Annotated in this window: 48 protein-coding genes, 1 tRNA gene and 1 rRNA gene; 15 read left to right on the plus strand and 35 right to left on the minus strand. The window is 70.7% G+C overall.

What is annotated here, in order from left to right:
* Positions 1-35: 35 nt before the first annotated feature.
* Together NE236_RS28640 and recQ are read left to right on the plus strand one after the other, a co-directional pair.
* Complete coding sequence (locus NE236_RS28640; RefSeq protein WP_252845288.1) at positions 36-1,091, plus strand: nitronate monooxygenase; 1,056 nt, start codon at positions 36-38, stop codon at positions 1,089-1,091.
* A 71-nt stretch (positions 1,092-1,162) separates the two neighbouring features.
* The gene (recQ, locus tag NE236_RS28645) at positions 1,163-3,013 is read left to right on the plus strand and encodes a DNA helicase RecQ (RefSeq protein WP_252845289.1); all 1,851 of its coding nucleotides are present in this window, start codon (positions 1,163-1,165) and stop codon (positions 3,011-3,013) included.
* Positions 3,014-3,202: 189 nt separating this feature from the next.
* On the opposite strand, the gene NE236_RS28650 is transcribed toward recQ, so the two are convergent.
* Complete coding sequence (locus NE236_RS28650) at positions 3,203-3,475, minus strand: GlsB/YeaQ/YmgE family stress response membrane protein (protein ID WP_252845290.1); 273 nt, start codon at positions 3,473-3,475, stop codon at positions 3,203-3,205.
* 242 nt (positions 3,476-3,717) lie between these two features.
* Between NE236_RS28650 and NE236_RS28655 the strand changes: the two genes are divergently transcribed.
* A complete protein-coding gene (locus NE236_RS28655) occupies positions 3,718-4,182 on the plus strand; it encodes a hypothetical protein (protein ID WP_252845291.1) in 465 nt (154 codons plus the stop codon).
* Between the two features lie 54 nt (positions 4,183-4,236).
* Here NE236_RS28655 and NE236_RS28660 read toward each other — a convergent pair whose 3' ends face one another.
* From NE236_RS28660 to NE236_RS28695, 8 genes are all read right to left on the minus strand, one after another.
* Positions 4,237-5,136: a proteasome assembly chaperone family protein gene (locus NE236_RS28660; protein ID WP_252845292.1), complete on the minus strand. Its 900-nt coding sequence runs from the start codon at positions 5,134-5,136 to the stop codon at positions 4,237-4,239.
* A gap of 114 nt (positions 5,137-5,250) precedes the next feature.
* On the minus strand, positions 5,251-5,445 hold the full coding sequence (locus NE236_RS28665) for a hypothetical protein (protein ID WP_252845293.1): 195 nt from the start codon (positions 5,443-5,445) through the stop codon (positions 5,251-5,253).
* Positions 5,446-5,820: 375 nt separating this feature from the next.
* Positions 5,821-5,893: transfer RNA gene (locus tag NE236_RS28670), tRNA-Ala, on the minus strand.
* Positions 5,894-5,988: 95 nt separating this feature from the next.
* Positions 5,989-6,624: a histidine phosphatase family protein gene (locus NE236_RS28675; protein WP_252845294.1), complete on the minus strand. Its 636-nt coding sequence runs from the start codon at positions 6,622-6,624 to the stop codon at positions 5,989-5,991.
* Entirely contained in the window at positions 6,621-7,028 is a 408-nt protein-coding gene (gene rsfS, locus NE236_RS28680) for a ribosome silencing factor (RefSeq protein ID WP_252845295.1), read from the minus strand. The genes NE236_RS28675 and rsfS overlap by 4 nt, the downstream gene beginning before the upstream one ends.
* A 36-nt stretch (positions 7,029-7,064) precedes the next feature.
* The gene (nadD, locus tag NE236_RS28685; protein ID WP_252845296.1) at positions 7,065-7,670 is read right to left on the minus strand and encodes a nicotinate-nucleotide adenylyltransferase; all 606 of its coding nucleotides are present in this window, start codon (positions 7,668-7,670) and stop codon (positions 7,065-7,067) included.
* Between the two features lie 63 nt (positions 7,671-7,733).
* Positions 7,734-8,537: a hypothetical protein gene (locus NE236_RS28690; protein ID WP_252845297.1), complete on the minus strand. Its 804-nt coding sequence runs from the start codon at positions 8,535-8,537 to the stop codon at positions 7,734-7,736.
* Between the two features lie 99 nt (positions 8,538-8,636).
* Positions 8,637-9,908 carry a phenylacetate--CoA ligase family protein gene (locus tag NE236_RS28695; RefSeq protein WP_252845298.1) on the minus strand — a complete coding sequence of 424 codons (1,272 nt, stop codon included), beginning with the start codon at positions 9,906-9,908 and terminating at the stop codon, positions 8,637-8,639.
* 199 nt (positions 9,909-10,107) lie between these two features.
* Between NE236_RS28695 and NE236_RS28700 the strand changes: the two genes are divergently transcribed.
* From NE236_RS28700 to NE236_RS28710, 3 genes are all read left to right on the plus strand, one after another.
* A complete protein-coding gene (locus tag NE236_RS28700) occupies positions 10,108-11,136 on the plus strand; it encodes a M48 family metallopeptidase (RefSeq protein WP_252845299.1) in 1,029 nt (342 codons plus the stop codon).
* A gap of 96 nt (positions 11,137-11,232) precedes the next feature.
* Positions 11,233-12,408 carry an ROK family transcriptional regulator gene (locus NE236_RS28705; RefSeq protein ID WP_252845300.1) on the plus strand — a complete coding sequence of 392 codons (1,176 nt, stop codon included), beginning with the start codon at positions 11,233-11,235 and terminating at the stop codon, positions 12,406-12,408.
* A 175-nt stretch (positions 12,409-12,583) separates the two neighbouring features.
* On the plus strand, positions 12,584-14,830 hold the full coding sequence (locus NE236_RS28710; RefSeq protein WP_252845301.1) for a glycoside hydrolase family 3 N-terminal domain-containing protein: 2,247 nt from the start codon (positions 12,584-12,586) through the stop codon (positions 14,828-14,830).
* 727 nt (positions 14,831-15,557) lie between these two features.
* Here NE236_RS28710 and NE236_RS28715 read toward each other — a convergent pair.
* Positions 15,558-16,013, minus strand: coding sequence for an ATP-binding protein (locus NE236_RS28715; RefSeq protein WP_252845302.1), 456 nt, complete (start codon positions 16,011-16,013; stop codon positions 15,558-15,560).
* Between the two features lie 93 nt (positions 16,014-16,106).
* Between NE236_RS28715 and NE236_RS28720 the strand changes: the two genes are divergently transcribed.
* Together NE236_RS28720 and NE236_RS45255 are read left to right on the plus strand one after the other, a co-directional pair.
* Positions 16,107-16,985 carry a helix-turn-helix domain-containing protein gene (locus NE236_RS28720; protein ID WP_252845303.1) on the plus strand — a complete coding sequence of 293 codons (879 nt, stop codon included), beginning with the start codon at positions 16,107-16,109 and terminating at the stop codon, positions 16,983-16,985.
* Positions 16,985-17,089 (plus strand): DUF397 domain-containing protein, encoded by a 105-nt coding sequence (locus NE236_RS45255; RefSeq protein WP_372494452.1) that lies wholly within the window; start codon positions 16,985-16,987, stop codon positions 17,087-17,089. The genes NE236_RS28720 and NE236_RS45255 overlap by 1 nt, the downstream gene beginning before the upstream one ends.
* Positions 17,090-17,139: 50 nt before the next feature.
* Here NE236_RS45255 and NE236_RS28725 read toward each other — a convergent pair whose 3' ends face one another.
* On the minus strand, positions 17,140-17,892 hold the full coding sequence (locus tag NE236_RS28725; RefSeq protein WP_252845304.1) for an MFS transporter: 753 nt from the start codon (positions 17,890-17,892) through the stop codon (positions 17,140-17,142).
* Positions 17,849-18,409 carry an MFS transporter gene (locus NE236_RS28730; RefSeq protein ID WP_252845305.1) on the minus strand — a complete coding sequence of 187 codons (561 nt, stop codon included), beginning with the start codon at positions 18,407-18,409 and terminating at the stop codon, positions 17,849-17,851. Before NE236_RS28730 ends, NE236_RS28725 begins: the two co-directional genes overlap by 44 nt.
* Positions 18,410-18,517: 108 nt before the next feature.
* On the opposite strand from NE236_RS28730, the gene NE236_RS28735 reads away from it, so the two are divergent.
* The 3 genes from NE236_RS28735 to NE236_RS28745 all read left to right on the plus strand — a co-directional run bounded on the left by NE236_RS28735 (position 18,518) and on the right by NE236_RS28745 (position 21,169).
* On the plus strand, positions 18,518-19,354 hold the full coding sequence (locus tag NE236_RS28735; RefSeq protein ID WP_252845306.1) for a LysR family transcriptional regulator: 837 nt from the start codon (positions 18,518-18,520) through the stop codon (positions 19,352-19,354).
* A gap of 218 nt (positions 19,355-19,572) precedes the next feature.
* Positions 19,573-20,232 carry a class I SAM-dependent methyltransferase gene (locus tag NE236_RS28740; RefSeq protein WP_252845307.1) on the plus strand — a complete coding sequence of 220 codons (660 nt, stop codon included), beginning with the start codon at positions 19,573-19,575 and terminating at the stop codon, positions 20,230-20,232.
* 160 nt (positions 20,233-20,392) lie between these two features.
* Positions 20,393-21,169 (plus strand): polysaccharide deacetylase family protein, encoded by a 777-nt coding sequence (locus NE236_RS28745; protein ID WP_252845308.1) that lies wholly within the window; start codon positions 20,393-20,395, stop codon positions 21,167-21,169.
* A 108-nt stretch (positions 21,170-21,277) separates the two neighbouring features.
* Here the strand turns inward: NE236_RS28745 and NE236_RS28750 are convergent, their stop codons facing one another.
* The 9 genes from NE236_RS28750 to NE236_RS28790 form a co-directional block, all read right to left on the minus strand.
* Positions 21,278-22,555, minus strand: coding sequence for a glutamate-5-semialdehyde dehydrogenase (locus tag NE236_RS28750; protein WP_252845309.1), 1,278 nt, complete (start codon positions 22,553-22,555; stop codon positions 21,278-21,280).
* A gap of 25 nt (positions 22,556-22,580) precedes the next feature.
* Positions 22,581-23,735 carry a glutamate 5-kinase gene (proB, locus tag NE236_RS28755; RefSeq protein WP_372494453.1) on the minus strand — a complete coding sequence of 385 codons (1,155 nt, stop codon included), beginning with the start codon at positions 23,733-23,735 and terminating at the stop codon, positions 22,581-22,583.
* Between the two features lie 9 nt (positions 23,736-23,744).
* Entirely contained in the window at positions 23,745-25,172 is a 1,428-nt protein-coding gene (obgE, locus tag NE236_RS28760) for a GTPase ObgE (protein WP_252845310.1), read from the minus strand.
* Positions 25,173-25,256: 84 nt separating this feature from the next.
* Positions 25,257-25,514, minus strand: coding sequence for a 50S ribosomal protein L27 (gene rpmA, locus NE236_RS28765; RefSeq protein WP_252845311.1), 258 nt, complete (start codon positions 25,512-25,514; stop codon positions 25,257-25,259).
* A gap of 9 nt (positions 25,515-25,523) precedes the next feature.
* A complete protein-coding gene (gene rplU, locus NE236_RS28770) occupies positions 25,524-25,838 on the minus strand; it encodes a 50S ribosomal protein L21 (RefSeq protein WP_252778779.1) in 315 nt (104 codons plus the stop codon).
* A gap of 217 nt (positions 25,839-26,055) precedes the next feature.
* Entirely contained in the window at positions 26,056-28,785 is a 2,730-nt protein-coding gene (locus NE236_RS28775; protein WP_252845312.1) for an Rne/Rng family ribonuclease, read from the minus strand.
* Positions 28,786-28,951: 166 nt separating this feature from the next.
* On the minus strand, positions 28,952-29,770 hold the full coding sequence (locus tag NE236_RS28780; protein ID WP_252845313.1) for a TIGR03936 family radical SAM-associated protein: 819 nt from the start codon (positions 29,768-29,770) through the stop codon (positions 28,952-28,954).
* Between the two features lie 67 nt (positions 29,771-29,837).
* On the minus strand, positions 29,838-30,461 hold the full coding sequence (locus NE236_RS28785) for a hypothetical protein (protein ID WP_252845314.1): 624 nt from the start codon (positions 30,459-30,461) through the stop codon (positions 29,838-29,840).
* Positions 30,462-30,615: 154 nt separating this feature from the next.
* Positions 30,616-31,677: a LacI family DNA-binding transcriptional regulator gene (locus NE236_RS28790; RefSeq protein ID WP_252845315.1), complete on the minus strand. Its 1,062-nt coding sequence runs from the start codon at positions 31,675-31,677 to the stop codon at positions 30,616-30,618.
* Positions 31,678-31,770: 93 nt separating this feature from the next.
* Here NE236_RS28790 and NE236_RS28795 point away from each other — a divergent pair, with 93 nt between their 5' ends.
* Positions 31,771-31,959: a hypothetical protein gene (locus NE236_RS28795; protein ID WP_252845316.1), complete on the plus strand. Its 189-nt coding sequence runs from the start codon at positions 31,771-31,773 to the stop codon at positions 31,957-31,959.
* 103 nt (positions 31,960-32,062) lie between these two features.
* On the opposite strand, the gene NE236_RS28800 is transcribed toward NE236_RS28795, so the two are convergent.
* From NE236_RS28800 to NE236_RS28855, 12 genes are all read right to left on the minus strand, one after another.
* A complete protein-coding gene (locus NE236_RS28800) occupies positions 32,063-33,985 on the minus strand; it encodes a TIGR03960 family B12-binding radical SAM protein (RefSeq protein WP_252845317.1) in 1,923 nt (640 codons plus the stop codon).
* A gap of 106 nt (positions 33,986-34,091) precedes the next feature.
* Positions 34,092-34,394, minus strand: a complete 303-nt coding sequence (locus tag NE236_RS28805) for a PIN domain-containing protein (RefSeq protein WP_252845318.1) — start codon at positions 34,392-34,394, stop codon at positions 34,092-34,094.
* A 101-nt stretch (positions 34,395-34,495) separates the two neighbouring features.
* The gene (locus NE236_RS28810) at positions 34,496-34,762 is read right to left on the minus strand and encodes a hypothetical protein (RefSeq protein WP_252845319.1); all 267 of its coding nucleotides are present in this window, start codon (positions 34,760-34,762) and stop codon (positions 34,496-34,498) included.
* 142 nt (positions 34,763-34,904) lie between these two features.
* Complete coding sequence (rodA, locus tag NE236_RS28815) at positions 34,905-36,071, minus strand: rod shape-determining protein RodA (protein WP_252845320.1); 1,167 nt, start codon at positions 36,069-36,071, stop codon at positions 34,905-34,907.
* A gap of 12 nt (positions 36,072-36,083) precedes the next feature.
* Positions 36,084-38,228 (minus strand): penicillin-binding protein 2, encoded by a 2,145-nt coding sequence (gene mrdA, locus NE236_RS28820; RefSeq protein WP_252845321.1) that lies wholly within the window; start codon positions 38,226-38,228, stop codon positions 36,084-36,086.
* A gap of 15 nt (positions 38,229-38,243) precedes the next feature.
* Complete coding sequence (gene mreD / locus NE236_RS28825) at positions 38,244-38,789, minus strand: rod shape-determining protein MreD (RefSeq protein ID WP_252845322.1); 546 nt, start codon at positions 38,787-38,789, stop codon at positions 38,244-38,246.
* 3 nt (positions 38,790-38,792) lie between these two features.
* The gene (gene mreC, locus NE236_RS28830) at positions 38,793-39,785 is read right to left on the minus strand and encodes a rod shape-determining protein MreC (protein WP_252845323.1); all 993 of its coding nucleotides are present in this window, start codon (positions 39,783-39,785) and stop codon (positions 38,793-38,795) included.
* Positions 39,786-39,796: 11 nt separating this feature from the next.
* Positions 39,797-40,828 carry a rod shape-determining protein gene (locus NE236_RS28835; protein WP_252845335.1) on the minus strand — a complete coding sequence of 344 codons (1,032 nt, stop codon included), beginning with the start codon at positions 40,826-40,828 and terminating at the stop codon, positions 39,797-39,799.
* Positions 40,829-41,017: 189 nt separating this feature from the next.
* Positions 41,018-41,428: a nucleoside-diphosphate kinase gene (ndk, locus tag NE236_RS28840; protein ID WP_252845324.1), complete on the minus strand. Its 411-nt coding sequence runs from the start codon at positions 41,426-41,428 to the stop codon at positions 41,018-41,020.
* Positions 41,429-41,559: 131 nt separating this feature from the next.
* A complete protein-coding gene (locus tag NE236_RS28845; RefSeq protein WP_252845325.1) occupies positions 41,560-42,984 on the minus strand; it encodes a hypothetical protein in 1,425 nt (474 codons plus the stop codon).
* Positions 42,985-43,106: 122 nt separating this feature from the next.
* Positions 43,107-43,451, minus strand: a complete 345-nt coding sequence (locus NE236_RS28850) for a DUF4233 domain-containing protein (RefSeq protein ID WP_289850984.1) — start codon at positions 43,449-43,451, stop codon at positions 43,107-43,109.
* 79 nt (positions 43,452-43,530) lie between these two features.
* Entirely contained in the window at positions 43,531-44,802 is a 1,272-nt protein-coding gene (locus tag NE236_RS28855) for a bifunctional folylpolyglutamate synthase/dihydrofolate synthase (protein WP_252845336.1), read from the minus strand.
* Between the two features lie 217 nt (positions 44,803-45,019).
* On the opposite strand from NE236_RS28855, the gene NE236_RS28860 reads away from it, so the two are divergent.
* Positions 45,020-46,255 (plus strand): folylpolyglutamate synthase family protein, encoded by a 1,236-nt coding sequence (locus tag NE236_RS28860; protein ID WP_252845327.1) that lies wholly within the window; start codon positions 45,020-45,022, stop codon positions 46,253-46,255.
* Between the two features lie 92 nt (positions 46,256-46,347).
* Here NE236_RS28860 and NE236_RS28865 read toward each other — a convergent pair whose 3' ends face one another.
* The gene (locus NE236_RS28865; protein WP_252845328.1) at positions 46,348-48,417 is read right to left on the minus strand and encodes a SpoIIE family protein phosphatase; all 2,070 of its coding nucleotides are present in this window, start codon (positions 48,415-48,417) and stop codon (positions 46,348-46,350) included.
* A gap of 97 nt (positions 48,418-48,514) precedes the next feature.
* On the opposite strand from NE236_RS28865, the gene NE236_RS28870 reads away from it, so the two are divergent.
* Positions 48,515-52,360 (plus strand): HAMP domain-containing protein, encoded by a 3,846-nt coding sequence (locus NE236_RS28870; RefSeq protein WP_252845329.1) that lies wholly within the window; start codon positions 48,515-48,517, stop codon positions 52,358-52,360.
* A 13-nt stretch (positions 52,361-52,373) separates the two neighbouring features.
* Complete coding sequence (locus NE236_RS28875) at positions 52,374-52,988, plus strand: response regulator (RefSeq protein ID WP_252845330.1); 615 nt, start codon at positions 52,374-52,376, stop codon at positions 52,986-52,988.
* A gap of 496 nt (positions 52,989-53,484) precedes the next feature.
* Here NE236_RS28875 and rrf read toward each other — a convergent pair.
* Positions 53,485-53,601: ribosomal RNA gene (rrf, locus tag NE236_RS28880) — 5S ribosomal RNA — on the minus strand.
* Positions 53,602-53,621: the final 20 nt, after the last annotated feature.

Raw genomic sequence — 53,621 nt, forward strand, 5'->3', positions numbered from 1 at the left:
CCGGCGCCCCCGGCCCGTGGTGAACGGAGGGCGAGATGATCTTCGACGAACTGCCCGTGCCGATCGTGCTCGCGCCGCTGGCCGGAGGCCCGTCCACCCCGCGCCTCACCGCCGCCGTCACCGACGCCGGCGGGCTCGGCTTCCTCGCCGCCGGTTACCTCACCACCGACGCGCTGCGCACCCGGCTCGACGAGACGCGTGCGCTCACCCGCCGGCCCATCGGCGTCAACCTCTTCGTCCCCGGCCGTCCGACGGCCCCCGAGACCGTCGCACGGTACGCCGCTGGGCTCGCCGACGAGGCGGCCCGCGCCGGCGCGCCGCTCGGTGACCCGCGCTTCGAGGACGACGAGTGGGGGCCGAAGCTGGACCTGCTGACGGCCGCGCCCGTCCCCGTCGTGTCGTTCACCTTCGGCTGTCCCTCCCTCGACGTGATCGAGCGGCTGCACCGCGTCGGCAGCGAGGTGTGGGTGACGGTCACCCGGGAGGACGAGGCCGTCCACGCGGTCGGCGCGGGCGCCGACGCCCTGGTCGTCCAGGGCGCCGAGGCCGGCGGGCACCGGGCCGCCTTCGTCGACGACGCCGCGGACCGCGCCGACGGGATTGGCCTGCTCTCCCTGCTGCAGCTCGTACGGCACGCCGTCGACGTGCCGCTGGTGGCCACCGGCGGCATCGCCACCGGTGCCGGCATCGCGGCGGCGCTGGCCGCCGGGGCCTCGGCCGCCCAGCTCGGCACCGCGTTCCTTCGCTGCCCCGAGGCCGGCACCTCTCCGGTGCACCGGCGGGCGCTGGTCTCCCCTGCCCCGACCGCGATGACGCGGGCGTTCACCGGGCGCCTCGCGCGCGGCGTCCTCAACCGTTTCCTCGACGAGCACAGCGACGACGCGCCCGTGGCCTACCCGGAGATCCACCACGTCACCGCGCCGCTACGGCAGGCCGCGCGCGCCGCCGGCGACCCCGACCTGGTGAACCTGTGGGCCGGCCAGGCCCACTCTCTCGCCCGGGAGATGCCCGCCGGTGAGCTCGTCGGCGCCCTCGTCGAAGAGACCGACGCGGCCCTGAAGGCCGCCACCGCCCGCCTGCGGCGGTCCTGACCCGTACTCGGCCGTCCACAGGCCCCGGGATTCGTGAGCCGGGAGGCGACGGTTGCTCATAGAGTGGCGGAATGGCTTCCCCCCGAACCGACTCCGAGGTGAGCGAGGCGTCCGAGGTCCTGCGGCGGGTCTTCGGCTACGAAGAGTTCCGGGAGGGCCAGCAGGAGATCATCGAGCATGTCATCGCGGGCGGTGACGCGCTGGTGCTCATGCCGACGGGCGGCGGCAAGTCGCTGTGCTACCAGATCCCGGCGCTGGTGCGAAAGGGCGTCGGCGTCGTCGTCTCACCGCTCATCGCGCTGATGCAGGACCAGGTCGACGCGCTGCGGGCGCTCGGCGTGCGCGCGTGGTTCCTCAACTCCACGCAGGACCCGGACGAGCAGCGCACGGTGGAGGCGGCGTTCGTGGCCGGCGAGCTGGACCTGCTCTACCTGGCTCCGGAGCGCCTGCGCCTGGAGTCGACGCTGCGGCTGCTCGACCGGGCCGACGTCTCGCTGTTCGCCATCGACGAGGCGCACTGCGTGGCGCAGTGGGGGCACGACTTCCGGCCGGACTACCTGGCGCTGTCGCTGCTGCACGAGCGCCGCCCCGACGTGCCCAGGATCGCGCTGACCGCCACCGCGACCCGGGCCACGCACCAGGAGATCGCGGCCCGGCTGACCCTGGAGGACGCCCGCCACTTCGTGGCGAGCTTCGACCGTCCGAACATCCAGTACCGCGTCGTGCCGAAGAAGGAGCCCAAACGGCAGCTGCTGGAACTGCTGCGCACCGAGCACCCGGGTGACGCCGGCATCGTCTACTGCCTGTCCCGGGCGTCGGTGGAGAAGATCGCCGCCTTCCTCGTGGAGAACGGCGTCCCGGCACTGCCGTACCACGCGGGGCTCGACCCGGTCACCCGCGCGGCGAACCAGGCGCGTTTCCTGCGGGAGGACGGCATCGTCATGGTCGCCACCATCGCGTTCGGCATGGGCATCGACAAACCCGACGTGCGCTTCGTCGCCCACTTCGACCTGCCCAAGTCCGTCGAGGGCTACTACCAGGAGACCGGGCGCGCCGGGCGTGACGGCCTGCCCTCCACGGCCTGGCTGGCGTACGGCCTGCAGGACGTCATCCAGCAGCGCAAACTGATCGACACCTCCAACGGCGACGCCGCGCACCGGCGACGGCTCGGCTCTCACCTCGACGCGATGCTGGCGCTGTGCGAGACGGTCGAGTGCCGCCGCGTCCAGCTCCTCGCCTACTTCGGGCAGGAGGGCACCCCGTGCGGCAACTGTGACACCTGCCTGTCGCCGGCGGAGTCGTGGGACGGCACGATCGCCGCGCAGAAGGTCCTGTCGACCGTGCTGCGGCTGCTGCGCGAGCGGCGCCAGAAGTTCGGCGCGGGCCACATCGTCGACATCCTGCTCGGCAAGAAGACACCGAAGATCATCCAGCACGACCACGACACCCTCACGGTGTTCGGCGTCGGCACGGAGCTGAGCGACGTCGAGTGGCGTGGTGTCGTCCGCCAGCTCCTGGCCCAGGCGCTGCTGGCCGTCGAGGGCGACTACGGCACGCTCGTGCTCACCGACGGCAGCGCGGCCGTACTGCGCGGGGACCGACAGGTCCCCCTGCGCCGCGAGCCGGCGCGCACGGCCCCCAAGGCGGCCAAGGCCGCCAAGGCCCGCGGCGCGGCGGCCGCCGACCTGCCGGAGGAGGCCGCCCCCGTCTTCGAGCGGCTGCGCGCCTGGCGCGCCGCCACCGCCAAGGAGCAGGGAGTGCCCGCGTACGTCATCTTCCACGACGCGACGCTGCGCGAGATCGCCGTGCGCTCTCCCGCCTCCCTCGCCGAGCTGTCCTCCGTGGGCGGCGTCGGCGAGAGCAAGCTGGCCAAGTACGGACAGCACATCCTCGACACCCTGGCCGAGTCTCCCCCCGCCTGAGCGGCTGCCGTACCCCCTCCACCCGCACGCGACAAGGCGCACACTGCAGCCCGCGCGTCCCCTCACCGACGTGCATGCGACCCCCCGTCGACCTGCTTCGCGGCCGCATCGCGGGGCCCGTGGCGTAAGACGGACGCGGGCCGGCCGACGGGACGTCGGCCGGCCCGCGTCCGGCAGGCGGATGTGGGATCAGCGGACCCCTCGGCGGCCGTACATGCCGGCGGCGAGCGCCACACCCACGGCGGCCAGGCCGATCTGGAGGATCAGCTCCACCCAGTCGACGCCCTTGGTGTCGGCGACGCCGAGGCCGCCGGCGATGGCGGTGCCGATCAGCGCCGCGACGACGCCGATGACGATGGTGAGCCACATCGGGATGTGCTGACGGCCTGGAACGACGAGGCGGCCGAGCGCGCCGATGACCAGACCGATGATGATGGCGGTGATGATCCCAGTGACGTGCATATCCAGGGCTTCCTTCTCACTCGGGGCTCCGGGCGGTCGGATGGTTCCCGGGATCGGACCGGGTATGCACATCCCCTCCGCGATTCGGCGTCGTCCGTGGTAAGAGCCCGATCAACTCCCGTGGGGCAGGCATGACCGTTGACAGGGGCGACCCGTCGGCTATTATCTCTCATATCGAGAAGCTCTCGATCAGAGAGCCAACTCGTGGTCGTTGCCCGATTTCCCTGGAGGGAAAAACCGCGATGAACGCCACCAGCACCGACACCGTCCGCGTCCAGGCCCACTACGAGACCGTCAAGCGGCTCGGCCACTGGACGACCGCCCGCGACTTCGAGCTCCGCGCCCGCCGCGGCAGCACTGTCCTGGACCTGCGCTCGCCCCGGATCCCGGACGGCGACATCGAGGTGCGCATCGACCTCGACCACGCGATGCTCAAGTTGCTCGTCCCCGATGACGCCGTCATCGACCACTGGGACCTGGAGTGGCTCGGCCGTGGCCGGGTCAAGGACGCCGCAGGCACCGCCGTCGAGACCCCGGGTCGCCGCATCCACCTGACCGGGCGGATCAGCCACGGAGAGGTCCGCGTCAACCGCGCCGGCGTGGCGGTCCTGTCCGCGATGTTCTCGCGGGAGTTCGTCGACGACGTGCGCCGTGCGCACAAGGAGGGCGGGACGCCGACCGTGGCCGACCCCGCCCACGAGGCCTGACGGGCGCGGCCGGCGCGGCGGCCCCCGGGGGGCGCCGCGTCGGCCGCGTCGGCTCTACTGGGCGTTCTGTTCGGCGAGGAAACGCTCGAACTCCGCGGCGATCTCCTCGCCGTCCGGCATCCGGGCCGGCGAGCCGGCCAGCGGCAGACTGTTCCTGCCCGCCTCCATCACCGCGTCGTACTGCACCTCGAGATTCCGGACCGCCTCCGTGACGTCCTCCGAGGCGGCGACCTCACCATCGATCTGCTCACGCGCCTCCACGGCGGCCTCATCGAGGTCCGTGGTCGGGAGCATCAGGCCGGTGGCGGACGAGATGCCGTGCAGCAGCGCGATCGCTGCCGTCGGGTACGCGGCCTGGGCGAGGTAGTGCGGCACGTGCGCCGCGAAACCGATGGCGTCGCGCCCGGCCTCCGCCATGCGGTACTCGATCAGCGCGGCAGCGCTCCCGGGCACCTCGGCCCGGTTGATCCACGCCGGGTGCTCCCCCAGCAGGTCGGCCCGGTTGCCGTGCGGTGTCAGGCCGGTCTCGCGCGTGTGGGGCACCGCCATCGGGATACCGTGCATGCCGATCGCCAACTGGACGTCGAGCCGCTCGCCGAGTGAGATCACCGCGTCGGCGAACCACTCCCACGCCCGGTCCGGCTCCGGCCCGCTCAGCACCAGGAACGACACCCCGACGGCGTCCTCACACGCGTACACGGCCAGCTCGGGCGCCTCATAGCCGACCCACCGATCAGTGTCGAAGATCATCGGAGGCCGACGGGACCGATAGTCGATCAGCGAGTCGACGTCGAACGTCGCGACGAGCCGCGCGTTCAGCGTCCGCAGGTGCCGCGCGGCCAACTGCCCGGCGCGACCGGCGTCCATGAAACCGTCAAGGTGGTACACCAGCACCGGCCGGTCCAGCTCCGGAATATCGTCGGCCAGCGTGTAAAGCGCGGTCGGATCCGCCACAGAGCCCTCCTCAACGAGTCAATGTCCGTACGAACGTGTGAGCCCCCAAGCGAAGTCCACGCTCGAACGAATCCGGACCCGGTGACCATGGTCAGAGGCGGCGGCCCCGGTCGATCACTCCACTCCGTACGAGGCGGCGGGCACCGACTGACCGATGCCGTGGAGATTGCCTTCACTGTCGCGGAACCACGCGGCCCGCTCACCGCCTCCGCCCTGAGACGGATAGTCGCCGGCCACGTCGGCGATTCCGCCGACGGTGCGCAGCCCTGGCAGGTCGTACTCCTCGAACACGACGCCCGCCGAAGCCATGTGCGTACGCAATGCTCGGCGATCGACCTCTCCAGGGAGAGGAACGAGGTGTTCCGCGCCATACGCCCCTCCGGTCGCCGAGCCTTGCGTACGCCGCCGCGTCCACAGCAATCCAGAACCACAGCGAGGAGCAGGGCCGTCGCCCCGCGAGGCATGAGAGTGCCGTACGTGTGACGGATCGGGGAGAGCGCCGCACGGACGGGCGGAACGGAAGCGGGGACCCCGGCCAGCGAAGAACCGACGTCCACCGGCAGGGGGGCGTGGGGGGCGGCCCCCCCACATCGGGGGGCTCCGGGGGGTCGCCCCCCGGACGAAATGGAGAAGGGCCAGTGGGGAAGCGGCTCCGCCGCGACCACACCGGCCCCAGGCCATTCGTGGAGCTATGGGGATTCGAACCCCAGACCTCCTCCATGCCATGGAGGCGCGCTACCAACTGCGCCATAGCCCCGCGCTTTCCGATCAGGGTTTCCCCTCTCGGTGCTGCGCCAGTCTATAGGACTTCGCGACCAGACCTGTAATCGAATGCCTGGGGCGCCTCCGACCTCAGCCGTCGCTCTCGGCGCGGTCGTCGCTGAGGACGGGTTCGGGGAGGGTGCCGGCGTTGTGCTCGACGAGGCGCCAGCCGCTGCGGCCCTCTTCGAGGACGGACCAGCAGCAGTTGGACAGGCCGCCGAACCGGCTCCAGAGCTCCTCGGGGAAGCCGAGCCAGCGGAGCATGCCGAGCCGGAGCGCGGCGCCGTGGGAGGCGACGACGAGCAGGCCGCCCGCGGGGATCCGGGCCAGGCCCCGCTCGATGGCGGCGGTGACCCGTTTGGACACCTGCTCGGTGGTCTCGCCTCCCGGCGGCTGCCAGAGGGCGTGCTCGGTGGGGTACTTCGCCCGGATCTCGGTGTTGGTCAGGCCTTCCCACTCCCCTCCACCGCGTTCGATCAGGTCACGGTCGGGGGTGACGGACAGGCCGCTGACCGCGCTGAGCGCCTGCGCCGTGTCGGCGGCGCGCTGCAACGGCGAGGCGATGATGGCGGTCGGGCTCAGCGCGGCGAGGAGCCGCGCCGCCCGGGCGGCCTGGTCGCGGCCCGTGTCGTCGAGCGGGATGTCGGTGGATCCCTGAAAGCGGCGTTCGACGTTCCAGGTGGTCTGACCGTGCCGCCACAGCACGATCTTGCGCACCTCGGTCACTGACCGTCACCGGCCCGTACGCGCTGCTCCGAGTGGGCGTTGATGTCGTCCGGCAGGGGAACCACGGGGCAGTCCTTCCACAGGCGCTCGAGCGCGTAGTAGACGCGGTCCTCCTCGTGCTGGACGTGCACGATGATGTCGGCGTAGTCGAGGAGAACCCAGCGCCCCTCGCGCTCCCCCTCCCGGCGGATGGGCTTGGCGCCGGCGTCCTCGCGCAGCCTCTTCTCGATCTCGTCGACGATGGAGCGCACCTGACGGTCGTTGGCGGCCGAACACAGGACGAAGGCGTCCGTGATGACGAGTTGGTCGCTCACGTCGTAGGCGATGATGTTGTCAGCCAGCTTCTCGGCCGCGGCCTCTGCGGCGATCTGGACCAGCTGGGTGGCCCTCTCGGATGCGGTCACGGTGTGGTCGTTATCCTCCTCGTGGGGGCATTACAGTCAACCGTCACGATAAAGCCCCCGTTTGTTTATGTACTGCACGATTCCGTCTGGAACGAGATACCAGACGGGTTCTCCGGCCCGTACACGCTCGCGGCACTCGGTCGAGGAGATCGCCAGCGCGGGCACTTCGACCAGGCTGACACCGCCCTCGGGAAGACCGGGGTCGGCGAGGTGGTGACCGGGACGGGTACAGCCTATGAAATGCGCCAGCCTGAAGAGCTCATCCGTGTCACGCCACGTCAACATCTGGGCCAGCGCGTCGGCACCCGTGATGAAGAACAACTCCACGTCGGGCCCGTGTATTTCGCGCATCTCCCGGAGGGTCTCGATCGTGTACGTGAGCCCGGGCCGCTCGATGTCGACCCTGCTCGTCGAGAAGCTCGGGTTCGAGGCGGTGGCGATGACCGTCATCAGGTAACGGTCCTCCGCGGGCGAGGTCTTGCGGCCCTCCTTCATCCACGGCTGGCCGGTCGGCACGAAGACGACCTCGTCCAGCCGGAACAGGTGCGCGACCTCGCTCGCGGCCACCAGGTGACCATGGTGGATGGGGTCGAAGGTGCCGCCCATGATTCCGAGACGGCGGCGCTCCGGGGCGGTGCTCATGCGCCGACCTTAGTGAGCGCGTGGATCGGTCGTTTCACCACGCCCCTCCTTGGCGGGCGGGGATCAGTGTTCGGCGGCGGTCCGCAGGGCGAGCGTGGTCGCCCCCAGCGAGACGATGTCCGGGCTCAGCGGAGTCACCACCATGCCGACAACCGAGCCGTCGGCCCAGGCGCAGGCGGCGGTGGTCCTCTTCCCACAGCGTAGGACGCCGCCGAGGGGTCCTGCCGCAAAGTCGCTCGTGTCCGTGACACCCATACCCAGGAACACGGAGTCGACCTCCTCCGAGGTCGACCGCGACCGCAGCTCCGCCGCGAGCTCGGGGATGTCGTTCGCGGACATGCCGACGAAGATGAGCGGCTGCTGGGAGCCGCCGTTCTTGTAATAGATGCCGATCTTGGCCTTGGCGTAGGTCTTCCCGCTTGAATCGAGGGAGTTTCGCATCTTCTGGGCGAGCCGGTCGGCGACGCTGCCCGTGACGCGCTTGTAGTCGCCGAACGAAGCGGGGATGTCGATGGAATGCGGCGTGTCCGTCGGAGCGGTCCCGGGTTCGCTCGTCGACGCGGACGGCTCCACCGGGATCGCGCCGGACTGATGCTTGCCGCCGGACGACACGCCGATGAGCACGGCCAGGCCCCCGAAGACGACGACCGCCGCCGCGGTGCACAGCGCGATGATCAGGCCCGCGCGGCTCTTCTTGGGCGGCATGGGGGCGTGACCGTACGGCTGCCAGGGCGGGGGACCACCACCGGGCGGCATGCCTCCTCCCGGCATCGGCCCGCCCTGGTGCGGCGCTCCCCCGTACGGATACGGCGGGGTGCCCCACCCCGAGCCCGGGAACTCCGGGCCGCCGCCCTGCCCACTGGTCATGGTCTCGCCTTCTGCTCATCCAATGCGAGGACCAGTATGAAGCAATTTGACATTGAATTTCCCCCGCCCTGACCCGAATATCGTTTCAGGGCGGACCAATTAGTCGAGGCCGGGAAGCGGCGCCTCTCCCGACTCCCAGGTCACCACCCGGACCGCCTTACCGGCCTCCACGCGCGGAATCGTTCCGGCCGGCAGAACCCGCACGTCACACGACAGGCCGAGCTCCGCCGAGAGCGCCGGGGCCAGTCCCGGTCCGGCCCCTTCACAGGCCACGACGATCCTGGTCATGGCGTTCCGCCGGTCGACGACGACCTGGTAGTGCGGGGAGGCGTGCCGGACGACGACGGCCTCGATCTCGCGGGGATAGACGTTCACACCCCGGATGACGAGCATGTCGTCGCGGCGGCCCAGCACCTTGCTCATCCGCACCAGCGTGCGGCCGCACGGGCAGGGGGCGTGGGACAGCGACGCGACGTCGCCCGTGCGGTACCTCAGCAGGGGCATGGCCTCCTTGGGCGTGCTGAACACCAGTTCCCCCGGCGTACCGTCCGGGACCGGCGCGCCCGAGGCGTCCACCGCCTCGACGAGGAAGTGATCCTCGTTCACGTGCAGTCCGGAGCGTTCGAGGCATTCGGTGGCCACGCCCGGCCCGATGATCTCCGACAGGCCGTAGATGTCCAGCGCCGCCAGGCCGAGCAGGTCCTCGATCGTCGAACGGAGGCCCTCCGACCACGGCTCGGCCCCGAACAGGCCCGCCTTCAGCCGCAGGTCGATCCCGGCCTCCCGTGCCGCCTCGCCCAGCCGTACGGCGTAGGACGGCGTGCAGGTCAGGATGTCGGGGCGCAGGTCGGCGAGCAGGCGGAGCTGGCGTTCGGTCATGCCGCCGGACATCGGCACCACGGTGACGCCGAGGGCGATCGCCCCCTGATGGATGCCGATGCCGCCGGTGAACAGCCCGTACCCGTACGCGTTGTGGACCACGCTGCCGGGCGCGGCGCCCGCGCAGGCCAGCGACCGCGCGCACATCTCCGCCCACAGGGCCAGGTCACGGCGCGTGTAGGCGACCAGGGTCGGCCGTCCCCCGGTGCCGCTGGAGCCGTGCACGGCGGCGACCTCCTCCCGGGGCACGGCGAGCATGCCGTACGGATAGGAGTCCCACAGGTCCTGCTTGGTGGTGAAGGGCAGCCGGTGCAGGTCGTCGAGCGTCACGTCGTGGCCGCCGGCGACCCCGGCCGCGCGCAGCCGCCCGCCCTGCAGGCCGTCCCCCGCGATCAGCCGGTCGATCAGGTCGCGCAGGCGGCGCTGCCGCACCACGGTGAGCTCGTCGCGCGACATCGTCTCCGCGGGCACCGGCCCGTACGCCTCCACCATGGTGGGAGTAGAACGCGCCACGGTCCGCCGCGCAAGGGCCGGAGACGGCAGGGGTGTTCCCGGCCGCGCTCGGAACCTGACCATCGGAAGGGACCATCCGATTACCTTCCGAGGCGTTCTCGGCCGCGCTCGGGACCTGGCCGGATCGCGCCGGGGGAACTCCGGACCACGGCGGCCCGTCAGACGTAGCATGCCGACTATGACGAGCAACACACCCGACCGTTCTCGCACACGCTTTCCCGGGATCAGTTCCCGCGCCTATGAGCATCCCGCGGACCGGTCGGCGCTCGTCGCCCTCCGGTCGCTCAGCGGCTTCGACACGGTGCTGCGGCGCCTCGCCGGACTGTTCAGCGAGCGCGCGATCCGCCTGATGTTCCTCGGCGGCACCGTGCGCGCCGGCGAGAGCCAGTACCGCCACATCCACGACATTGTCCGGGACAGCGCCTACATCCTGGACCTGCCCGAGATCCCGGAGCTGTACGTCACGCAGGACCCCGCGCCGAACGCCATGACGATCGGCGTCGACAACCCGTTCATCGTCCTCAACAGCGGCCTGATCGACCTCCTCGACGACGAGGAGCTACGGTTCGTGATCAGTCACGAGGTCGGGCACGTCCTGTCCGGGCACGCGGTGTACCGCACGATGGCGATGATCCTCACCAACCTCGGCGCGCGGCTGGCGTGGCTGCCGCTCGGCAACGTGGCGATCGCGGCGATCCTCATGGGCCTGAACGAATGGCAGCGCAAGTCGGAGCTGTCGGCCGACCGGGCGGGCCTGCTGGCCGGCCAGGACGTCGAGGCGGGCAAGCGGGCGCTGATGAAGCTGGCGGGCGGCGCACGGCTGTCGGAGATGAACGCCGAGTCCTTCCTCGAGCAGGCACGGGAGTACGACGCGGCCGGTGACGTGCGCGACGGTCTGCTGAAGTTCCTCAACCTGCTCAGCCGCTCGCACCCGTACGCGGTGATCCGGTTCGCCGAGCTGGACCGGTGGGCCCGCGACGGCGAGTACGCCCGCATCCTCGGCGGTGACTACGAGCGCCGCGCGGACGACTCGAGCGCTTCGATCTCCGAAGAGATCAAGAACGCGGCGAGCGCCTACCGGGAGTCGTGGAACCGGAGCGCGGACCCGTTCATCGGGGCGGTCAAGGGTGTCGCCGAGGGCGCCGTCAACGCCGGGGAGCGTCTGTTCGGCCGGTTCGGCCGGGGCGAAGACGAGCGGCAGAACTGAGGGAGATCCCGGCAGGCCGCACCCGGCCTCGGGCAGGAGCGTCACGGAGTTTCCGCGTAACCTTGAGTTCACTTCTTGAACATGCGAGGGGACTCCATGTCGACGCCAGGCTCATCCGCGACGCCGGGATCGCAGTCGTCGCTCCGTGAGGCGAACCAGCGGCGGGTGATCCAGGCCGTCCGCGACGCCGGAGCGCCGACCCAGGCCGACATCGCCCGGAGCACGGGGCTGTCCCGGGCGACCGTCTCCAACATCGTGCGGGAACTGTCGGCGGGAGGCGTGCTCGTCACGACGCCGACGTCGGCGGGTGGCCGCCGGGCCCGCGCGGTGTCCCTGGCGCCCGCCGCCGGGCTGGCCGTCGGCGTCGACTTCGGCCACTCGCACCTGCGCGTGGCGATCGGCAACCTCGCCCGCGAGGTCGTCGCCGAGCAGGCGATGCCCCTGGACGTGGGCGCGTCGGCCGCCGACGGGCTCGGGGCGGCCGAGCGCCTGATGGACGGGCTGCTGTCCACGGTCGGAGCGACGAGAACGGACGTGCTGGGGATCGGGCTCGGCGTGCCGGGGCCGATCGACGCGGCCAGCGGCACCCTCGGATCGAGCACGATACTGCCGGGCTGGGCCGGCATCGAGGCGGCCGGGGAGGCCCGGCGCCGTCTCGGCCGTCCCGTGCACGTGGACAACGACGCGAACCTGGGGGCGCTGGCCGAGGTCACCTGGGGGGCGGCGCGCGGCCACGCCGACGCCGCCTACATCAAGATCGGCTCCGGCGTGGGAGCGGGCATCGTCATCGGCGGCCGCGTCTACCACGGGCCGGGCGGTACGGCCGGCGAGATCGGGCACATCACGCTGAACGAGAACGGCCCCATGTGCCGGTGCGGCAACCGCGGCTGCCTCGAGACGTACGCCGGCGGCCGCTACCTCGCCGAACTGCTGCGGCCGACCCATGGCGACGGCCTGACGACGGCGCGGATCGTGAAGCTGGCGCTGTCGGGGGACGCCCCGTGCCGGCGGGCGGTCGGCGACGCCGGACGGTACGCCGGAACGGGCGTGGCCGGCCTGTGCAATCTCCTCAATCCCCGCCTCGTCGTGGTCGGCGGCGACCTGGCCCGTGCGGGGAACCTCCTGCTGGAGCCGATGGCGGAGGCCGTCCGGCGCTCGGCCATCTCCAGCGCCGCAGCGATCGTGTCGATCGTGCCCGGAGTGCTCGGCGACCGGGCGGAGGTCCTCGGGGCGTTGGCCCTGGTCTTGACGTCCTCCCCTTCCCCAGCCTGAAGTGAAGGCCGGGGCCTCCACGCCGCCAAGGAGATGAACGCCTGGAAGAGCATCTAAGTTGTGAACGCGCATGGCTATCTTCGGCCAGTTTCGCGTTCAGGTCTTGATTTGATCTTGCGGTTGGGTCTTTGATCACAGGGCTTCGTCCCTCCTGACCCCGCCTGGAGCACGCTTCATGAGACTCCGGATCAAGGCCGCCCGTATCGGGACGGCCATGGCGATCACCGTGTCAGGCCTGGCCCTGACCGCGACCGGCGCCAGCAGCGCCCAGTCGCCCTACCTCGACCCGCACGCCTCCGTCTCCACCCGCGTCGCCGACCTCCTCAAGCGCATGACGATCGAGGAGAAGGTCGGCCAGCTCGCCCAGCCCGCCGTCGTGAACATCCAGGGCGGATGCCAGTGGTCCGGCGGCCCCCTGAACGAGTCCTGCATGCAGCACGTCCTCGGCGACCTGAAGGTCGGCTCGGTGCTGTCCGGGGGCGGCGAGACCCCGGTGAACAACACGCCGAAGGACTGGGCCGAGATGGTGAACACGGTCCAGAAGTACGCCATCGACCACTCGCGGCTGCACATCCCGATCGTGTACGGCGTGGACGCGGTGCACGGGCACAACAACGTGCTCGGCGCGACCAAGTTCCCCCAGCAGATCGGCGTCGGCGCGACGTGGGACCCGCAGCTCTCCCAGGCGATGGGCGAGTCGACGGCCCGGGCGGTCAAGGCCACCGGACCGCAGTGGGACTTCGCGCCGGTCCAGGACATCTCGCGCGACACCCGATGGGGCCGCTACTACGAGACCTACTCTGAGGACCCCTACCTCGCCGGCACGCTCGGCGCCGCGAACATCCAGGGCCTGCAGAAGACCGGACAGGTCAGCGCGACGGTGAAGCACTTCGCCGGGTACTCCCAGCCGTTCGCCGGCCACGACCGCTCCGAGGCCCACCTGGACCCGCGCTACTTCCAGGACACGTTCCTGCCGTCGTACAAGGCGGCCGTGGATGCGGGCGCCGACACGGTGATGGTCAACTCCGGGTCGATCAACGGCATCCCGGCGCACGCCTCGCACTACCTGCTCACCGACCTGCTGCGCCGCCAGTGGGGCTTCAAGGGCCTCGTGGTCAGCGACTGGAACGACGTCGACGCGCTGCGGACGGCGTACCACCTGACCGACACCTACGCGGGCGCGGTCGCCATCGCGATCAACGCCGGCGTCGACATGGGCATGCTGCCGCCCGGTGAGGTCGACGGGTTCGTCCAGGGCCTGCTGGACGACGTCAAGACCGGCAAGGTCACCAAACGCCGCCTCGACGAGGCCGTGTCCCGGGTCCTCGCCCTGAAGTTCAAGCTTGGCCTGTTCGAGCACCCGTACGTCGACCCGTCCAAGGCCGACGCGGCCGTGCTGGGCACCGACAAGGACCTGGCCGTCCAGGCCGCGACCGAGTCGCAGACCCTGCTGAAGAACGACGGTAACGTCCTGCCCCTGTCGACCGGCACCGGCAAGGTCGTCGTGACCGGCCCGAGCGCCGACTCGATCCCGAACCAGGACGGCGGCTGGACCATCCAGTGGCAGGGCATCCCCAACGGCGTCAACGACCCCGGGGTGACCGTCTACCAGGGCATCAAGAACGTCATCGGTGACCACGCCAAGCTCGTCACGAAGGCCGACGACGCGGTCGACCAGACCAAGGACGCCGACGCGGCGATCGTGGTCGTGGGCGACAAGCCCGGCGCCGAGGGCGTCAACGACCAGGAGCAGCCCGAGCTCGCCGCCGACCAGCAGGACCTCGTCGACCGCCTGCAGGCCACCGGCAAGCCGGTGATCGTGGTGGTCGTCGCCGACCGGCCGCTGGTGCTCGGCAGTGCGGCCGACGCCAAGCAGCTGCTCATGTCCTGGCTGCCCGGCAGCGAGGGCGGTACGGCCGTGGCGAACGTCCTGTTCGGCAAGGCCAACCCGAGCGGGCGGCTCCCGGTCTCCTGGCCGAAGACCACCGGCGACGAGCCGATGTTCTACCAGCAGCTGCCGGGCACGAACGGCGGCACCAGCTCCGGCTACGACCCGCTGTTCGCCTTCGGCGCGGGCCTGTCCTACACCACGTACGCGGTGCAGGACGTGACGGTCTCCGGCGGAAACACGGTGAAGGTGTCGGTGAAGGTCGCCAACACCGGTTCCCGCGACGGTGACTTCGTGGTGCCGGTCTTCGCGCAGCAGCCGGTCAGCCGTATCGTCGCCCCGCCGAACCGCCTCGTCGCCTTCACCCGGGTGCCGCTCAAGGCGGGCGAGTCGACCACCGTGTCACTGTCCTTCCCCCGGTCCCGCCTCGCCGTGACCCAGGGCGACATCAACGGCTCGGGCACCCGCGCGGTGCTCCCGGGCCTCTACAAGATCGTCGCCGGCGCCAAGTCCGCCGACCTGACGATCGACTGACCGGACCACCGTAGGCCGCGACTGATCACAAGGAGGCCGCGGGGCGATCGTCGATCGCCCCGCGGCCTCCGCATCGGGGCTCCGCACGCCGCGAAGCGCCGGGCGCTCGACGGCCGGCACGCCGGCCCCCAGGAGACGGCACGCCTTGTTCAGCGCCGTCTACTCACGCGAGCAACTTTCTCGTCTGTGTAGACACCGTGGGAAGAGACGCCAGCTCCCGCCGAGTCCGCCGTGCTGCGAGGCGGACCACACCTCACAGCACGAAGCTCAAACCCATGAGACGCCGATCACGGCTCCCCCTTCCCCCCATGAATGGGTCGCCGCCCGCCGCGGCGTGATCGCTAGTGGTCGCCACCGCGACCGATTTGTCGCGAAAGCCTGCTGCGTGGCCGGCCGACCTCGCGATGCGGGATCGGGCGGCTGCGGGACCACTCCCCCTGCATCCGGCGTCGCGGCGACTTTGCCGCCGTCGTGGTCACGTTGCCGCCGTCGTTGACGGGTCGATGACCGGTTTGCCCGGGTTAGCGCGTCAATACCGACGTCAATGTGGCTGATCGATCCGGTCGGGCGACTCCAAGCTCCGGCGGGCCGGGCGTGAGGCTCGGTGAAGGGCCGCACTGCCGGGCGATTCCTCCCAGTAAGGGACCCGATTCCGGCGGCTTTACCGAGCACTACGCCCGCTCGTGGCCGGACGCCCCCTGCGAGCGACTGGGGACTTCCGACGCTTTTACTCCTTATTCCGGGGAAGTCGAGCCCATATGATCTTTCCGCCGCCGTTCATCTTCGGTATCCGCCTGGAACCCCAACTCTGAGCGAGCCGGGAGACGATGAAGAGCCCTTTTCCGCTCGTAGAGAGGAGGAATTCGTCACCTTCGGCGAGGGTTCTAGGCTTGGGCAGCGTCCAAGACGGGTCCCAGACCTCGATGAGAGGGCTACCGCCGTTCCAGCAGAGCATGAGCTTGAAGAACTCTGCGGTAGGAACGTGGACGTAGGCGTTGGTGATGAACTCCGACGCGATCAGAGTCGCATCGTCCACCAGATCAGGACGCTTCATTACGAGCATGCGGTGCTCGATGAAGGTGCGAGCGATGTCAGCGGCCTGAGGCACCGGCCGAAGGGTCACGACGGTCTTCCGATCCCTGCCGTCCATCACCGTCTCGATCGGGCTCGCCAGCGCATCCATGGCCACCCACCCCCATCTGCCATATTTCAGGCTGTTCGGTCCATTCTGGATCGTTCTTGCTATCCGGACTCGTCCGGTAATTCTTGGAGCCGATTGACAGAAAGTCTGGACCAGATAGAACAGGCGAGATATCTTTTCGAAAGGCTTGAAGAGATTGGAGGTGCCATGCAGACGGATCCAGTGATCGATCCAGATACCGGCCTCTGGAACTGGCTGGCCTACGACCTGCGGTTCTATAGACAGAAGTACGGTATGTCGCAATCGGCGATATCGGAGGTCATCAAGACCAGCCCTCCAAACCTTTCAAACCTTGAAGCGGGCAGGAGACGCCTCAAGGACGAACAGGCTGAAGCGCTAGACGAGCGCTTCAAGACAGGCGGCCACTTCAAGAGGCTCCTGAGGTACGCCCGCCTGGGGCATGATCCAAACTGGTTCAAGCAGTACGTAGGCATCGAGTCGAGAGCGTCCGTCCTCAAGGTCTATGAGCCCATCGCCGTACCAGGCATCCTTCAGACGCCCGAGTACGCGGGAGCCCTCTTCAAGGCTGGAGGCGCCCGCAACGTCGAGGAGCTGATCGAGAAGCGCATGAAGCGCCAAGAGGTGCTGCGCAGACCGGACCCACCTCTTCTGTGGGTCGTGGTCACAGAGAACGTGATCGACTGGCCGGTAGGAGGGGCAAGCGTGATGCGGAAGCAGCTCGCTCGTCTACTGGAGGTGGCAGAGCAGCCCAACATAGGGATGCGAGTGATCCCACGGTCAGCCGGCGCTCATGCCGGCTTCGACGGCAGTCTCTACCTCCTCTCCGGAGAAGACGGAGATATCGCCTACATCGAAGCCACCGGAGGCGGACGCCTGGTACCGTCCCTGACCGAGGTACGTTCGTACGAAGCGAGGTTTGAACGCATCGGACAATCGGCCTTGCCGATGGAATCCTCCCTGAGAATGATCAGAGATGCGATGGAGGCTCTGTAGTGTCAGCGATCATCACCTCCGACGGGTTCAGGAAAAGCAGCCGTAGTGGGAACCAAGGTGGCGCCTGCGTAGAGGTCAAAGTGGTGGATTCCGAGTCTGCCTGATTGATTGAAATAAGGAACCCACGACCTTCGAGTCGTGGGTTCTCTTGGCGTCAGGAGCGGCGGCCACCGACCGCCAGGATGAGCCCGGCGACCAGGCAGAGGGCCGCCGCCACGGCGAAGGCCGTCCCGGCCGCCAGCCCGCCCATCACGGCGACGCCCAGCGTGGCGCCGACCTGGCGCACCGCGTTCAGCAGGCCGCTCGCCACGCCGGCCGCACCCTCGGGCGCCGCCTGCACGACTCCTGTGACCAGGGCGGGCAGCGAGAACGACACACCGAAGCCGATCAGGAGCATGCCCAGCCACGGCACCGGGGACGCGGCGAGGCAGCCGAGGGTGAGCAGAGCCAGCCCGGCCAGGACCGGCGGACGCGGCCCGTACCTCGCGACCAGCCGGCCGGTCACCAGCGGATTGAACGCGGTCGGCAGGGTCAGCGGCAGGAACGCCAGGCCGGTGGCCACCGGTCCCAAGTGACGCTGCAACGACAGGGTCAGCACGAACAGGCCGCCCGACAGCGCGAAGTTCACCGCCGCGCCCGCGATCAGGCCCCGGCGCACGCCTGGCTCGGCGATCACCGCGCCGGGGACGGCCGGGGACGCGCTGCGCCGCTCCACGATGACCATGACCACGGCGAGGACGGCCACCGCGATCGCCGAGACGACGCGCCGGTCGACGATGGCGTCGGTGAGCGCCGCCAGGAAGGCGCAGGCCACGAGCTGCGCCCACCAGTCGATGGCCCGCCCGGTCGCGGGCACCCGGATGTCACGGACGAGCACGAGGCTCAGCAGCACCACCGGGACGTTCACGAGGAACACCGCCCGCCAGCCACCGACCGACCGACACCAGCAAGCCGCCCGCGACCGGGCCGGCCGCCAGCGCGCAGCCGGTGATCGCCGCCCAGGCGCCGAGGGCCCGGCCGCGCTCGGCCGGAACGGGGTACAGCCGGGTGATGATCGCCAGTGAGCTCGGCAGGCACAGCGCGCCCGCCGCGCCGAGCACGGCGCGCAGGACGACGAGGACGGCCAGGTTCGGCGCCGCCGCGCTGAGCAGGGACACCAGGCCGAACGCGGCGACGCCGGCGGCGAACACCCGGTGCGCGCCGAACCGATCCGACATCGCGCCGGCGGTGGGCAGCAGCGCGGCGAAGGTCACCGTGTAACCGGTGACCGCCCACTGCAGCCCGGAGACCCCGCCGCCGAGCGAGGCACGCAGGTCGGGCAGGGCGACGGTCAGGACGGTCGTGTCGAGCAGGACCATGCAATAGCCGAGCGACAGGCCGAACAGCCGGCTCGCCCGGGACATCGTGACGGTTTCGGAAACCACGTGCGACTCCAGGAGAATGGGAGGCGCCCACCGTCGCGCCGGTCGCCCACCGCCCTCCACCGGCGACGGCGAACACCCCGTTCGGCGAAACCGAAAGGCCAGGTCAGCGTGGAGTTCCGACAGTTGCGCACCTTCCTCGCCGTCGCCGCCGAAGGCACGGTGACCGACGCGGCGATCGCCGTGGACCTGGCGCCGTCCTCGGTCTCGGAGCAGGTACGGGCGCTGGAGCGGTCGCTCGGGGTCGCCCTGTTCGACCGGACGCCGGAGGGCATGCGCCTCACGGCCGCCGGACGGCGGATGACGCCCTGGGCCCGGCGACTCCTCGACCAGGCGGAGGAGGCACGCCGCGAGGTGACCGGCCACCCGCCCCTCGTACGGCTCGGGGCCCTGGAGACGCTGGCCGCCACCCTGGTCCCCGGCATCGTCGGGCGGCTCGCGGCCCGCCGTCCGGACCTGGGCGTCGAGGTCGCACCGCTCAACCGCCGGGAGATCCTCACCGGCGTCGACGCGGGGTCACTCGACGCCGGGCTGATCCTCGACAGCGGCCCGGCCGTGGGCGGCCTCGGCTTCGACGCGCCCGCGCGGCTGGCCTTCCTCGACGTGGAGGACGTGCCGCTGGCGTTCGTCACCGCTCCCGGCGCGGCCCGCGACCGGCTGCTCGTCACGCCTCCCGGCTGCTCGTTCCGCATGGTCGCCGACCAAGTGCTGGGCGCCGCCGGCGAGCGCACCGAGCTCGCCTCCGTCACCGTGATCCACGGGTGGGCGCGCCGGGGCCTCGGCGCGGCTCTGCTACCGGAGTTCGCCGTTGCCGAGGATCTCGATTCGGGGGCGCTCGTCCGCCACCCGGTGGAGACGCCCGACATCGCGTTGCGCCTCGTCTGGCGGGCCGACCGCGAGGGGTCCGTCCGCGAGCTGCTGTACGCCGCGGCCGGGGGGCGTATGTAACGGCGGGAGCACGGCGGGCCGGCGTCGCCGGGCAACACCAGGCCGGTGTACTCGGTGGGCCGCTCGATGACCGGACGGTCGATGTCGCGGTGGGTCAAGGTCACCGAGACGCCATCGCGTTCCAGCAGGCGGGCGGGCTCGATCGCGATGCCGGCGGACCCTTTTCCGGACTAGAAAGTGATCACAGGGGTCGTAGGTCCTCCTCTAGAGTCGCCCGCGTGCCTGATCTCTCCTACCTCGCGGCCGTCCGGGAGTCGTACGACACTGTCGCCGCCGACTACTTCGAACAGGTCAAGCCCCCGGCGGAGCTGGATCCGCTGTCACGCGGGATGTTGGCCGCTTTCGCCGAGGTCGTGCGGACGGGCGACCGCGGGGCCGTTGCAGACCTGGGATGCGGGCCCGGGAAAGTGACGGCGCACCTGGCCGAGCAGGGGGTGTCCGCGTTCGGCATCGACCTGTCGCCCGCGATGGTCGCGCTGGCCCGTCAGGCTTACCCAGATCTGAGTTTCACCGTCGGCTCGATGACCGCGCTGGCGATCGAGGACAACGAGCTCGGCGGCATCCTTGCCTACTACTCCACCCACCACACGCCACCGACGTTGTTGCCGATCGTGTTCAGCGAATTCCATCGCACTCTCGCGCCCGGCGGCTATCTGATGCTCGCCGGCCATGTGGGAGCCGGTGAGCACCTACGTCCGACGCAGGCGTATGGGGGTCACCCGGTGTCTTTCGAGTCCTACCTGTTGCCGCCAGATCGGATTGCCGAGCTCTTGCACCAGGCCGGGCTCGTTGTTACCGCGCGACTGGTGCACGAGCCCGGCGAAGGAGCCAAGAGGACCGTCGCTACCTTTCTTGCCCGAAGGCCCGAACGGCCGTGAGGTGCGTATCTGCGCGCGGCGGTCCGCACAGCCCCCAGGCCATAGTGGCCAGGTCCGGCGCAAATAGGTTAAAAAGCGGAAAAGCGCCGCACTGGGCATCCTCTTGATCAGGACACTTCACGGGTTCGCCCCGTTGCTCGTGAAGTGAGGAACCCCCCCCATGCCCGGTGGAAGACCGGCCGCACTCCGTCGGCCCGTCGCCCTGCTCGGAACCGCGATCGCCCTGCTCGCCGCCGCCCTCTCCGCAACGCCCGCGCACGCCGCACCGCCCGCATCGGCGGCCGGGACCGCACGGGCTGCGTCGGCGGCGGCCCCGCTCGCCCACGGTGCGGCGGCCCGCTCGGAGACCTACGGCGCGCCGGCCCGTTCCCGGCGGGCGAAGGTCGTCTATCTGACCTTCGACGACGGGCCGGGACCGTACACCTCGAAGGTGCTCAAGACCCTCAGCAGGTACGGTGCCCGGGCCACCTTCTTCGAGATCGGCCAGAACGTCGTCCGCCACCCCGGACTGACCAGGAAGGTGATCGCGCAGGGCGGGAGCGTGCAGAACCACACCTGGTCCCACCCCGACCTGACCAGGGTCTCGGCGAGCGTCTTCCGGTCCCAGGTCATCCGGACCGACCACGCGATCCACGCGGCCATCGGCCGGACTCCGAAATGCCTGCGCCCGCCGTACGGGGCGGTCGACCACAGCGTCTACGCTCGGGCGCGAGCGCTGCACAAGAAGGTCGTCCTATGGACGGTTGACCCGCAGGACTGGGCGCGGCCGGGCACGTCCGCGATCGTCCATCGTGTCCTCACCCACGTGCGCCCCGGCTCCGTCGTCATCATGCACGACGGCGGCGGGAACCGCAGCCAGACCGTGGCGGCCCTGCCGAAGATCCTCAAGACGCTCAAGAAGCGCGGATACACCTTCCAGTTGATCGCCTGCGGCTAGGGCCTGTCTCAAAGTCCCCGTCCGTAGCAGTAGGACAGCGGGGCTTTGAGACAGGCCCTAGGTCGCCGTCGGTGGCCGTCACGAACGGCGGCCACCGACGTCGTACGCTCAGACGCCCTTGAGGTGGCCGTCGCCGGTGACGACGTACTTCGTGGAGGTGAGCTCGGGCAGGCCCATGGGGCCGCGGGCGTGCAGTTTCTGGGTGGAGATGCCGATCTCCGCGCCGAACCCGAACTCCTCGCCGTCGGTGAACCGCGTCGAGGCGTTGACCATGACGGCGGCGGAGTCGACGAGCGCGGTGAAGCGCCGGGCGGCGGACTGGGAGGTCGTGACGATCGCCTCGGTGTGCGCCGAGCCGTACCGGCGGATGTGCGCGACGGCGGCGTCGAGCGAGTCGACGACGGCGGCGGCGAGGTCGAGGGAGAGGTACTCGGTGCCCCAGTCCTCCTCGGTCGCCTCGACGACGGTCGCCCCCTCACCGGCGTACGCGCGGATCGCGGTGTCGCCGTGCACGGTCACGCCCCTCTCGCCGAGCGCCCGCAGCGCGCGCGGCAGGAAGGCGTCGGCGATGTCGCGGTGCACGAGCAGCGTCTCGGCGGCGTTGCACACCGACGGGCGTTGCGTCTTGGCGTTGACGAGGATGTCCACGGCCATGTCCAAGTCGGCGGCCGCGTCGACGTACACGTGGCAGTTGCCCGTGCCCGTCTCGATGACCGGCACCGTCGACTCCTCGACCACCGAGTTGATCAGCGATGCTCCGCCCCGCGGGATGAGCACGTCGACCAGGCCACGGGCGCGCATGAGGTGCTTGACCGAGTCGCGATCACGGCCGGGCACGAGCTGGATCGCGTCGGCCGGCACCTCACCGCCCGTGACGCCGGCCAGCGCCGAGCGCATGACCTCGACCAGCGCGCTGTTGGAGTCGTACGCCGAGGAGGATCCCCGCAGCAGCACCGCGTTACCGCTCTTCAGCGTGAGCGCGGCGGCGTCGACGGTGACGTTCGGCCGCCCCTCGTAGATGATGCCGACCACGCCGAGCGGGACGCGGACCTGCCGCAGCTCCAGGCCGTTCGGCAGCGTGTAGCCGCGGACGGACTCCCCCACCGGGTCCGGCAGGGACGCCACGTGGCGTACGGCGGCGGCGATCGCGGCGATCCGGTCGGTGGTCAGGCTCAACCGGTCGATCATGTACTCGGAGGTGCCGGCCTCACGGGCCGCGGTGACGTCGGCGGCGTTGGCCTCGACGATCTCCGCGGAGCGGGCCACGAGGGCGTCCGCGATGGCGTGCAGCGCGGTGTCCTTGACGCCACGCGGCAGCGGGGCCAGCTCGGCGGCGGCCTGCCTGGCGCGCCGCGCCACCTCGAGAACCTGCTCCTGGGTGCCCATCTCTCCTCCTCGCCCCACGCCGGCCTCAGGGCCGCCGGGTCGCCGCTTCCTCGGTGACCAGGACGACCAGGTCGTCCCGGTGAATGATCTCGCGTTCGTACTCCGGGCCGAGCTCCCGCGCCAGCCAGCGTGTCGACCTGCCCATCAGGTCCGGGATCTCCGCCGCGTCGTAGTTGATCAACCCGCGGGCGACGACACGGCCCTCGTCGTCGCACAGGTCCACCGGGTCGCCCGCGCTGAAGTCGCCCTCGACGCCGGTCACCCCGGCGGGCAGCAGCGACTTGCGGCGGCGCGCCACGGCCTCGACGGCACCGGGGTCGAGGCGCAGCCGTCCCTGCCCGGTCGTCGCGTGCGCCAGCCACAGGCGCCGGGTGGACGGTTGCACACCGGCCGGGTGGAAGTAGGTGCCGACGTTCTCTCCCGCCAGGGCGGCCCTGGCGGAGTCGGCGTTCGTCAGCACCACGGGGACCCCGACGATGCGGGCCGCCTCCACCTTCGTCACCATGCCGCCGGTGCCGACACGTCCCGAGCCGCCCAGGCGTACGCCGTCCAGGTCGGCCGGCTCGCGGACGTCCTGGATCCGGCGGGCGCCCGGCTCTCGCGGGTCGCCGGTGTAGAGGGCGTCCACGTCGGACAGCAGGATCAGCGCGTCCGCGCGGATGAGATGCGCGACCAGGGCGGCGAGCCGGTCGTTGTCCCCGAACCGGATCTCATCGGTGGCGACGGTGTCGTTCTCGTTGACGATCGGCACGACACCGAAGGTGAGAAGTTGATCGAGCGTGCGCTGGGCGTTGCGGTGGTGTGAGCGGCGCATCATGTCGTCGGCGGTCAGCAGCACCTGCCCCACGCCCAGTCCGTACCGCGCGAACGACGCGGTGTAGCGGGCGACCAGCAGCCCCTGCCCCACGCTGGCGGCCGCCTGCTGAAGCGCCAGGTCATGGGGCCGGGAGGGCAGGCCCAGCGGCCCGATCCCGGCGGCGATCGCGCCGGAGGAGACGAACACGACCTCGCGGTCCTTCGCCGGACCCGGACGGCCGCCGGCCCGGCGCCAGCCGGCGAGCACGTCGACGAGCGCGTCGATCCGGGCGGCGTCGATCGCGCCGTCCGGGGTCGTCAGCGAGGACGACCCCGCCTTGACGACGATCCGCCGCGCCTGTACGACCGCCTCACGCACGGTCACGATCCCCCGTCACCTGCCGTCCAGCCGCCGGTCGGTGCCGCGACGGCCGGGGCTTTGGTCGGCGCCGGCGAGCACCTCGGGCTCCCAGTCGAAGACGATCGACTCCTCCGCGGTGCCGATGTACACCGTGGCACCGGGCTCGGCACCCGCCTCGGCCAGGCGCTGCTCGACGCCGAGCCGGGCGAGCCGGTCGGCGAGGTACCCGACCGCCTCGTCGTTGCTGAAGTCGGTCTGCCGCAGCCAGCGGACCGGCTTCTCGCCGGTGACGAGGAACGTGTCGTCGCCCATCGCCCGCACCTCGAAGTCGGCGCCGCCGACGGGCGCCGGCCGGATGACCAGCCGGGTGGCCTCCTCCACGGGCTGCGCGGCGCGGTGGGCGGCCACCATCTCGGCCATCGCGAAGCTCAGCTCGCGCAGGCCCTCGTGGGTCGCGGCCGACACCTCGAAGACCTTGAGCCCACGCTTGTCGAACTCCGAACGGACCATCCCGGCCAGGTCCCGCGCGTCGGGCACGTCGACCTTGTTGAGCACGACCAGACGGGGGCGGTCCGACAGGGGCTCGTCGCCCAGCTCGTCGTACGCCGCCAGCTCGGCCTCGATCACCTCGAAGTCCGACAACGGGTCGCGTCCCGGCTCCGGCGTCGCGCAGTCGAGGACGTGGACGAGCGTGGACGCCCGCTCGATGTGCCGCAGGAACTGCAGGCCGAGGCCCCGGCCCTGGCTGGCGCCCTCGATCAGACCGGGGACGTCGGCGACCGTGTAGACGACCTCGCCGGCGCTGACGACGCCGAGGTTGGGGGTGAGCGTGGTGAACGGGTAGTCGGCGATCTTGGGTTTGGCCGCCGACAGTGCCGCGATCAGCGACGACTTGCCCGCGCTGGGGAAGCCGACCAGTGCGACGTCCGCGACGGTCTTCAGCTCCAGCACGACGTCGAGCTCATCGCCCGGCTCGCCGAGCAGGGCGAACCCGGGCGCCTTGCGCTTGGCATTGGCCAGGGCCGCGTTGCCCAGCCCGCCGTGGCCGCCCTGGGCGATGACGAACCGGGTGCCGGCCCCGACGAGGTCGGCCAGGACCTCCCCGTCACTGGTCTTGACGACCGTGCCGTTCGGCACGGTCAGCAGGAGGTCCCCGCCGTTGGCGCCGTTCTTGTTCGACCCCTGCCCCTGCTTACCGCCGGTCGCCTTGCGGCTCGGCCGGTGGTGGTACTCGAGCAGGCTGGCGGTGTTCGGGTCGACCTCGAGGATGACGTCGCCGCCGCGCCCGCCGTTGCCCCCGTCCGGCCCGCCGAGCGGCTTGAACTTCTCCCGGTGCACCGAGGCACAGCCGTGCCCTCCGTTGCCGGCCTGGACGTGCAGGACGACCCGGTCGATGAACTGCGCTCCCGGCGGCCCACCGTGACCGCGCCGCGCCGGCGCCTGCGGCGTCTCGTCCGGCATGTCCTCACCCTCCGTCGGAAAAACGACGAGGGCGGACCGATGAACGGTCCGCCCTCGTCCTGAAATCGTGTCGCGTCGGCGGACCTACTCCGCCGGCGGGACGATGCTCACGGCGCGACGACCGCGGTAGCGGCGGAACTCGACCGCGCCCGCGACCAGCGCGAACAGCGTGTCGTCGCCACCACGGCCCACGCCCGGACCCGGGTGGAAGTGGGTGCCGCGCTGGCGGACGATGATCTCACCGGCGTTGACGACCTGGCCGCCGAACCGCTTGACGCCGAGCCGCTGGGCATTGGAATCCCGGCCGTTACGGCTGGACGAAGCGCCCTTCTTATGTGCCATGTCTGCGACCTACTTTCCGGCCTTGATACCGGTGACCTTGACCTGGGTGTACGGCTGGCGGTGACCCATGCGCCGCTTGTACCCGGTCTTGTTCCGGTAGTGCATGATGTTGATCTTCGGGCCCTTGGTCGCACCAAGGATCTCGGCGGTGACCTCGTACTTGGCCACCTCGCCGGGCGCGCTGACGACGTTGTCGCCGTCAACGACGAGCACGGCCGGGAGCGTCACCGTCGAGCCGACCTCACCGGCCACCTTGTCGACGGTGAGCACATCGTCGACGGCCACCTTCTCCTGCCTGCCGCCGCAACGGACGATCGCGTACACCGCGGAACCTTTCCTTTGCGTGCCTCGGGCACGACTAATCCAACAAGCTTATTTCGGAAGCTGCTGCCCGCACCCACCGATCACCCGGGGGCCTCAGGCGCGCTAACAACGGCGCGGAAAAGCGCCGGATACCTAGAGTACCGGATTCCCCGCCCGTAGGTCGAACCGGCCGGGTCCCGGCCGACACCCCCAGAGGGGCACGGCCGGGAGCCGCGCGTCAGTCGGCGGTCGCCTCGGACCTGGTCCGCGGGGAGCGCCGGGTGCGCCGGCGGCGGCCGTTGGCCGAGGGCTCGGCGTCGGACGCGTCGTGCCCGGCCTCCTCGGCGTCCGTGGAGGACGCCTCGTGGGCCTCGCCGGGCCGTGCGTCGGCGGCCGTCCCCTCGGCCTCCACGGGGCCGGACGTGGCCTGAGCGGCCTCCTCGGCGTCGGCCTTCGCGGCGTCGGGCTCCGCGCCCGCCTCGGCGTCGGCCTTGGCGGCGTCGGCTCGGGCCGTGCGGCGCTCGGCACGCGCCAGCTTGTCCTCGACGGCCTTCTCGACGTCGCCCTTGCGCTTCTTGCGGCGGCTCGCCGCGCCCGCCTTGTCCGGCTTCGGCTCGACCGGCGAGAGGGTGACGTGGATCCCCCGGCCGTTGCAGCACTCGCACGGCTCGGAGAAGGACTCCAGGAGCCCGCCACCGACCCGCTTGCGGGTCATCTGCACGAGCCCGAGCGAGGTCACCTCGGCGACCTGGTGCTTGGTGCGGTCCCGGGACAGGCACTCGAGCATCCGGCGCAGCACCAGCTCGCGGTTGCTCTCCAGGACCATGTCGATGAAGTCGATGACGATGATGCCGCCGATGTCACGCAGCCGCAGCTGGTGCACGATCTCCTCGGCGGCCTCGAGGTTGTTGCGAGTGACCGTCTCCTCGAGGTTGCCGCCCTGCCCGGTGAACTTGCCGGTGTTGACGTCGACGACGGTCATCGCCTCGGTGCGGTCGATCACCAGCGAGCCGCCGCTGGGCAGCCAGACCTTGCGGTCGAGCGCCTTGGCCATCTGCTCGTCGACGCGGTGGGACGTGAAGACGTCCTCGTCGTCGGTCCACTTCTCCAGGCGGTCGGCCAGGTGCGGGGCGACGTAGCCGACGTACTCCTGCACCATGTCCCAGGCGTCGTCGCCCTGGACGACGAGCTTGGTGAAGTCCTCGTTGAAGATGTCGCGGACCACGCGGATGGTCAGGTCCGGCTCGCCGTACAGCATTGCCGGCGAGGACGCGGTCTTCGACTGGCGGTTGATGTTCTCCCACTGGGCCGCCAGCCGCGACACGTCACGGGCCAGCTCGTCCTCGGTGGCGCCCTCCGCCGCGGTGCGCACGATCACACCGGCGTGCTCGGGCATGACCTTCTTGAGAATCTGCTTGAGCCGCGAGCGCTCCTTGTCGGGCAGCTTGCGGCTGATGCCGGTCATCGAGCCGTCCGGAACGTACACGAGGTAACGGCCCGGCAGCGAGATCTGGCTGGTCAGCCGGGCGCCCTTGTGTCCGACGGGGTCCTTGGTGACCTGCACCAGAACCGACTGCCCGGACTTGAGCGCCGACTCGATGCGGCGCGGCTGGCCCTCCAGACCCGCGAGGTCCCAGTTGACCTCACCGGCGTACAGGACGGCGTTGCGCCCCTTGCCGATGTCGACGAAGGCCGCCTCCATCGACGGCAGGACGTTCTGGACCTTACCGAGGTAGACGTTGCCGATGTAGGACTGGTGGCTGGACCGGTCGACGTAGTGCTCGACCAGCACCTTGTCCTCGAGCACGCCGATCTGGGTGCGCTCACCCTCCGAGCGGATCACCATGACGCGCTCGACCGACTCACGCCGGGCGAGGAACTCCGACTCGGTGACGATCGGCGGCCGGCGGCGGCCCTGCTCGCGCCCCTCGCGGCGGCGCTGCTTCTTGGCCTCCAGCCGGGTCGAGCCCTTGACGGCCTGCACCTCGTCCTCGACGACGCGCGCCTCGCGGACGTGGACGACGGTGTTGGGCGGGTCGTCGGACGCGATCTCCTCGCCGTCGGCCCCGGTGGCGCGGCGGCGGCGACGGCGTCGGCGACGGGTGCCGCCATCGGCCTGATCCTCGTCGGCCGAGTCCTGCTCGGGCTCTTCCTCGGCCTGCTGCTGCGGCTCCGCCTCGTCCTCGGCCTGGCCGATCTCCTCGATCTCCTGGCCGTCACGCGTCTTGCCGCGTCCCCGGCCGCCCCGGCGGCGGCGCCGGCGCCCGGAACGGTCCGAACCGTCGTCGTCGTCGTCGCCGTGCTCGTCCTCCGGCTCCTCGGGAGCCGGCGGGGTCTCGACCTTCTCCTTGACGTCGGCCTTGGGCTTGGCCTTCGCCTCGACCTTCGGCTGCGTCTCGGCGCGGGAACGCGACCTCGACGGCGCGGCCTCCTCCGCGGGCAGCTGCGGCGGCTGGAACACGACCATCGGCGGCTGGAAGGCGGCCTCGGGGACCGCGGGCGGCGGACCGGCCGACCGGGTGGCCGCCCCGGTCGTCTCCGTCGGCTCTGGCTCAGGCGCGGGCGGCTCGGCGGCGGCGAACGGCTCGGGCTCGGGTGCGGTCTTGCGGGGGGCGCGAGCGCGGGTGCGTTTGGTGGTGCTCTTGGCACTCGCACCGGCGTCGTCGCCCGGGGTGCTCGGCGTCGTGTCGCTCTGGACGCTCGCTGTCGCCGTGTCGCTCCCGGCGCTCGCCGCCGTGGCGGCCTCCGCCGACGTCGCGGTGGACGTCGCCGGGGCGGGCTCCGCGGGCGCCTGGGCCGACGCCGATCGGGTCACCGGCCGCCGGGTGGTGTCCTCCTCCGGCTCCGGTGGAGGACCCGCCGGACGGCTGGCGCGCCGCGGCCGTGTCGTCTTCTTGGACTGATCGTTGGTTTCGATGCCGTTGTCTTCGGTGCCGCCGGTGGCGTCACCGAACTCCTTGTCAAGCATGCGGGCTGTCTCCCGTCAGGCTCCCGGGCGCGACCCACGAAGGGTGCGCCGCACGGGAGCGTTCTGTTTGTCGTTGTCGTCGGCGTGGCCCTGGTGGGCCGTGCCGACAAAGTCATCAGGGGTGCACCCGGTCGTCCCCGAGAATCCATGCGCCGCACGGATCCGTTTACGACTGGGCGCCGACGGCGTCCGGCGCCGTGGCTCGTACGGTGTCCGCGCCCTCGGCGGCGTCATCGCCTGCCGGTGCGGTCTGCCGGTCGGAGGCCAGCGGGTCGGTGAGCTCACCGGTGGTCTCGTCGAGCGGCCCCTGCGCCAGCCGCGTCACCAAGGGCGGTGACGGCGGCGCGAGGTCGGCCACCTGACGAAGACCGGTGAGGACGTCGTCCGGTCGAACAGCGGGCGTCATGTGCCGAACAACCATTCGAAGTATGGCACATTCGACATCCATGTCCTGAGTGGCACGCCGGTCCAGCTCGCAAGCGATGACCGCTGCGCGAGCGTCGAAACGCCGGCGTCCCTTCTTCGTGAGGCGCTCGACCTCGATCTCATCGGCCGCCGTGAAAGCACGGACCGCCGCGCCGGCGACGTCAGGGGCGACGCCGTCGAGGCGCACCAGCCACCGCGATGCCTCCAGGCGGTCCGCCAGAGCCCCGGCCCGCGCCTCGACGACCTCGATGATGTCGAGTCCGTCGGGCAGCACGACGTCGAGGGCGGCTCGCACCTGCTCCGGATCGCGATGGGCGGTGAGCCCGATCTCGAGATACTCCGCCTCACTGGCGACCCCGGTTGCCGCCGCACCCGCATAGGAGATCTTCGGGTGCGGAGAGAATCCGGCGCTGAATGCCACCGGGATCCCGGCACGCCGTACGGCGCGTTCCACGGCCCGGGAGATGTCACGGTGGCTGGTGAACCGCATCCTGCCGCGCTTGGCATACCGCACGCGCAGGCGGTGGGTCACGGGGGCCGGCGCCGGGCCCTCCGGCATGGGTGCCAGGGTTTCGGTCCTTCCTACTCGTGCCGATCGAAAAGTCTCTGTCTCTAAGAGTACGGGGTCACGGGCGCCGCGTATCCAGCCCCAGTGCCCGAAAGACCGAACGAACGGCCGCTCCTGCGGGTTTCAGGACCTTGACGCGCAGCCATCGGGCGGGTCTCAGCACGGTGACGCGCCACGCCCAGGCGAGGACCCGCAGCACCGGCCGGACGAACGTCCGCCAGACCCACCGCACGGGGCGTACGAGGATGTGGAAGAGCACGATCCCGGCGAGGCGCCAGACGTGGGCGATCCCTCGACCCAGGGCGGCCAGCAGCGGCCACGCCGCGCGCCACAGCGCGACCAGTCCCCGGCCGATCCAGTGCGCCGCGTACGCGAACGGCAGGAGGACGATCGCCAGGCACCAGGCCAGGCCTCGTTCGATCGGCCGCAGGAGGTAGCGGTACACCGCCCGGCCGAGCGGTGCCAGGATCGTGTCGGCCACCCATCGCAGCGGGAGGACGACCAGCACCCGGAACAGCCACGCGATGGGCCGGATGAGGACCTGGTACACCAGCCACCCGATCGGCCGCAGGACGTACCTGCCGACGGCACGCCCGATCAGGGAGATCAGCTCCCAGAGCAACCGGATCGGCACCACGATGATCAGTGCGGGGACGGTGAGGCAGCCGGGTCCTTCGTTCACGCCTGTTGGACGCACGATCTTGCGTTCTCGTTTCGTTCTCTCGTACGGTCCCGGTCGTCCGTGTGCCCGGGCGGAGAGCGGCGCCGTTCGGCACGCCGCACGGGGCCGGCGCGGCGCGATCCGTCCTTCGCCCCGGCCGCCTCACGCACCGGCCTCACGCGCCGGCGTCGGGCGGAGGCGCGGTCGTACGGCGGACGACGAGCTCGGTCGGCATGATCACGCAAGGGGCGGCCTCGCCACGGGGCGGTTCGACGAGCAGCCGTCCCGCCGTGGTGCCCTTCTCCGTGATCGGCTGCCGCACGGTGGTCAGGCCCGCCGGCGCGGCGGCGGGCACGTCGTCGAAACCGATCACCGACAGCTCCCGCGGAACCTCGATCCCCCGCTGCGCCGCGACGTCCAGGACGGCGAACGCGACCTCGTCGGTCGGCGCCAGGACGGCCGTCGGCCGGGGGTCCGCGTCGAGGAGCCGGGCGGCGGCGCGTCGCGCGAGCTCCCGGTCGTTCGCCGTCCGGTCCAGGACGACGTCCTTCCACTCCAGGCCAGCGTCCTCGCAGGCGTCCCGGTAGCCGGCCAGCCGGGCGCGGCCCGCCCCGAACCGCAGGTCTCCGGGCCGGTCGAGGTCGAGCCAGTCGCGGTTGGTCCGGCCCACGACGGGCTGCACGCCCAGCACGGCGACGCGCCGGTGCCCGAGGCCGAGGACGTGCTCGGCGGCCCGGCGCGCGGCGGCCCGGTCCTCGATCCCCACGAACGGCACGCCCTCGACGTACGGATAGTCCACGGTGACGACCGGCAGGCGGCGGCGCAGCACCGTCTCGACGAGTGGGTGCCCTTCGGGGGAGAAAAGGCAGAACCCGTCCACCACCGCGTCCCCGATCACCTCCTCGGCGAGGTCCGGGGAGGGCCATCCGATGAGGTGGACCCCGGTGCCCGACTGTTCGGCGACGCTCGCCAGGCCGCGCAGGAATCCGACGGCGTACGAGTCGGCGAAGGCGTACGACAGCGTCTCGGTGAAGACGACTCCGATCACGCCGGCGCGACCGCGCCGGAGCGTACGGGCCGCCGGATGGGGGCCGGGATAGCCGAGCTCGCCCGCAACCTCGAGGATCCTCCGGCGCAGCTCCTCGTTGAGCTGGTCGGGCCTCGAGAAGGCGTTGGACACAGTCGTCCGCGATACGCCGACCCGGTCGGCGATCGTCTGCAGTGTGACGCGTTCCACGAGATGCACCCTAGTTCTGAATTGATTAAGAAGCGACCAGGACGTACTCTCGAAGAGGTAACTGAATCGATCAAGTCAATCAGAGAGGCCGACATGACTCCGCTGCAGGTCGTCACGTTCATCGCGGCGCAGGAGAACATGCGCACGCACGCGCGCTCGGCTCTGCCCGACGCTCCCAAGGTCCCCTACGTGCCCGAGGAGCCCCGCACGCCGGTCGTCCGCACCACCCTCGCCGCGCTGCTCCGCCGCACGGCCGCTCGCCTGGAGCCGTCAGTGGGATGAGCGCTCACGAGCGTGTTCGGCCACCCATGCCGCCGAACACCACCACAGCCGATCCGGCGGGTCCCCAAGGGGACCCGCCGGATCTTTTGGTGGACGGCCGGGCTCAGACGACGGTCAGGGGAAGAAGCCTCTTGCCCGTCGGGCCGATCTGGATCTCGGTGTCCATGGTCGGGCAGACGCCGCAGTCGTAGCAGGGCGTCCAGCGGCAGTCCTCGACCTCGGTCTCGTCGAGGGAGTCCTGCCAGTCCTGCCACAGCCACTCGCGGTCGAGGCCGGCGTCGAGGTGGTCCCAGGGCAGGACCTCGACCTCGTCCCGCTCCCGGACGGTGTACCAGTCGAGGTCGACCGGCTCGTCGGCGAGCGCCTTGTCCGCACAGGCCCTCCAGCGCTCGTAGGAGAAGTGCTCGCTCCACCCGTCGAAGCGACCGCCGTCCTCCCACGCCGCCTGGATGATCTTCCCGACGCGACGGTCGCCGCGGGACAGCAGACCCTCGATGATCGACGGCTGGCCGTCGTGGTACCGCAGGCCGATGGCCCGGCCGTACTCCTTGTCGCGGCGCAGGGTGTCCTTCAGCGCGCGCAGGCGCCGGTCGACGGTCTCGTGATCACACTGCGCGGCCCACTGGAACGGCGTGTGCGGCTTGGGCACGAACCCGCCGATGGAGACGGTGCAGCGGATGTCGCGGCGGCCGGTGGCCTGCCGGCCCGCCTGGATGACCCGCCGGGCCATGTCGGCGATCGCGAGGACGTCCTCGTCCTCCTCAGTCGGCAGCCCGCACATGAAGTAGAGCTTGACCTGCCGCCAGCCGTTCTCGTACGCCGTGCTGACGGTGCGGATGAGGTCGTCCTCGCTGACCATCTTGTTGATGACCTTGCGCATCCGCTCCGACCCGCCCTCCGGCGCGAAGGTGAGGCCGGACCTGCGCCCGCCGCGAGAGAACTCGTTGGCCAGGGTGATGTTGAAGGCGTCGACGCGGGTCGACGGCAACGACAGCGACGTGTTGGTGCCCTCGTAGCGGTCGGCGAGGTCCTTGGCGATGTCGCCGATCTCGGAGTGGTCGGCGCTGGACAGGCTCAGCAGGCCGACCTCCTGGAAGCCGGACTCCTTCAGCCCCGTGTCGACCATCTCGCCGATCGTCGTGATGGACCGCTCCCGCACCGGCCGGGTGATCATCCCCGCCTGGCAGAACCGGCAGCCGCGGGTGCAGCCGCGGAAGATCTCGACGCTGTAGCGCTCGTGCACGGTCTCGGCCAGCGGCACCAGCGGCTTCTTCGGGTACGGCCACTGGTCGAGGTCCATGACCGTGTGCTTGGCCACCCGCCACGGCACACCGGGACGGCCGGGCGCGACGCGCTGGATCCGGCCGTCCGGCAGGTAGGTGACGTCGTAGAACTTGGGGACGTAGACGCCGCCGGAGCGCGCCAGCCGCATCAGCAGCTCGTCCCGCCCGCCCGGCCGCCCCTCGCGCTTCCACTCGCGGATCACCTCGGTGATCGCCAGGACGATCTCCTCACCGTCGCCGAGCACGGCGGCGTCGAGGAAGTCGGCGATCGGCTCGGGGTTGAACGCCGCGTGCCCGCCCGCCAGCACGATCGGATGCTCGTCGGACCGCTCCGTCGCGCGCAGCGGGATGCCGGCCAGGTCGAGGGCGGTGAGCAGGTTGGTGTAGCCGAGCTCCGTGGAGAAACTCACCCCGAACACGTCGAACGCGCCGACAGGCCGGTGCGCGTCGACCGTGAACTGCGGGATGCCGTGCTCGCGCATCAGCGCCTCGAGGTCGGGCCACACGCTGTAGGTGCGCTCGGCCAGCACGCCCTCGCGCTCGTTCAGCACCTCGTACAGGATCTGGACACCCTGGTTGGGCTGGCCGACCTCGTACGCGTCGGGGTACATCAGCGCCCACCGAACGTCGGTGGAGTCCCAGTCCTTCACCGAGGAGTTGAGCTCCCCGCCGACGTACTGAATCGGCTTTTGCACCTTGGGGAGCAGCGGCTCCAGACGGGCGAAGAGCGACTCGACGGCCATGACGAAAAGCCTTCCGGGAACACGTATGGGATTCCCCTCACCCTACCGGCGCGGGTCCACCCCGGAGACCTGGTCGCCGCCTCTCATGGCACCACCCCTGCCGCGCTCAGATCCTCTCTATGAGCGGCAGTGTCAACGACGTCCGCGCCGCCCCACACAACTTCTTGATGTCTCCCGCGTCGCTCGTGATGATCGCCTTTGCGTTGATGGCGATGGCCGTCGCCACGACAAGTGCGTCGACCGCATCGGCAGCATCGGCGCGGCCCAGAAGCACCCCCGCGTGCTTGGCCGTCTCAAAGCTCGGATGCTCGATCACGCACCGGCGCAGGAACTTCGCCAGCAGCGCCTGCCGTGATCCATCACGCCACACCTGGGCGACGACCGGCGTGATGACCACCAGGTCCCGCACTCCCGGCTCTGCGACCTCGTGAAACGACCACACCGAACGTGCCCGTGACTCGGCGGCGATCAGAGCTCCTGAATCGAGGACCACTCTTACCGGGGCGACCATCAACCCGCCCTCCGCTCGTGCTCCCGGCCGTCATGGCTCTCTATCCGCTGCCAAAGCGCCTCGGCCTCGGCGAGTTCGACGGGCAGGAACGGGCCCTCCTCCGATTCGAAGGCACGTGTGGCTTCGTGGGCCGCCCGTCGGCGTGCGAGCACGGCGACGGCATCGGCGATAACGGCTGAGACGGAGGTCTCCTCCTCCTGGGCCTGACGCTTGACCATCTCCGCGAGGTCGGCGGGGAGGGTGATGGACAATTTCTTCGTCGCCATGGGCTCGATCCTACTTGAGTAGGATCGAGGTGCCCAGGCAAAAAACGTTGGCCGCTCCGCTGCGGCATCAATGAGGTACGGCACGGAGCGTACGTTAGCGGCTACTCTCGAACGTAGCCACTTGTTTACGTAAAGTGACGGATCACTCGTACGGGTTGTGGCGCAGGTGGACGGTCTGGAGGAGGCCGACGGCGACGAAGTCGGCGAAGGCCGACGATCCGCCGTACGACACGAACGGCAGGGGCAGGCCCGTGATGGGCATGATGCCGACGGTCATGCCGATGTTCTCGAACGTCTGGAACGCCAGCCAGCACACGACGCCGGTGGCCACGAGCCCGCCGAACAGGTCGGCGGCCTCACGGGCGATGCGCAGCCCGCGCCACAGCACCACGCCGAGCAGCGCGATGATCAACGCGGCGCCGACGAAGCCGAGTTCCTCCCCCGCCACGGTGAAGATGAAGTCGGTGTGCTGCTCGGGGACGAAGTGACCCGTCGTCTGCTCGCCGTGGAACAGCCCGTTCCCGAAGACGCCGCCGGAGCCGACGGCGATGCGGGCCTGCTGGGCGTTGTACCCGGCGCCCTGCGGGTCGGCCGACGGGTCGGCGAAGGCGGTGAACCGGTGGATCTGGTACGGCTTGAGCAGGTGGAACCACCAGACCGCCAGCGCGAGCGAGGCGCCTGCGCCGACCAGCCCGCCGACCCATCGCTTGGGCGCCCCGGACATCCCGAGGACCCCGATGATCACGGTGGCGAACACCAGCGTGGTGCCGAGGTCGGGTTGCAGCATCACCAGGCCGGCGGGCAGTCCCGCGAGCGCCAGGGCGAGCAGGATGTCGCGCCGCCCCGGCCCGACCTCCCCGTCGCGCGGCTCGCCGAGGATCATCGCCAGCAGTACGACCATGCCGACCTTGGCGAACTCCGACGGCTGGATCTGGAAACCGCCGCCGACCACGATCCACGAGTGGGAGCCGTTGACGGTGGCCCCGAGCGGCGTCAGGACGACGGCCAGGCCGACGCACGCGGCGGCGTAGACGATCGGGGCGTACGCGCGCAGGAGGCGGTAGTCCAGGGCCGTCGTCACGCCGCCCAGGACCAGCCCGATCGCCACGTTGAGGATGTGCTTCTCCAGGAAGCCCCCGGCGCCGGCGCGGCCGGCCCGGGTGGCCGAGTACACCAGGAGCGAGCCGACGACCGACAGGGCGAGCACGGCGAGGATCAGCGCCCAGTCCAGGCGCCGCGCGGGTGAGGCCAGCAGCCGTGCCGGCAGGGACCGCCGCCGGCCGACCGCTCCGCCGTACTCACTCTGCATGCCGCCACCCGGTCATCGACGTCTCCGATGGTGTGCCGTCGCGGGCTCCTTTCCCTCGGAGGTCACCGCGAATCCGGGTGGAGCGGCGACCGTGCCGTCCGGCGCGAGGCTCGGCAGCCGGTCCGGGACGTTGCCGCCGGGCAGCGCCGGGTTCTGGTTCTTCCCGAGGCCGTACATGCCCTCCCAGATCTCGCGGACGGCGGGCGCGGCCGTGGTGGCGCCGGTACCGCCCTGGGTGACCATGGCCACGACCACGTAACGCGGCTTGTTCGCCGGGGCGAAGGACGCGAACCAGGAGGTGTCCTTCTTGCCGTACACCTCGGCGGTGCCGGTCTTGCCGGCGACGGCGAGCTTGTCGAAGGGGAAGCCGGTGAACGCGCCGGCGGCCGTTCCGGACTTGGGCACGTCCGTGAGCGCGCTCCTGATGAAGGCGAGCACCTTCGGGTCGACCGGCAGCCGCCCGGCCTTCACCGGGTCGATGCGGCGCGCGACGGAGCCGTCGGGCGCCAGCACCGCCTTGCCGACCCGCGGGCTCCACAGCGTGCCGCCGTTGGCGAGCGCGGCGTACGCGCGGGCCAGCTGCAGCGGGGTGACGAGCACGTCGCCCTGGCCGACGGAGAAGTTGGCGGCGTCACCGGCGCGGAAGACGTACCCGTCGACGCAGTTCTCCGAGGAGATCGCCTTGAGGTACTCCGCCCGTGCCGGGTCGGTCTTGGCGACCTCCGGATAGCCGGTCTTGGCCCGCTTGCAGTCCGCCTTGCGGGTGTCGTTCCAGTACGCGAGCTTCCAGGCCCGGTCGGGGATACGGCCGGACGCCTCACCGGGCAGGTCGATGCCGGTGCGCCTGCCGAAGCCGTACGCCTTGGCCATCTTCATCATGGGGTCTTTGGGGTTCTTCACCGGGTGGATGGCGCCGTCGCGCTGCCACTCCTCGTAGGCGAACCGGTAGAAGATCGTGTCGCAGGACATGACGAGAGCCCGGTGCAGGTCGATGTCGCCGCCCGACTCCCCCTCGAAGTTGCGGAACGCCCGCGCCCCCACCATGTACGACGAGGGGCACGAGTAGATGCCGTGCAGGGAGTACCCGTCCTTGACGGCGGCGGGCAGCGAGGAGATCTTGAACGTCGATCCGGGGGCGAACTGCCCGTCCGTCGCGCGGGAGATCAGCGGCTGGCCGTGCTCCTTGCTGAGCAAGGCGTCGTACTCGTCCTGGGAGATCCCGCCGGTCCAGACGGCGGGGTCGTAGGACGGGTAGCTGGCGAGCGCGATGATCCGGCCGGTGCGCACGTCCAGCACCACGCTCGCCGCCGAGTCCGCCGGCGTGCCGCGGTGGCGGGCGTCCTTCACGGCGTGGTCGAGCGCCCTCTCGACGATGCCCTGCACCTTTGCGTCGATGCTGGTGACGAGAGCGCCGCCGCCGATCGGGGGCTGCTCGGAGGCGATGCCGGTGACGCGCCCCCGGCTGTCGACGAGCACCCGCCGATCGCCCGGTACGCCGCGCAGGTCGCCGTCGTAGATCGCCTCCAGGCCGTCGCGGCCGATCAGGTCGACGCCGCTGAACCCGGTCACCTTCAGGCCCTTGCGCTTGTTCAGCTCATCCTGGGTGATCGGCTGGAGGTACCCCAGGGCCTGGGGGGCGGTGGCGCCCTCGGTGCGCGGGTAGTCGCGCACCGGTTCGAGCTGCGCGGTCACGCCGGGGAAGTCCTCCTGGCGCTCCATGATCTGCAGGGCCTTGCGCGAGTCGACGCGGTCGTCGATGGGGATGGGCTGGTACGGCGAACCCGACCAGCAGGGCCGCTTGATCCCCGGTCCACATAGCCGGATCTTCAGGACGATCTTCTCGTACGAGGTGCCGAGCAGGGCCGCCAGACGCCGCAGCACCGCCCTGCCGCCGTCGTCCTGCCGGGCCAGCGCCGTCCGGTCGACCGAGACGACCAGAGCGGTCCGGTTGCGTACGAGCGGGCGGCCCACGTCGTCGAGGATCTGCCCCCGGACGGCGGGCACGACGATGTCGCGGATGCGGTTGTCGGCCGCGACCTTCCGGTAGTGCGCGCCGTTCATCACCTGCAGGTACCAGAGCCGCCCGCCGAGCGACAGCAGCAGCGACATGACGAGCACGTGCAGCACGACGAGCCGCACGTGCGAGCGCGGGCCCAATTCCCCCTCCTCCGTCTAGCGCGCCCGGTAGAAACCGGGCACCGCGTCGAGTCCACTGGGGCCGTGCTCGCGTTCGGCTCTTCGGGTCAGCCGCAGCACGGCCCACACCACGAACGGACTGGCGATCACGTCGTACAGCACCTGGGCCGGCAGCAGGTGGGACACCACCGGCCAGCGCGTGCGCGGGTCGCCGAGCATCATTCCCAGCATGGCGTACAGCACCGATCCGGCGAGCGCGCCGACGGCCACCGCGAGGAACGGCAGTACGGGCGAACGCTCCATCTCGTCCGCGGCCAGCCCGCAGACGTAGCCGATCAGGCAGTACACGAACGCGTAGCGCCCGATGGTGTGGTCGGCGGGCGGCACGATGTCGGTGGTCAGCCCGGCGAAGAACCCGGTGACCAGACCCGTCATCGATCCGTTGACCAGCGCCAGCGCCACCACGGCCAGGAGCATGAGGTCAGGGCCGACCGAGCCGGGCAGCGGCAGCCGGTTGACGACCGTCACCTGCACCAGCAGCGCGGCGGCGATGACGATCGTGGCCAGGACGTTGCGTGACATGGATCAACCTCGCGGCTTGCGAGACCTGCGCGGCCTCGGTGACTCGGCGGACGTGGAGGACTGGGCGCTCGCCGCCGGCGGCGGCGGCCGAGGCGGGCCGGCTGCCCGGGGCGGGGCCGGCGCCGAGGTGGTCGGTGCCGGGGGCAGCACCGCGTCGCGGGGGTTCTTCTTCGGGGGCGCCACGACCACGCCGACGACGTCGAGGCCGGTGAAGTGCGTGAACGGACGCACGATGGCGGTGCGGGTGAGTGATCCGGGCGTCCGCTCGATCCAGGTGACGGTGCCGATCGGCACCCCGGGGACGTACGGGCGGTCGCCCTGTGAGCCGAAGGAGACGATCCGCTGGCCCGGCTTGATCTCCACGGTGGAGTCCAGGAGCTCGAACGTCAGCGGCGAGCCGCTGCGCCGGCCGGTCCCCCGGACGACGCCGACCTCGCCCGATCCCTCGAGTCGCCCGCCGACCGAGGAGGCCGCGTCGGTGGCCAGGAGCACCGTCGAGCTGGTCGGCCCGACGCGGGTGACCCGGCCGACCAGCCCGTCTCCGGTGATCACCGTCATGTCGGTACGGACGCCGTCCGAACTGCCGGCGTCGATGGAGACGGTCTCCTCGACGCCCTCTCCGGCCGAGATGACCTGGGCGGCGACGATCCGGTAGCCGCCGAGACCGGCGGTGCCGAGTAGCCGGTGCAGCTGCTCGGCACGGGACTTGTCGATCTGCTGGGCGCGAAGTTGCTCGCGCAGCCGTTGGTTCTCGCGTTCGAGCCGGCCGATGCGCCGGTGTGCGTCCGGGCTGCCGAGGATGGTGTCGAGCGCGTGCCCGACCGGGGTGACGACGGCCGCCGCGGCGCCCTCGATCGGCCCGAAGATCGCCTCACCGAAAGAGCGCAGCCCGCGCAGCGGTGAGTCATCGCCCCCGCGGTAGTCGACGGTGATCATGGCCAGGGAGATCAGCAGCAGGATCCCGAGGACGGCGCGGGTTCGCCGGGTGTCGTTCACCGGCCGGTTCCCTAACGTCGTGGTTCGGGCACGAGGACCTGGCGCAGCGCCTCGAAGTCCTCGACGCACTTCCCGGAGCCGAGGACGACCGAGTCGAGCGGGTTGTCCACCATATGGATCGGCATACCGGTCTCTTCCCGGAGCCGTTCGTCGATGTTCTTCAGCAGGGCGCCGCCGCCGGTGAGGGCGATGCCGCGGTCCATGATGTCGCCGGACAGCTCGGGCGGGCACTTGTCGAGCGTCGTCTTGACGGCGTCGACGACCGTGTTGACCGGCTCCTCGATGGCGCGGCGGATCTCCTCGGCGGAGATCACGATGGTCTTCGGCAGGCCGCTGACGAGGTCGCGCCCGCGGATCTCGGCGTGCGGCTCGTCGTCGAACGGATAGGCCGAGCCGATGGCCATCTTGATCTCCTCCGAGGTGCGCTCCCCCAACATCAGGGAGTACTCCTTCTTCGCGTAGGAGATGATCGCCTGGTCCAACTCGTCGCCGCCCACCCGGATCGACTGACTCGTCACGATGCCGCCGAGCGAGATGATCGCCACCTCGGTGGTGCCGCCACCGATGTCGACGACCATGTTCCCCGTCGGCTCGTGGACGGGCAGGCCCGCACCGATGGCGGCGGCCATGGGCTCTTCGATGATGTAGACGCGCCGCGCGCCGGCCTGGTAGCCGGCCTCCTTCACGGCGCGCTGCTCGACACCGGTGATGCCACTGGGCACGGCCACGACGATCCGCGGCTTGGCGAAATGTCTGCGTTTATGGACCTTCTGGATGAAGTAGCGCAGCATGCGTTCGGTGACGTCGAAGTCGGCGATCACACCGTCCTTGAGCGGACGGACCGCGACGATGTTGCCCGGGGTACGGCCGATCATCCGCTTGGCCTCGATGCCCACCGCCACGATCTTCCCCGTGTTGGTGTTGATCGCCACGACGGACGGCTCGTTCAGAACGATGCCCCGGCCGCGCACATAGACCAAGGTGTTCGCCGTACCCAGATCGACTGCCATGTCACGGCCCAGGAACGACAGCTTGTTACCCATGAAGAAAGGGAGCCCTTCCGGATTGGCGGGCGTGCGGAACGCATTCTCATGGTAACGCGCGAGATCCCGGTTGACGCAGACCCATCCCCGCGCGTCGTGATCCGGGTCAGCTCTGCCCACGGCCTCCGGCCTGGGAAAACAAACGCGCGGGCCGACATACATCCGGCCCGCGCGGTTATGCGACCAATGTCAGAAAAGGTCAGGGAAGAAGAGCTTGACCTCGCGCTCGGCGGAGGCGGGAGAGTCGGAGCCGTGCACGATGTTCTCCTGGATCTCCAACGCGTGGTCGCCGCGGATGGTTCCCGGGGCGGCGGCGACCGGGTCGGTGGCCCCGGCCAGGGCCCGGAACGCCTCGATCGCACGCGGACCTTCGACGACCATGGCGACCAGCGGACCGCCCGTGATGAACTCGACCAGCGAGCCGAAGAACGGCTTCTCGCGGTGCTCCTCGTAGTGCGTCTCGGCGACCTCGCGCTCCAGCGTACGAAGCTCCAGGGCGACGAGCTTGAGGCCCTTGCGCTCGATGCGCGCGATGACGTCACCGACGAGGCCGCGGCGCACGCCGTCGGGCTTGACGAGGACAAGAGTGCGTTCGGACACGGATGATTCTCCTTGGTTCACAGGGTGCGGTCGTCGGCGCGGGCCACGGCGGGCGGTCACCGGCCGGCCGGAGCCCTGACCGTATCCGCGCAGGTCGCCACGGTCGGACTGCCGCATATATCGGTGCGATCTTACCCGGCGGGCAAGGCGGCTCCGTCCGATTCGGCGGAGCCGGGGAGGGATGCCCGCGGGCGGTCCCGGCTCACCCAGGCGGTCACGGCCGCGAGGATCACCACGATGACGCCCGCGGCGACGAGCCACAGCCGGTACGCGGCGGTCAGGGCGTACAGCGCCGCCATCGGGCCGCCTCCCGCCTTGGCGACCGCGCCGACCTTGGCGACCTGCAGCGGCCCGACGATGAGGTGGCCGCCGAGCACCCCGGGGAAGCACAGCGACAGGCCGAACAGGCCGGGACCGAGCTCCGTGTGGCCGAGCGCGGCCCCGACCGCCAGGCCCGTCCCCGCGCCGAGGGCCGTCAGCGCCACCAAAAGCGTCCACTGGTTCGCCGCCGCCCCCATGGTGAGCAGGAGGAAGATCGCGACGATGCCGAGGCCGTACCCGCACAGCACCGCGCCCCGACCGGTGCTCCGGCCGAACGAACCGGCCAGGAGGGCGGCGGCCAGGGCCCCCGCCGCTCCCGCCGCGAAGGCCGTCAGCGGCACGGCCCGCCCGCCGACCAGCCCGGCCAGCGGCCCGGTCACCGGCATGGTCAGCAGGCCGGCGGCCAGCATGACGACCGCGCACCCGAGCGGGCTGCCGGTGATGGCGTCGCGGGAGCCGACGACGGCCAGGCCGAGCAGCCCGGCGATCCCGCACGCCGCCAGGAGCAGTTGCGCTCCAGGCGACCAGTCGTACGTCGTGACCACCCCGAGGAACGCGAAGCCGGCGGCGGGAGCGAGCGGCAGGAGCAACTGGACGCGCTCCCCGCGCGGCGCGGGCGGCCGGACCGCCTCACGGCCCCGGCGCACCCGCAGCAGGCCGAGCAGGGCGGTGCCGACCAGCGCGATCGCGCTCAGCCACCAGTACGGACGCAGGATCGCCCGCCACTCCAGCCCGTCGGGGTCCGAGGCGGCCGTCGCGGCCAGCGCCAGCGGTGTGGCGAGCAGGAGCGCGGCGACGAGGACGCCGGCCCAGACGGACGACGCCGCCCGTCGCTCCCGCGCGAGTGCCAGGGTGGCGGGCAGGACGACCCCGCCGCCCACGCCCTCGGCCACGCGCACGGCGCCGACCACCGGGACCGACGTGACCCGCACCGAGAGCGCCTGGGCGGCGAGAAGGACGGCCAGCCCGGCGAACAGCACGAGCCACGCGGGCACGCGCCGGACGAGCGCGGCCGTCGCCGGGGCGACGAGAAGGAGGGCGGGCAGTGCCAGGCCGCAGGCGCGGACCAATCCGGCCGCCTGGCGGTCGGACAGGCCGAGGTCGCGCACTGCCTGCGGCATCACGTAGGACGCCGTGTCGGGCAGGACGACGACGGCGGCGGGGACGGCCGTGGCGATGACGACCAGCAGCACGGCGAATCCCGCCGCGTCGCGTTTCGCGGGGGGCGTGGACATCCGGAATCTCCTCAGGAGATCGTCGATCCCGCCACCCGAGATAACGCTTTACGTCAAATGTCGATTTTATGCCATTTGTCAGGATTGGAAGGGCGGGATGAATGGAAAGGCCACCCGCGACATTAGCGCGGCTGCGCGCCCTCCACCCGGCGAGCGACCCAAATCGACGCTACCCAGAGAACACCGAATATGACACCGAGGAAGAACATCACCGGCACCACAAAACCGGTCGCTATAACCAGAATCTGGAGCACACTGCCCGCGACGTAGGCCCAGCGGTACCGCAGCAGCCCGGCGATCAGCAGCCCCGCGACGGCCAGGACGCCACCCGCCACTCCGGCCGTGGTCGCGTCCGCGTGCACGACCGAGATCGCCACGGGGATCGCCAGCAACGTCACCACCGCCTGCATGGTGAGCATGACGGCACACAGTCTCTTCACTCGCCACCCGCCTCCACGGCGCCGCATCCCACCCGGCCGTCCAGGACCGCACCGCCGACCGCGTCCACCGTCGTACGGCCGGGCGCGGCCGCGCCGGTGACGCCGGTCACTCGCCCGCCCTCAGGAGCACGCGGGCGTCGCCCGCCGTCGTGACCGAGCCCGTGATGAGCACGCCGGCGCCCGCGAACTCCCCCGATTCGTCGGCGAGCGCGATGGCCTGGTCGATGGCCTCGTCCAGCCGGGGCACGAGATGCACGCGGTCCTCACCGAAGACGTCCCCCGCCAGATCCGCCAGCTCCCGCGCGGGCAGGGACCTCGCGGAGGAGTTCCGGGTGACGATCAACTCCTCCAGCACCGGCTCGAGCTCCTCGAGCAGGCCGGACACGTCCTTGTCGGCCATCACCGCCAAGACGCCGACCAGCCGGGTGAACCCGAACTCTTCCGTCAGGGCCTCGACGCTGGCCGCCATGCCGGCCGGGTTGTGCGCGGCGTCGACCAGGACCGTCGGCCCGGTCCGTACGACCTCCAGCCTCCCCGGCGAGGTGGCGTTCACGAACGCCGCTCGGACGAGCTCAAGATCGAGCCGGTCGCTGTCGGTCTCCGACTCACCGGTCGCGCGGCCACGCGCGAACGCCTCGACCGCCGCCAGCGCGCACGCCGCGTTGCCCGCCTGGTGCGCGCCGAAGAGGGGCAGGAACACCTCTTCGTACACGCCGTGCAGCCCCTGCAGCCGGACCAACTGCCCGCCCACCGCCAGCTCGCGGCCCAGCACGCCGAACTCCAGCCCCTCACGGGCGACGGCCGCGCCCACCTCGGTGGCGCGCCGCATCAGCACCTCCGCCGCCTCGACGGGCTGCTGGGCGAGCACCGCGATCGACTCGGGCTTGATGATCCCGGCCTTCTCCTCGGCGATCCTCTCCACGGTGGCCCCGAGCCAGCGAGTGTGATCCAGGCCGATCGGCGTGACCACCGCCACCGCCCCGTCGGCGACGTTGGTGGCGTCCCAGGTGCCGCCCATGCCGACCTCGACGACGGCGACGTCGACCGGCGCGTCGGCGAACGCGGCGAACGCCATCGCGGTCAGCGTCTCGAAGAACGACACCTTCACGTCGTGCTTGGCATCGGTCATCTCGACGAACGGCAGGACGTCCTCGTACACCTCGGCGAAGCGCTCCTCGCTCACCGGCGCACCGTCGATCGTGATCCGCTCCCGCATCGAATGCAGCTCGGGGCTGGTGTACAGGCCGACCCGCAGCCCCCGCTCGCGCAACAGCGCATCGATCATCCGGGCCGTGCTCGACTTGCCGTTCGTCCCGGTGACGTGGATGACGGGGTACGCCCGCTGCGGCGACCCGAGAACGTCCGCCAGCTCACGCATCCGGTCCAGTGTGGGATCGATGTCCCACTCGACCCCCCGGGCCCTGATGCCCGTGACGGCCTCCTCATACCTGCTCGCATTCACGCCAGCAGCCTACTGATGCCCGCCATCCCCCCGAGACCGCCCATGAACCCGGGCGACCGGCACCCCGCCCCCGAGCGGCACCCCCGCCATCCGCACCGGCCACCGAGGGCCGCCCCGCCACTATCGTCGAAAGGTGACTGATGAGGCCGGGGTGTTCTTCACGGAGTGGGACCGGCGTGGAGCCGGTGCACGGCGCAGCATCGAGCGGGCGCGCCTCCTCGTCCGTGCCCTCGACGTGAAGAACACGGGGATCCCGCTGCTGACCGTGGTCGGCTCGAAGGGCAAGGGCACGGCCGCGACGTACGCCTCCGCCGTCCTCGCCGCCGCCGGATGCCGCGTGGTCACGGTCACCAGCCCGGCCCTGCGCGAGGACCGGGAACGCATCCGCGTGGACGGCGCCGCGATCTCCCATGGCGAGCTTGCGCGGCTCGGCGGGTGCCTGCGCGAGGCGATCGGGTCTCTGCCCCCGCGGCGGAGCGGTGACGGCTATCTGTCCCCGAGCGGCCTGTTCATGATCGCGGGCGTGCTGTTCGCGCGGGCGGTCGGCGCGGACGTCATCGTCTTGGAGGCGGGCATGGGCGGCGTCTCGGACGAGGTGAGCCTGTTCCCGCCGGAGGTCGTGGCGATCACCGAGGTGTTCGCCGAGCACGTCGGGGTGCTGGGCGACTCTCCCGCCGAGATCGCGGCGAACAAGGCGGGTGTCGTGACCGCCACCACATGCACCGTCGTCTCCGTCCCGCAGAGCGCTTCGGTGAACGAGGCGATCGTGGCGACGGTCGCCGACCGCACCGGTGGTCGGGTGAAACCTGAGGCGGCGGGCCCGTGCGGGCTGCCGGAGGACCTGCTGCCGACCGGCCACGGGCGGCGGAACGCCGAGCTGGGCTGCGCGGCCGCCGACCGGCTCCTCGACGCGGTCGGCCGCCGGCGGCCGTCCCCGGACCGGCTGAACCGGGTGCTGTCGTCGGTGCGGCTGCCCGGCCGTCTGTCGTGGCACCGGCCGGCAGGAGTCGCGGTCCTTGTCGACTCGGCGATCGACCGGTCCGGTGCCGCCACGGCGCTGGCCGAGGCGTACCGCCGCTGGGACAGGATCGATCACGTCGTCGTCGGGCTACCGGACCACAAGGACGTGCCGGGATTCATCTCCGAGCTGGCCGGCCTACCAGTGACCTACGTCCGGATGCCCGGCCATCCGCACCTGAGCTTCACCCATGCCGTTCCCGGCCACTGGACGGTCATCGACGACACCGAGCTGACCCGTGAGCGTCTCGCCTCCCTCGGCGAGCGGATCGTGGCACTCGGCACGGTCTACTTCACAGGGCGGCTGCTGAACCTCCTGGATGCCGACACCGAGCGCCTCTTCGAGCCATGATCATGGGCGTCCGGTGCCCCACTAGTGGGACACCACACGCCAATGATCAATGGGCGCGGCCTACCGCGGCCGCGGTGACACCTGTGCGCGGGTCATTCCTCGACGCGCAGGACGATCAGGGCGGTGTCGTCGTGGGAGGGCTCGACGGAGAAGCCGCGGACGGCCCGCATGACCTTGGCCGCGACCGCGCCGGCGTTCAGGTCGGCGCAGCCGGCGAGGATGTGTTCGAGGCCGCCGTCGTCCCCGAGCAGCTGTTTGCCCCGCCGCCGCTCGGTCACGCCGTCGGTGAAGCCGAGCATGACGGACCCGGGCTTGAGGATCATGGTCTTCACGTCGAAGGCGGCCTCGGGGAAGACGCCGAGCATCAGGTCGGAGTCGTCCTCCCCCTTGACGAGGCCGCCGGGACTCAGGAACAGCGGCGGCGGGTGACCGGCCGTGGCGTACGTGACGCGGAACCTGCCGTCGCCGAGATGCTCCAGCTCGCCGTGCAGGAGGGTGAGGAACCGGGCGCGGGTGCCCTCCTCCAGGATGAGCGCGTTGAGGCGTTCGAGGACCTCGGGGATCGAGTGGTTCTCCCGGCCGAGGATGCGCAGGGCCTGCCGGGCGAGCCCGGTCACGGCGGCGGCCTCGGGGCCGGTGCCGCAGACGTCGCCGATGGCGAAGCGCCAGCGGGTGCCGACGCTGAAGACGTCGTAGAAGTCGCCGCCGACCTCGCTGTGCTCGCCGGCCGGTTCGTACACGACCGCGACGTCCAGCCCGGGGATCGTCGGGATGTCGGGCGGGAGGAGGCTGCGCTGGAGCGTACGGCTCATGTCCGCCTGCTCCTCGTACAGCCGGGCGTTGTCGATGGCGAGGGCGGCCCGGCCCGCGAGGTCCTCGGTCAGCTCGAGCGCGTCGCGGGTGAAGCGGGCGCCCTTCGGGCCGCCGACGACGAGCATTCCGATGCTTCGGCCCCGGGCCAGCAGGGGGAAGACGTGGGCGACGTCGCCGGTGACCCGGTGCGCGGTCTCGGGAAGGTCGCCGGACGGGGCGGGCGTGAACCCCTCCCAGGAGCCGGGCTCGGCGGGCGGCGGCGCGGGCGGCAGCAGGTCGAGCAGGGTGCGCAGGTCGGCGACCATGGTCTCGTCGGCGTGCCAGGCGTAGGCGGGCAGCGCGAGGCCGGTGTCGCGGACGGTGAAGACCGAGCACCACGTCGCGAGGCGGGGGACGATCAGCTGCGCGACCAGCGCCATGGTCATCTGCTGGTCGAGGGTGCCGGCGAGCATGCTGCTCGCCTCGGCGAGGAAGCCGAGCCAGCCCCGTCGGGCGCGCTCCAGCTCCATGAGACGGGCGCGCTCCATCGACGGCGCCTGGCGGTCGGCGATCTGCTGAAGGCGTTCGACGTCGTCCTCGGTGAAGTGCCCCGGGTCACGGGCGGCGGCGATCAGCAGTCCGATGGCCCGTCCGTCGACGGTGAACGGCGCGGTGACGAGTGACCGGATGCCGGCGGCCTGCAACGCCGGCAGGTTGTAGGGGCTGCCGCCCAGGTCCGCGTAGACGCCCCGGCCGCCGACCGGCGCGCCCTCCAGGCCGATCTCCAGCGCCGCGCCCTCGGGGCGTACGCCCGCGGTGGCCCGGAGGGTGAGCTCGGCGTCGTCGTCGGCGAGCAGGACGTAGACGCAGTCCGCGCCGAGGGTGTCCTGGGCGGCCTGCGCGGTGCGCTGGGCGAGCTGGTCGACGGTCGGGCGGGCGGTCTGGGGCGCGGAGACGATCTCTTCGTGGGGCGGGGGCGCCGGGGCGTGCGCCGCCGCTCCGGTGCCGGGCACGGTGAACCAGACGTGCTTGCCGCCGGAGCCGTACGTCACGCCCCAGGAGGTCGCGAGTGTCTCGGGGAACAGCAGTCCGCGGCCGCTCACCTGATCGCCGGGAACGGGAACCCGCCGGGCCTGATGCCGGTCGTGCACCTCGACCCTGACCTGCCCGCCGATGATCGCGCAGACGACCTCCACCTCGGTACCGGCGTGGACGATTGCGTTCGTAACCAGTTCGCTGGTGAGTAGCATGGCGTCATCCACGTCATCCACACCCCAGCCACGAAGTGTCTCCCCCACGAAACGCCGGGCGGCCGCGACAGAGGCCACCTCCGGCGGGAAGGTCGTGTACGTCTTTGGGTTGTTCTCCACGGCCACTTGGATTCGTCTCGGGGATGCAGGACGCTGCCATCGTGGCAGATCCCCTCGGTGGACTGTACATACCCGTGGGAAGGCTAGGAGGAAATCAATGCCTCGAGGCACGTCCCATGCGCCGACCCGCGCCCGGTACGCGGAGACCGATCTGCGGTCGGTGCTCGACGCGCTCAACGCATTGCGCGACGGCGACTTCGACGAGCGACTCGATTCCTCGGGTGACGACATACTGGCCGAGATCGCCGGGGTCTTCAACGAGGTTCAGGAACGCGCGGGCCATCTCACCGGCGAGCTCGTACGAGTCCAGCGTGAGGTACGTCACGAGGGACGGATCGACGAGCGGCTGAGCGCGGGCGGCGAGGGGTCCTGGGCGACGGGCAACGCGTCCGCCAACGCGCTGATCGACACGCTCGTGCAGTCCACGACCGCGATGGCGCGCGTCGTCGACGCGGTGGCCGAGGGCGATCTGAGCCAGCGCATCGAGCTCGACACCGGCACCCGGCCCTGGCGCGGCGAGCTGCTGCGCATGGGGTCGGGCGTCAACCGCATGGTCGAGCACCTTGACGAGTTCGCCGCCGAGGTGACCCAGCTGGCCCGTGAGGTCGGCGCGGAGGGCCGGCTGGGCGGCCAGGCGACGCCGCGGGAGATGTCGGGACGCTGGCGCGACGTCACGGGCGCGGTCAACGCGATGGCCAGCCGGCTGACCGGGCAGGTCCGCGACATCGCCCTCGTGACCACGGCGGTGGCGCGCGGCGACCTGACCCGCAAGGTGACGGTCGAGGCGACGGGCGAGCTGCTGGAGCTGAAGGAGACCGTCAACACGATGGTCGACCAGCTCTCGTCGTTCGCCGACGAGGTGACGCGGGTGGCCCGGGAGGTCGGCACCGAGGGCCGGCTGGGCGGCCAGGCCCGCGTCAGCGGCGTCAGCGGCGTCTGGAAGGACCTCACCGACAACGTCAACTCCATGGCCGGCAACCTGACCGGCCAGGTCCGCAACATCGCCCAGGTCGCCACCTCCGTCGCCAACGGTGACCTGTCCAAGAAGATCACGGTCGACGCCCAAGGCGAGATCCTCCAGCTCAAGGACACCCTCAACACGATGGTCGACCAGCTGTCGGCCTTCGCGAACGAGGTGACCCGCGTCGCCCGGGAGGTCGGCACCGAGGGCCGGCTGGGCGGCCAGGCCCGCGTCAGCGGCGTCAGCGGCGTCTGGAAGGACCTCACCGACAACGTCAACTCCATGGCCGGCAACCTCACCAGCCAGGTCCGCAACATCGCCCAGGTCGCCACCTCCGTCGCCGGCGGTGACCTGTCCAAGAAGATCACGGTCGACGCCCAAGGCGAGATCCTCCAGCTCAAGGACACCCTCAACACGATGGTCGACCGGTTGTCCTCGTTCGCCGACGAGGTGACGCGGGTGGCCCGGGAGGTCGGCACGGAGGGTCGCCTCGGCGGCCGCGCCAAGGTCGGCGGCGTCAGCGGCGTCTGGAAGGACCTCACCGACAACGTCAACTCCATGGCGGACAACCTGACCAGCCAGGTCCGCAACATCGCCCAGGTCACGACGGCGGTCGCGAACGGCGACCTGACCAAGAAGATCGACGTCGACGCCCAGGGCGAGATCCTCGAACTGAAGACGACGATCAACACGATGGTCGACCAGCTGTCGGCCTTCGCGGGCGAGGTCACGCGCGTGGCCCGCGAGGTGGGCAGTGAGGGCCGCCTCGGCGGCCAGGCCGAGGTGGAGGGCGTCTCCGGCACGTGGAAGCGCCTCACCGAGAGCGTCAACGAGCTCGCCAGTAACCTGACCACCCAGGTCCGCGCGATCGCGTCGGTGGCGAGCGCCGTCGCGCGCGGCGACCTCACCGGGTCGGTCTCGGTGGAGGCCCGCGGCGAGGTCGCCGAGCTCAAGGACAACGTCAACCTCATGGTGGCGAACCTCCGCGAGACCACCCGCGCCAACCAGCAGCAGGACTGGCTGAAGACCAACCTCGCCCGGATCGCCGGACTGATGCAGGGCCACCGCGACCTGATGGAGGTCGCACGGCTGATCATGAGCGAGGTCACACCGCTGTCCTCCGCGCAGTACGGCGCGTTCTACCTGGCCGAGGAGACCGAGGACGGCGAGCCGCGCCTCGCGCTGAAGACCGGATACGGCCTGAGCCAGGACAAGATCGACGAGGTCCGGTTCTACCTGGGCGACGGCCTGGTCGGTCAGGCGGCCCTCGAACACAAGCCGATCCTGGTGCACGACCTGCCGGCGGGCTACGTCAAGGTCGGTACGGGCCTGGGGCAGGCGCCGCCGGTCAACCTGATCGTGCTGCCGATCCTGTTCGAGAACCGCGTGCTCGGCGCGATCGAGCTGGCGTCGTTCAGCCCGTTCAGCGAAGTCCACCTGGCGTTCTTCGACCAGTTCGTCGAGACGATCGGCGTGACGATCAACACGATCACGGCGAACTCCCGTACCGAGGCGCTGCTGGCCGAGTCCCAGCGGCTCACCGGCGAGCTGCAGGACCGTTCCAGCGAGCTGCAGCGCCAGCAGGCGGAGCTACGCCGGTCCAACGCCGAGCTGGAAGAGAAGGCGGCGCTGCTGGCCAAGCAGAACCGCGCGATCGAGATGCAGAACTTCCAGATCGAACAGGCCCGCCGCACGCTGGAGGAGCGCGCCGAACAGCTCGCCCAGTCCTCGCGGTACAAGTCCGAGTTCCTCACCAACATGTCGCATGAGCTGCGGACACCGCTCAACAGCCTGCTGGTGCTGGCCAAGCTCCTGGCCGGCAACCCGGACAAGAACCTCACGCCCAAGCAGGTCGAGCTGATCAAGACCATCCACGAGTCGGGCAGCGACCTGCTCCGGTTGATCAACGACATCCTCGACCTGTCGAAGGTCGAGGCGGGCAAGATGGATCTCTTCCCGCAGCGGGTCTCCCTGGGCGAGCTCGTCGACTTCGTCGACGCGAACTTCCGTCCGATGGCGGCCGACAAGGGCCTGAGCTTCGACGTGTACGCCGAGCCCGGTCTGCCCGAGCACCTCTACACCGACGAGCAGCGGCTCCAGCAGGTGCTGCGCAACCTCCTGTCCAACGCGGTGAAGTTCACGTCCTCGGGTGAGGTGCGCCTCACCATCCGGCGGCCGGAGGGCGTGGAGTTCATCGACCCGGTCCTCGCCCGCACGCCCGACGTCCTCGGGTTCGCGGTCAGCGACACGGGCATCGGTATCGACGAGCACAACCTGCGGGCGATCTTCGAGGCGTTCCAGCAGGCCGACGGCACGACCAGCCGCCGGTACGGCGGGACCGGCCTGGGGCTGTCCATCAGCCGCGACATCGCCCAGTTGCTCGGCGGTGAGATCCACGTCGCCAGCCGCCCCGGCGAGGGCAGCACGTTCACGTTCTACGTGCCGGCCCGCTACCTCGACACCGGCGACAGCGGGCCCGTCCCCGTACGGGAGAAGGAGAGGCGGCGGCCGCAGCCGGATCCGGCCGTCGAGGCGGCGTCGTTCGAGGCACCCGAGGAGGAGGAATCGTACGAGTCGTCGCCCATCGACGACGAGGTGCTGTCCGGCCGCAAGATCCTGATCGTCGACGACGACGTGCGCAACATCTTCGCGCTGACCTGTGTCCTGGAGCAGTACGGCATCGAGGTCCTGTACGCGGAGAACGGCCGCGAGGGCATCGACACGCTCGACCGCAACGAGGACGTCGATCTGGTCCTCATGGACGTGATGATGCCTGAGCTGGACGGTTACGCCACGACGGAGGCCATCCGGCGGATGCCGCAGTTCGCCGACCTACCGATCATCGCCCTGACGGCCAAGGCGATGAAGGGCGACAGGGAGAAGAGTATCGAGTCGGGCGCATCGGACTACGTACCCAAGCCTGTCGACGCCGACCACCTTCTTGACATCATGAGGGCGTGGCTGAGCCGGCCACGCACCTGATGGAGGGCTGACTGTGGCCGAGAAGGCGAACATTCTTCTGGTCGACGACCGTGAGGAGAACCTCGTCGCGCTGGAGGCGATCCTCAGTTCACTCGACCAGAACATGATCCGTGCGCGTTCGGGGGAAGAGGCCCTGCGGGCCTTGCTGACCAACGAGTTCGCGGTGATCCTTCTCGATATCGTCATGCCCGGGATGGACGGTTTCGAGATCGCCCGAGCGATCAAACGGCGCCGGAAGACACGGGAAGTACCGATCATCTTCCTGACCGCCGCGGACGCCGACCCGGACTACGCCTTCCGTGGATACGCCGCCGGCGCGGTCGACTACATCTCCAAGCCGTTCGACCCCTGGGTGCTGCGCACGAAGGTCTCGGTCTTCGTGGAGCTCTACCGGAAGAACCAGCAGCTGCGGGAGCAGTCGGAGCTGTTGCGCACGCAGTTCGCGGCGGTGCCGTCCGAGGAGTTCACCACGGAGCTCGGCCGGCGCGTCGCCGCGGTGGAGGAGCAGGTCGGCGTGCTCACCCAGTGGGCGGCCCAGGACGAGGAGGCCGCCAAGGCGGTGGCCACGCTCGGACAGCGCGTCGATGAGCTGCGGACGGCGATCGACACGCTACGCCCGCAGTCCTGAGCCGGGCCGAGCGCCCCGCGCGGCCCCGGCCCTGAACCGGGCGGGCCAGGGGCGGGCCGGCGGCGCCGTTCAGGCGGACGGAAGCGGCCGGGAGCAGGTCGAGACCGCGACGTACGCCGACCCGTCGTAGTCCTCGGCGCGTACGGTCGGCGTGAACGCGAGCCGGTACGTCCAGCGTCGTGCGCCCGCACGAATTCGAGGAGGTTTTCGGCGTCGTGGACGAGACGCCGCTCCGGATCCGGCCACGTGCCTGGGGAGGCCGTGGCGAGCACGCTGAGCATGGCGTGCAGGCCCGCCGCCCGCGCCGACGCCGCCTCGCGCAGGAACGGGTCGAGGACCGCGGCGGAGGAGCCCATCTCCGTGCACGTGTAGGAACTTCCCGATCCGCCGTTGACCGTTTCTGTCCGACGCGGAATCCACCCGAAATCAAAATGACCGGTGAACGCAGGAAAGCCCGCCGGCTGATGCCTGGCGGGCTTTCCTGATCTATGTATGTGTCCGGCGGTGTCCTACTCTCCCACACCGTCTCCAGTGCAGTACCATCGGCGCTGAAAGGCTTAACTTCCGGGTTCGGAATGGGACCGGGTGTTTCCCTCTCGCCATAACCACCGAAACGATTAACAGAACCGGTCT

It is taken from the genome of Actinoallomurus purpureus (genome assembly GCF_024055795.1).
GTDB lineage: Bacteria > Actinomycetota > Actinomycetes > Streptosporangiales > Streptosporangiaceae > Actinoallomurus > Actinoallomurus purpureus.

Coding starts and splice junctions, on each gene's coding strand:
- NE236_RS28640 (WP_252845288.1), top strand. CDS start 36: ATGATCTTCGACGAACTGCCCGTGCCGATCGTGCTCGCGCCGCTGGCC.
- recQ (WP_252845289.1), top strand. CDS start 1,163: ATGGCTTCCCCCCGAACCGACTCCGAGGTGAGCGAGGCGTCCGAGGTC.
- NE236_RS28650 (WP_252845290.1), bottom strand. CDS start 3,475: ATGCACGTCACTGGGATCATCACCGCCATCATCATCGGTCTGGTCATC.
- NE236_RS28655 (WP_252845291.1), top strand. CDS start 3,718: ATGAACGCCACCAGCACCGACACCGTCCGCGTCCAGGCCCACTACGAG.
- NE236_RS28665 (WP_252845293.1), bottom strand. CDS start 5,445: ATGGCTTCGGCGGGCGTCGTGTTCGAGGAGTACGACCTGCCAGGGCTG.
- nadD (WP_252845296.1), bottom strand. CDS start 7,670: ATGAGCACCGCCCCGGAGCGCCGCCGTCTCGGAATCATGGGCGGCACC.
- NE236_RS28690 (WP_252845297.1), bottom strand. CDS start 8,537: ATGACCAGTGGGCAGGGCGGCGGCCCGGAGTTCCCGGGCTCGGGGTGG.
- NE236_RS28695 (WP_252845298.1), bottom strand. CDS start 9,908: ATGGTGGAGGCGTACGGGCCGGTGCCCGCGGAGACGATGTCGCGCGAC.
- NE236_RS28700 (WP_252845299.1), top strand. CDS start 10,108: ATGACGAGCAACACACCCGACCGTTCTCGCACACGCTTTCCCGGGATC.
- NE236_RS28705 (WP_252845300.1), top strand. CDS start 11,233: ATGTCGACGCCAGGCTCATCCGCGACGCCGGGATCGCAGTCGTCGCTC.
- NE236_RS28710 (WP_252845301.1), top strand. CDS start 12,584: ATGAGACTCCGGATCAAGGCCGCCCGTATCGGGACGGCCATGGCGATC.
- NE236_RS28715 (WP_252845302.1), bottom strand. CDS start 16,013: ATGGATGCGCTGGCGAGCCCGATCGAGACGGTGATGGACGGCAGGGAT.
- NE236_RS28745 (WP_252845308.1), top strand. CDS start 20,393: ATGCCCGGTGGAAGACCGGCCGCACTCCGTCGGCCCGTCGCCCTGCTC.
- NE236_RS28750 (WP_252845309.1), bottom strand. CDS start 22,555: ATGGGCACCCAGGAGCAGGTTCTCGAGGTGGCGCGGCGCGCCAGGCAG.
- obgE (WP_252845310.1), bottom strand. CDS start 25,172: ATGCCGGACGAGACGCCGCAGGCGCCGGCGCGGCGCGGTCACGGTGGG.
- rpmA (WP_252845311.1), bottom strand. CDS start 25,514: ATGGCACATAAGAAGGGCGCTTCGTCCAGCCGTAACGGCCGGGATTCC.
- NE236_RS28775 (WP_252845312.1), bottom strand. CDS start 28,785: ATGCTTGACAAGGAGTTCGGTGACGCCACCGGCGGCACCGAAGACAAC.
- NE236_RS28780 (WP_252845313.1), bottom strand. CDS start 29,770: ATGCCGGAGGGCCCGGCGCCGGCCCCCGTGACCCACCGCCTGCGCGTG.
- NE236_RS28795 (WP_252845316.1), top strand. CDS start 31,771: ATGACTCCGCTGCAGGTCGTCACGTTCATCGCGGCGCAGGAGAACATG.
- NE236_RS28800 (WP_252845317.1), bottom strand. CDS start 33,985: ATGGCCGTCGAGTCGCTCTTCGCCCGTCTGGAGCCGCTGCTCCCCAAG.
- NE236_RS28810 (WP_252845319.1), bottom strand. CDS start 34,762: ATGGCGACGAAGAAATTGTCCATCACCCTCCCCGCCGACCTCGCGGAG.
- rodA (WP_252845320.1), bottom strand. CDS start 36,071: ATGCAGAGTGAGTACGGCGGAGCGGTCGGCCGGCGGCGGTCCCTGCCG.
- mreD (WP_252845322.1), bottom strand. CDS start 38,789: ATGTCACGCAACGTCCTGGCCACGATCGTCATCGCCGCCGCGCTGCTG.
- NE236_RS28835 (WP_252845335.1), bottom strand. CDS start 40,828: ATGGGTAACAAGCTGTCGTTCCTGGGCCGTGACATGGCAGTCGATCTG.
- NE236_RS28845 (WP_252845325.1), bottom strand. CDS start 42,984: ATGTCCACGCCCCCCGCGAAACGCGACGCGGCGGGATTCGCCGTGCTG.
- NE236_RS28850 (WP_289850984.1), bottom strand. CDS start 43,451: ATGCGGCGCCGTGGAGGCGGGTGGCGAGTGAAGAGACTGTGTGCCGTC.
- NE236_RS28855 (WP_252845336.1), bottom strand. CDS start 44,802: ATGCGTGAGCTGGCGGACGTTCTCGGGTCGCCGCAGCGGGCGTACCCC.
- NE236_RS28870 (WP_252845329.1), top strand. CDS start 48,515: ATGCCTCGAGGCACGTCCCATGCGCCGACCCGCGCCCGGTACGCGGAG.